Below are 57671 nucleotides of genomic sequence, written 5' to 3' on the forward strand. Positions count from 1 at the left end.
CACCGGCACCAGGCCGCGCGCCGGCTTTGTGTGGTCGACCTTGAACCGAGGCACGCACGGACCGGGCGATCCGGCCTACGTGGGCTACACCGGCACCTCGATGGCCGCCCCGCACACCGCCGGTGTCGCGGCCCTGGTCATCAGTGCCGCCTATTCGGCCGGCAAACCGATCCCCACTCCCCAGCAGATCCGTGAAATCCTGACGCAGACCTCCAACGTGTTCCCGATCAAGCCGACCCTGCGCATCGGCGCGGGCATCCTGGACGCCAGCAAGGCCGTGGCACGCGCCGCAGGCCTGGCCGGCGGTGGCGACGAGGTCAATGCGGTGATGCTGAGCAAGGGCCAGGTGCTGAGCCGCCAAAGCGCGGCGCAAGGCGGCGCCCAGCTGTTCCGGATCGACGTGCCCGCCAATGCGCGCAACCTGCAGATCCGCACCCTGGGCGGCAGCGGCCAGGTGAAGATGTACGTGCGCGCCACGCGCGCGCCCAGTATCGATGGCCGTGATGCCGACGTCAGCTCGGTGCGTGCGGGCACCACTCAGAACGTGCAGACCGCCTTGCCGATGTCCGACAGCTACTTCATACGCCTGGTCGGCGGCACCGGGGGCTACAAGAACATCAGCCTGACTGCGACCTATTCGGCCTACTGAAGCACCTGCGCGCGTCGGACCGGGCGGCCCCTGCAACGGGATGCCGTCCGGACCGGCCGGTCCGGACAGCGGGCCGGCCCCTCACTCTCCCCGCGGCGGGTGCGGGGCGAAACGCCCGTACGGCCGGGAATCGTCGGCGCGGCGGCGCAGGCGTTGGGCGGCATACAGCGCCATGCCCTGCAGCGCGGCGCAGAAGGCCACCAGCGCGAACCAGCTGCCGTGCTCCCAGAACCAGCCACTGATCGAGCCGATGACGCTGGAGCCGGTGTAGTAGGCCAGCAGGTATAGCGAGGCGGCGTGGCTGCGGTGCGCACCGCCCAGCCGCCCGACCCAGGCGCTGGCGGCCGAGTGCGCGATGAAGAAGCCGATGGTCAGCACCACCACCCCGACGATGACCAGCGCCAGCGACCCGGCCAGGGTCAGCAGCAGGCCGAGCAGCGCGCATCCGGTGCCGGCCACCACCACCGGACCGCGGCCGAAGCGGTCCGAGGCCGCGCCGGCCACCGAGGAGGACACGATGCCGAAGACATAGGCCGAGAAGATCAGGCCGATCTGGCTCTGGCTCAGGCCGAACTCCGGCCCGCCCAGGCGGAAACCGGCGTAGTTGTAGACGCTGACGAAGGTGCCCATCAGCAGGAACGGGATCGAAAACAGCCATGGCAGGTTGGCATCGCGCAGGTGCCCGCCCCAGGCCCGCAGGTGGTAGGACAGGTTGATGCCGGCCTTGCGCACGAAGTGGCGCGAGCGCGGCAACAGCAGCACGAAGCCGATGGCACACAGCAGGTCGATCACGCTGATCGCCGCCAGCGCCGTGCGCCACTCGTAGCGGTCGCTCAGCAGGCTCATGCCGATGCGGCCCATCATGCCGCCGAAGGCATTGCCGGCCACGTACAGGCCAGTGGCCGCCCCCAGCTTGCTGGCCGGCAGCTCCTCGGCCAGGTAGACCATGGCCACCGCCGGCACCCCGCCCAGGGCCACGCCGGACAGCGTGCGCACGATCACCAGCGTTTCCCAGTGCGGGATGAAGGCGGCGATGAAGTTGAGCACCGCGGCGATCGCCATCGAGGCGAACATCAGCCCACGCCTGCCCAGGGTCTCCGAGACCGCCCCGGCGCAGAAGATCGCGATGGCCAGCCCGCCTGCGGCCAGCGACAGCGGCAGCGAGCTGGCCGCCGCGCTGACGTGGAAGCTGGCGGCGAAGGCCGGCAGCAGCGGCTGCACGCAATACAGCAGCGAGAAGGTGCCGAAGCCGGCAAGGAACAGCGCCAGGCGCACGCGCCACATCGACAGGTCGGCCTCTTCCCTGGCGGCGGACGCGGTCGCGGAGCTGGGCAACACAGTGGCGGGGGGCCGGGGCATGGCGCGCGGGGGCTGGCGGGGGCGGGCGCGCAGTATCCGGCCGGGCCCGACCGCCAGTCCAATATATGATGCTGGCAGGTGCCATCTGTTTGGCATATGGAATAAGCATGGAGCTGCGTCATCTGCGCTACTTCCTGGCCGTGGCCGAGGAGGGCAACTTCACCCGCGCCGCGGCCCGGGTGGGCATCGGCCAGCCGCCGCTGAGCCAGCAGATCCAGGCGCTGGAGCATGAGCTGGGCACCCGGCTGTTCGTGCGCACGCCGCAGGGCGCGCGCCTGACCGACGCTGGCCAGGCCTTCCTGGTGGAAGTGCGGCGGGTGCTGGTGGACGTGGACCGTGCCGCCGACACCGCGCGCCGGGCCGCCCGGGGCGAAAGCGGGCGCCTGCGACTGGGTTTCACCGCGTCGGCCGCCTTCAATCCGCTGGTGCCCGCCCTGATTCGCGACTACCGCCGCGCCTGGCCGGCGGTGGAGCTGGCGCTGGAGGAAACCAATACCGCCGGCCTGTTGCGCGCGCTGATGGAGGGCCGCCTGGATGCGGCCTTCATCCGTTACAGCGTCAGCACTCCAACCGAGCTGCAGCTGCTGAAGTTTCCTGACGAGCCCATGCGCATCGTCGTGCCCGCCGCGCATCGGCTGGCCGCGCATGCGCGTGCGCCGCTGTCGGCGCTGGCCGGCGAGCCCTTCATCCTGTTTCCGCGCAGCTTCGGCAACAGCCTCTACGACGAGATCCTGCAGGTGTGCCGGCAGGCCGGCTTCAGCCTGGCCATCACTCAGGAGGCGCCGCAGATGTCCTCCATCGTCAACCTGGTGGCGGCCGCGCTCGGCGTCTCGGTGGTACCGGCCTCCACCGAGCAGGTGCAACTGCCGGGCGTGCGCTACCTGGAGATCGAAGGCCTGGTGCCGGTGGCGCGACTGGCGCTGGCCGCGCTGCCCGAACGCGCGGAATCCTCGCCGGTCCTGCGCCATTTGCTGTCGCTGGCGCAGGAGCATCTGGCCATCTAGATCGCTGCGTCGCTGCATCGCTGGTCGGTGCGTCGATGCACGCATTGCTGCTCGGTGCGCGTGCCCGTTCTGCCGCGCTCGTCCTGCCGCTGACAGGGCGCAAGAGGCATCAATCGCGCAGCGCCTGGCGTGCATCGGGACGCGCGCCTCGTGATCAGCATCGCGCACCTGCGAGGTCGCCATGGACCGATGTCACCTTGGGCGCTCCGTTTGGGAAGCGACTGCCAGTACCGCATCAGGGCAGATGCCCTCAGGAAGAAACTGGGGGAGCGGCTCTCCATTGCAGCCACATCCGTTGCAGCGCGTTCTGCCGATCCAGACAGTGAGTGACAAAAGTCCGAAAGGGCCCATTTCAATCGATGCAACCGCACTGCAACACGTTGTCCCCAAACTGCAACGTGCCCTCCCCCCGATGGACACATTCGTCATGATCGCCATGCCTGCCTGGGCCGTTGCCCGCTTGCTTCACCCCGCCCGTGCGCCGCTGGCCTCCGCGCTGGCATTGGCGCTCTGCTGCCAGGCCGCCAGCGCGCAGCAAGCTCCCATCGCGCAGGACGAAACGCAGACCGATGTGGCGGGGGCCACCGCGGCCACCGACGCGCGAGCGCGCCGCGGCGAGGACGGCATCTTCTCGCTGGACCGCATGATCGTCACCGGCGCCGGCCAGGCGCAGAGCCAGTTCGAAGCCTCCTACGCGATCACCTCCATGACCGCCGAGCAGATCGACAAGCTCGCCCCGCTCAACCTGGCCAGCCTGATCGGCTCGATGCCCGGCATCTATGCCGAGTCCACCGGCGGCGAGGTGCAGAACGTCTACCGCATCCGCGGCATTCCCGACGAAGGCTCCTTCGCGGTGATCCAGGAGGACGGCATCAGCCCGTATCCAGACAACAACGGCTACTTCTACAAGACCGAAGGCCTGGTGCGCCCGGACCTGATGACCGAGTCGGTGGAAACCGTGCGCGGCGGCCCCTCGCCGATCTTCGCCTCCAATGCCGCGGCCATCGTCAACTTCGTCACCCGCCAGGGCGGGGAGACGCCGGAAGGCGCGGTGCGCACCACCGTGGGCGATACCGGCCTGTACCGGCTGGACGGCTACTGGTCGGGCAAGCTGGCCCAGGACTGGTACCTGGCCGCCGGTGGCTTCGTGCGCCGCAACGATGGCTATCGCGACGTGGATTTTCCCGCCGACGAAGGCGGGCAGTTCCGCGTCAACCTGATGCACACCCTGGACGCCGGCAAGCTGACGTTCTCGTTCAAGCACCTGGACGACAGGAACGCGTTCTACATGCCGATCCCGCTGTACGACCCGCGCGATACCTCACGCTCGCTGGATCACCTGATCGATCGCTTCACCGGCACGCTAAGCACCTCGGCACTGGAGCGGGCCGAGATCATCTCCAGCGATGCCAACGGCCGACCGCAGCGGGAGCTGCGCGACCTGTCCGATGGCCGCCACATGAAGTTCAACCACGTTGGCGCGAATCTGGACCTGGCCTTCGACAACGGCTGGAACCTCTCCAACAAGTTCGTCATCAACCGTCTGGACATGACCTTCGATGCGCTGTACTCCAGCAACGCGCCGCAGGATGCGACCGCCTACGCCAACAGCCGCCGTGCCGCGGCCGCCGCGGCGTTCCCGGGCCTGGCGTCGCTGCGCTATGTCTACACCGCCACCGGTGCGGCGTTCGACCCGGCCAGCACCGACGGGCTGGTGATCCAGGGCCAGTACCGCGCGATGAACGTGCGCGCCGATTCGGTCGCCGACGACCTGCGCATGACCCGCGGCTTCGACTGGGGCGGCGACACCCACGACATCACCCTGGGCCTGTACACGGCGTACTACGCGCGCGCCTACGACTCGCGCTACCAGAGCTACCTGTTCGAGATGCGGCAGAACCCGCGCATGATCGACCTGCTCGGCTACGACGCCGCCGGCAACGTGGTCGGTGGGGTGACGAAGGACGGCGTGGTGATCTACGGTGCCGACCGCTCGCAGGGCAAGGCCTATACCAGCATGCTGGCGCCCTACATCGCCGATACCTGGCAGGTCACCGACGCGCTGCGCCTGGAGGGCGGCGTGCGCCATGAGCGCTATCGCTATCGTGCCTGGGCGGCCAATCGCGCCACCGGCAACCTGGGCATGGCCGATACGCTGGCCGACGATGCCGCCCGGCTGCTCACCGGCGCGCGCACGCCCAGCGCGCTGGATGTCGGCGTCACCAACTGGACGGCGGGCTTCAACTACGACCTCAGCGACAAGGTGGGCGTCTACGGCCGCGTCTCGCGTGCGCACCGCGCGCCCAGCGAAGGCGCCAACGCCGGCAACGTCAACATTCCCACCGCCGAACAGTTCGAACTCGGCAGCAAGCTCAACCTGGACACGCTGGACGTGTTCGCCACCGCCTTCTACACCAAGTACGACCCCTACAACATCGGCACCAGCGCGGTGAACCCGGTGACCGGTGCGGCCGAATCCAAGGACTATCGCGGCAGCGTCACCAATCCCGGCATCGAGCTGGCCGCGGTATGGACGCCCAACGACTGGTTCCGCTTCGATGCGAACGTCACCTACAACCGCACTGAGGTCTCGGACCTGACCGAGGTGGTGGACAACGGCGCGGTCGCCATCGTCGACGTGGAAGGCAACATGCCCAATCGCCAGCCACGGCTGTACGGCAACCTCAGCCCCACGGTGTTCTTCAGCACCGGCGCGCTGGATTGGGAGACCTCGCTGCGCTACGCCTACGTGGGCAAGCGCTACGCCGACCTGGAAAACACCACCGAGCTGGCCGCCTACGACACATTGGCCGCCAACATCCTGGTGCGCAGCGGCGCATGGGACGTGCAGCTGGCGGTGGACAACCTGACCAATACCTTCGCCCTGACCGAGGGCAACCCGCGCACCGACACGATCAGCGGCCAGGGCACCCGCGAGCCGATCTATGGCCGTCCGATCTACGAGCGCAACACGCGCCTGGTGGTGACTTACCACTTCTGAGTGCCGCGCCGCTGTTGCCCGAAGTCGCAATGCGCACCTTTGAATTGCCTATGGACCTAGGTGACACCAAAAGAACGTGCATCGCCGAACTAGTGGGAGCGGGCAGCCCTTCCAGGGCGATGTACGCCATCGCGAAAAGCCGACTTCGCCACGCAGCCTGGCCCTGAGCCGGGAACGGCTCCTCGGCTCGGTCAGCCATCCCTGGCTGACTCGCCGCCGCGGGCCATCCATGGCCCGCTTTCCGCCGTCCCCGGCTCAGGGCCAGGCACGGCACCTGATGGAGTTGGACTTCGGCGAACGAAGGCTTCCAATCTGACGCGTGCAGCAGCGGTCCGGCGGGCGGTGGCCGCGGCAAGCGAGGCAGGAGCCGAGCGCGCGAGTCAGGGCAGGATGCCCTGACCGAGCGAACAGCGGCCACCGCCCGCCGGACCGCTGCCCTTCCGAAGCCAAGATGCCACGCACCTACGACTGGCGTTCGATATCGAAAGAAGAACCCCTAGATCTGCGCCATCCCACCATCCACGCACAGCTCCGCGCCCGCGACATAGCTGCCGTCCTCGCTGGCCAGGAACAGCGCCGCCGAAGCCACTTCCTGCGGACGGCCCATGCGCCCCAGGGGGATCGGTGCCACCAGCGCAGCGCGCACTTCCTCGCTGGTGGCGGCCATCATTGCCGTATCGGTCGGGCCCGGGCTGACCACGTTGACGCGGATGCCGCGCGGGGCCAGCTCCACCGTCCAGCTGCGGGCCAGGGACCGCACCGCCGCCTTGCTGGCGGCATAGATGCTGTAGGCCGGGATGCCCTTGATGTCGGCGATCGAGCCGACCAGGACGATGCTGCCGCCCTCGCGCATCAGCGGCAGCAGGGTCTGCACCGTAAACACCAGCGCGCGCACGTTGAGGCCGAAGATGCCGTCGAAATGCGCGTCGGTGATGCTGCCCAATGCGGCCGGCCCGGACATGCCGGCGTTGACCACCAGCGTGTCCAGTTGCACGCCCTGCGCGCGCAGGCGCTCGCGCAATGCATCCAGGTCCGCCTGCACCCCGGGGTCGGCGCGCTCGGCATGGCAGCTTGTCCCGATCTGCCCCGCGGCCGCTTCGGTCTGCTCCGCATTGCGCCCGGTGATCCAGGTGCGCGCGCCTTCCGCGACAAAGCGCTGCGCGATCGCCGCGCCGATGCCGCTGGCCCCACCGATCACCAGCGCGGTCTTGTCCTGCAGTCTTGCCATGTGGGTCTTTCCGTTGTGTTCGAATGGTCGCCACAAGATATATGGACTATATTTACGATCAAGAACGCACCTGATGGTGATCAGATATCGTGGACCCTATCGACCCCTGCAACGCTGACGAGCTGGACCTGAGCGACGTACAGCTGGCACGCGCCACGCTGGAGCACATCACCAACAAGTGGTCGGTGCTGATCCTGACGGTGCTGTGCCCCCAGCCGGCGCGGTTCAACGAGCTCATGCGCCGCTTGGACGGCATCACCCACAAGGCCCTGGCCGATGCCCTCAAGCGGCTCGAACGCAACGGCCTGGTCACGCGCCGGGTCATCCCCACCACGCCGATCGGCGTGGAGTACACCATCACCCCGTTGGGCCATTCCCTACGCGAGCCGTTCCAGACGCTCTATGCCTGGGCGGTGACCCACGGCCCGACGCTGCAACAGGCGCAGCACGATTTCGATGCGCGCCGCGAACTGCAGCCTGTGGCATAGCGCAGGGGACGATCACGCGCTGTGGGCACGCCATGCGTGCCCTTTGCCGGAGGGGCGACGGAGCCGAAGCAGCGGCAGATGAGCGCCGGCTTCATCCCGACTGGGATCGGCGCTTTCCCGATGGCAAGCGCCCGGCGAGGGCAAGTGGATGGCGCTGCCGACCTGAGCATTCCGTCCCACAGCCAACGCCGGATCACCTGCTGCCCGAGCGCGCACCGCGCCGTGCGACTGCTCAACATAGCTGGTCGAAGGACTGGGCGTCCACGCCGTAGCGTGGACGTTCTGCCTCACCCCTGGCTGAAGTCCAGCGCGCCGGTCAGGTCGCCCGGCGGCGGGCCGCCGGCAGCGACCATGGCCTCCTCGCGTAGCTTCAAGCCAGGCAGCTTCTCCAGGCCCCAGCGCCGGGTGATCAGGCGCGCGATCGAACCGGTGTCGTAGATCGTGTGATCCACGTGGCCGCGCTTGGCGAAGGGCGAGATCACCAGCGCAGGAATGCGCGTGCCCGGCCCCCAACGGTCGCCCTTGGGCGGGGCCACGTGGTCCCACCAGCCGCCGTTCTCGTCGAAGGTGATGACGATGACCATGTGCTTCCACTGCGGGCTGGCCTGCAGCGCGTGCACGATCGCAGCCAGGTGGCGGTCGCCGGCCTCCACGTCGGAGTAGCCGGCATGCATGTTGAGGTTGCCCTGCGGCTTGTAGAAGGCCACCGGCGGCAGCGTGCCGGCGGCGGCATCGGCCATGAACCGGTTGGTCTTGGCGGTCTCGCCGACGCCGCCATCGCGCAGGTGGCGCGCGCGCGCCGGCGTGCCCGGGGCCAAGCTGGCGAAGTAGTTCAGCGGCTGGTGATGGGCCTGGAAGTTGGGCCGGCTGGGGAACTGGCCGTTGTCGCCGGCCCCATCCAGCGCGGCCTGGAAGCCGCCGCCGTACCAGGCCCAGTCCAGGCCCTTGGCGCTGAGCATGTCGCCGATGTGTTTGTGCCGCTGCGGCGGACAGGTGTTGGGGCTGCTGGCATCGGCCAGCGCCGGATTGGCCTTGTCCACGTTGAAGCCCGGCGCATATGGCGGGCCGATGGTGTTGACGGTGAAGAAGTCCGGGGTCAGCGTGGAGTGCGAGGTGAACTTGGCCACGCCGTCCATCGCGCTGGCCGGGCTGGACTCGGTGGGAATCAGCGTGGTGCCATCAGGCTTGCCGTTGGCGGTGATGGCGATGTTCAGCCGCGCCGGGCTCTTGTCCGCGTCGGGGTAGAACGGCGGCTGCGCGGCGACCAGGTACTGGTGGTTGAGGAACGAGCCGCCGAAGGCGCCCATGAAGAAGTTGTCGCACAGCGTGTACTGCTCGGCCAGGCGCCACAGCCGCAGGTTCACCGCCGACTGACCGTAGTGACCCATCACCAGCGCGCCGCTGTCGCCCCAGGCGACGAAGCCATCGTTGCGGCCGCCGTTGATCTGCATCTGGTTGCGGTAGAACTCATGGGTCAGGTCGCGCGTGACCACCCCGTGCGGCAGCGGCTCGCCCTCGGCGGTCTTCAGCGCGAACGGTGCGTTCGGCAAGCCGGTGATCGCATCTTCCTTGATCAGGTATTCGTTGTGGTCCACGACCTGCTTGTCAGGCACCATCCCGCCCCAGATCGGCGGCAGGGTCTTCAGCAGCGTGCCGTCGCGGTCGCGCTGCTGCAGGCGGGCCGGCTCCAGCGCTTCCAGCGGCTGCTGCAGCCCGGGAAAGCCGGCGAACAGATTGTTGAAGCTGCGGTTCTCCGCGTACAGCACCACCACGTTGTGCACGTGCTCGCGCAGCTGTGCATCGGTGACGGGGGTGCGGGTCGCGGTGTGCTTGCCGGCCGGCGCACGCGCCGTGGCCTCGCCTGCCAGCCCCAGCGCGGCGCTGCCGGCGGCCAGGCCACCGAGCAGGCGGCGGCGTTGCGGATCGGAAGGGCTGGAACCGTTGTCGTGCGAATTCATCGTGGCATCTGCTGTGGAGAACAAGCGCGCATCGCGAAGTCATCGCGGTACGCGCCCCACAGTGTGCCCAACAAACATGTCAGCTGTCAGGCACGAAGGTCATGGATGCGCCGGTGCCAGAACCTTGCGGAGCGTCAGTTCCTTCGCACGCCTCGACAGGCATCGGGTGGGCGCTAGAACAAAAAAAGGCGCCGAATCCACGGCGCCCTTCCAAAACAGCGACCTGCCAGCTCAACCGTCGCGCGAGGACCGCATCGCATTGGGGACAGGCGCTCCTCGATCGCTTCGCGGGGGCGCGCTCTCGCGGACGCGAGGCGTCACCGGCTCCTGCTGCTTGCCGTTGACCAGAACAACGCCGGAACGACGTTGGCCGGGGCGCGTGGCGATGTCATTGGTAGGCGCGTCGTCGACCAGCGCATAGCGCGTACCGGCACGCCGCCACGCCCAGGCACCTGGCGGAACTGGTGTCGCGTCCAAGTACACGAAACGACCGTCGTAATCTCCGTCGACCCGTTGCGTAGCCTGGAACGTCATCCGCACCATCAGCTGCGAGGCCTTGCGGTCCTGCGTGGTGGCAACCGCTTCCATCGACTCTCGTAGATTCCGCTCGAGTTGGTCCTGTACCGCTGGCGTCAGCCGCTCGGAGGGGACGACCGAGGCGACCTCGCCTTGGCGGTCGAAAGAGACGAGCACAGGCAGCACGTTCGGCTGCGCATAGCCCATTGTAATTTCTGCACCTTGCGCGTGACCTGCGGTACCCAGCAGCAGGGCGGACACTGCAAACACCGGAATGACTCTTTTCATTGGCGACTCCTTGGCATCCATGGAGGAGGTGGCGCTCCGAACGGGGCGCGCACAACGAATGTCCGCTCATGTCAAGGCGCTGTCAAGCGAAAGACTGAGTCAGCGGCCAGCAGGTGCGTGGCCATCGGCTATGCTCAGTCAAGGAATCCAGGAGTTGAGATGGATATCACACGTGTTCTTCGTGGCTTGGCATGGTTCGTCCTAGGCGCAGCGTCGCTGGCCGTCCTGTTGTATCTGGCCCTGCTGGCGATCAACTGGTCCGACGAGCCGCCGTCCGGCGATGTCGCCACACTGCGGACACTGCTGGAGTCGCCGCCCGTGGTCGATGCGGACAACGGCTACGTCTATGCGCTTGGCCTGGTGGTGGCGGCTGACCAGGACCCGCTGGCGCAGGGTGCCAAGCGTCGTGCTTATCTGGAGAGTTTGACGGCAACTGACCGAGATCATGATGGTCTGTCGATTCCAGGAGAACGAAACCACTACGTTGCCGAACGACCCGCAGTGGTGTCCCTGTTAGAGAGCGCCTGCAAGCGCGGTGGCGCCGATTGCGCCGTGCTTCTTGAACGCTCAACCGACACGCTCGACGTCTGGATGCGCTCAGAAGGCTGGCTGCTCGAACGGTATCGACAGCTGATTCAACGCGCCCGATGGCGCGAAGTCGTCCCGTCCAACATCTCGGGACCGCTGCCTGCCTACCAGCATCTGATGCACGGGCAGGAGCTTTATCTGCTGGAAGCCTGGCGCGCAGGCAGAGCAGGCGATGCTCGCGTCGTACGCGATCACCTGCAGCGGGACCTGCGGTTCTGGCGCGAAGTCCTACGTTCGTCGAGTCTGCTGATCACCAAGGTGATTGCCGCCGCGGCGGTGGACCGGAATTTCGCGTACGGAAGCCTGGCCCTGCGTGCGTTGCCGGCGGAACTGCAGCATGAAGCGATCCCCGCGTCGTGGCGGGAGCCGATTGCCCGCGAGGAGCGTGCGATGTTCCGTGCACTGGCGGGCGAGCATCGCTGGAGCGATGCAGCAATTCTTCGTGGAGAAGGTCTTGTCGTGACCGAGTCGCTGACGGATGGGGCGCTGGCCGACCATTTGATGCGGCCACTTTTCCAACCCCAGGCCACCAGTAATCTCTACGCGGCATCGTTATTGGAGATGGCACGCGCTTTCGACGTCGCCGAGCTGACCCAGATGCCGGATGTACTGGAGCGACGGCGCGACACCGGTGGCTCCGGACTTCGGGTCCTGCTGCACCCGTACAACCCGGTTGGCCATGTTTCCATCGAGATCGCCAAGCCGAGCTACATCGACTATCTACCGCGGGCCGCCGACCTGGAGGGCGCACGCCGTGCCGCGTTGCTTGCCGCGACACTGCGCACGCAGGGCGTTACACCGGCCGATGCCGCCGCCGCGATCCGCGCCTCGCCGCTGACCGATCCATACACCGGAGCGCCGCTGCGATGGGATGCCGAACATACCAGCGTGGTGTTCACGGGCCTGGCCAGGGGCGAACGCCAGCGCAGATCCGTGCCGCTTTAACCGGCGGCTGCCGGCGCCTGTGCGGCGTGCGGGGCGTCGGCGCGGCCAGTGGACCCCGCTCGGCAAGAAGCCCGGCATCGACGCGCGTCCCTCAACGTCGCTCCCCGGGCGTGGGAGCGGTGGTGGCATGCGCGTCCAGATCGGCCAGCACCGTGGCGACCGCCTGTGCGATCGCCGCATAGCCGGCATCGCCCGGGTGCAGGTGATCGCCGGAGTCGTAAGTCGGCAGCAGGCGCGCGGGCCGTGCCGGATCGCGCAGCAGCAGGTCGAGATCGACGACTGCATCGAATGCCCCCTCCTGGCGGACCCAGCGGTTCACCGCCTGTCGCGCGCGCTCCTTGTCGGCGCTGTAGTAGCCGGCGATCGCGCTGTCGACCAGCGCGCCCTCGAACGGTGGCAGCGTGGCGCCGACGATGCGCACTCCGCGCGCATGGGTGCGTGCGATCAACTGTCGGTAGCCGCCGATGAGCGCGGTAGTCTCGACCGGGGGCGCCTCCGGCGCCAGCGCGCTGCCCGGCCAGCCGATATCGTTGATGCCCATCAGCAGCACCACGGTCTCGATGCCGGGCTGGGCCAGCACGTCGCGGTCCAGTCGCGCCAGTGCGCTCTCGCCCATCAGCGTGGACAGCACCCGTGCGCCGGAGATGCCGGCATTGGCCACGGCGATGCCGCGCCTGGCCAGCGCCTGGGCCAGATAGTCCGGCCAGCGATGGTCCGCGCCCGCGGTGGAGCCGGCGCCATCGGTGATCGAATCGCCCAGCGTGGCCACCAGCCTCGGCGTCTCCGTCTGGACCTGCACAGAGGTGGCGAACAGCCTCACCTCGGCCGCGCCAGTCGTCGTCAGGCGTGCGGCGGCGGTGACATCGCCCTCGGCGAACCAGGCCTGCTCCAGCCCCTCCCAATGGAAGGTCGCCGGCGGCGTGGGTTGGGGCAGGTACAGGCTGAGCGCCAGCCGTCCGCCGTCGGCTACGTCCAGCGCGACCGGGTCGCTGACCCAGCTCGCACCGGCGGGGATGGTGATCGACGGCTGGCCATCGAAGTGCAGCACGCGGTCGCTGCCGGCCACGATCGAGGCGCCTGCGGCCGCCTCGGCCAGATGCGCCGCCCCGATCACCAGCGGCGCGTCGCCGTAGGCGTTGGACAGCACCACGCGCAGGCGCTTGCCGCCGACGCTGACGCGCACCACCTGGCGAACGGTCTGGTTCCACAGGTGATAAGGCAGCTTGGTGGGCAGCGCGAACGCTCCATCCCAACGTGGCTGCGGGCTGGCCGACCACGTAGTGACCCATCGGTCCGCAGGCGCCGCCTGCAATGTGGCGGGCGCGCACAGGCACAGGGCCAGCAGCCCATTGCGAAGGTGGGAGGACATCAGCGCAGCTCCCCGGCGCAGTGCCCGGTGTCGACGGCGTGCTCCATTCGCACGCTGAACCAGGCGATGGCCAGGCCCGTCAGGGTGACCAGCGCAGCGACCCACGGCGTGGCCGGCAGGCCGAGCGCGCTAGCCACCACCACCCCACCCAGCCAGGCGCCCAGGGCGTTACCCAGGTTGAAGGCGGCGATGTTCAGGCTGGAGGCCAGGTTCTGGCCCGCGCCCTGCGCCTGTTCCAGCACGCGCAGCTGCAGCGGCGCCACGGTGGAGAAGGCAGCAACGCCGAGCAGGCCGACGAAAGCGATCATCGCCACCTGCGAGTGCAGGGCGAAGGCCATCAGCCCCAGCACCAGGGCCAGCGCCAGCAGCGAACCCAGCAGCGCCGGGGTGGGGCGCCGGTCGGCCAGACGTCCGCCCAGCAGGTTGCCGATGATCATGCCCACGCCGAACACCAGCAGCACCGGCGAGACCGCCGACTGGCTGAAGCCGGTGACCTGCACCAGCAGCGGCTGGATGTAGGTGAAGACCGCGAACACGCCGGCATAGCCGAGCACGGTCATCGCCAGGGCCAGCAGCACCTGGCCGCGGCCGAGCACGGCCACCTCCTGGCGCCAGTGCACCGCCTGGCCGGCGCCGGCCGAGGCCGGCACCCACAGCGCGACCACGGCCAGGGCGACCACGCCGATGGCCGCCACCGCCCAGAAGGTCGCGCGCCAGCCCAGCTGCAGGCCCAGCCAGGCGCCGGCCGGCACGCCGAGCAGGGTGGCCACGGTCAGGCCGGCGAACATGATCGAGATCGCCGAGGCCTTGCGCTCGGCCGGCACCAGCGAGGTGGCCACCACCGCGCCAACGCCGAAGAAGGTGCCGTGGGCCAGCGAGGTCAGCACGCGGGCGGCCATCAGCGTGGTGTAGTCCGGCGCCAGCGCGCAGGCCAGGTTGCCCAGGGTGAAGATGCCCATCAGCGCGACCAGCACCGCCTTGCGCGGCAGCCTGGCGGTGGCCAGGGTCAGCACCGGCGCGCCGACGAACACGCCCAGCGCATAGCCGCTGATCAGCATGCCGGCGGCGGGGATGGACACCCCCAGGTCGGTGGCGACCTGCTGCAGCAGGCCCATCAGCACGAACTCGGTGGTGCCGATGCCGAAGGCGCCGATGGTCAGCGCGTACAGCGCCGCCGGCATGCGGTGGCTGCGAGGAGAGGACAGGGAGGACATGGCAGGATCCTGGACGGGGCCGAAGCGCCACGGGCCGGTGCACGCCTCGCTCCGTCGTCCCACCGAGCCCAGCCGGGTGGCAAGGGTGGGGGGATGGGTTCGGGTGGAAGCACGCGGACAGCCCGGGGCGATCGGACGTGGGAGAGGCCACACAGCCTGCCCGGCTGAGATCCTTAGAAAAACCGCTAATATCCTGAATGACTTTCAATGATCCGTTGAGAATTTCATGGACCGCGTCGGCGACATCGCCCTGTTCCTGAAGGTGCTGGATCTGGGGTCGATCAGCGCCGCGGCGCGCAGCCTGGACCTGTCCGTGGCTGTGGCCAGCCAGCGCCTCAAGCGGCTGGAACGCGGGCTGGGCGTGCGCCTGCTGCACCGGACCACGCGCCGCCTGCACCCCACGCCGGAGGGCCAGGCCCTGGCCGAACGTGGCCGCGCGCTGGTGCAGGACCTGGAAGTGCTGGGCGAGGAGCTGCGCGAAAGCGCCCAGCAGGTCTCCGGCACCCTGCGGGTCACGCTATCGGCCTCCTTCGGCCATGTGTACGTGGCCCCGCTGCTGCCCGAGTTCCAGCGCCTGCACTCCAAGGTGCGCATCAGCGCGCATCTGAGCGATGACCTGGTGGACCTGGTCCAGGAAGGCTTCGACCTGGCCATCCGCATCGGCGCGCTGCCCGACTCGGGGCTGGTGGCACGGCGGCTGACCTCCAACGAACGCGTGCTGTGCGCCTCGCCCGAGTACCTGCGCCAGCGCGGGACGCCGCGGTCCCCGGACGAGCTGGCCGGGCACGACGGCGTGCTGCTGATGGGGCGCGACGGGCGCCAGGACACCTGGACCCTGGTCGGGCCGCAGCAGCAGACGGTGCGGGTGCGCATGGCCAGCCGCTTCGAAAGCAACTTCGGCGAAGTGCTGCGCGAGGCGGTGCTGGCCGGGCAGGGCATCTGCGTGCATTCGATCTGGCACGTGGCCCAGGACCTGCACGAAGGCCGCATGGTGGTGGTACTGCCGGACTGGCGGCCGCCCACCACCCAGATCAGCGCGGTCACCCCGACGCGGCTGCCGCCACCGCGGGTGCGGCGCTTCGTGGAATTCCTGGCCGACAAGCTGGGCGACCCACCGCCCTGGGAGCGTATCGCTTTCGCGTCCGGCCGAGGCAATCAGTGACCGCCTCCACGTTCGGTTTCTGATCGCCAGCGACAACCGCGACATTGCAGCGCAAGATCGGGCCGAAGCGGTCGTTACCGACGGCAGTACCGCTTCTGCATGTCGTCGCTCAATGTCCTCGCTCTTCGCTTTCGCCGCGTCCTTCGCCCGTGTTCCGGCACGCCTGCTGGTCTTGCTGATGGCGCTGGCGCTGTCCGCGTCCGGCTGCAGCAGCAGCGGCAGCACGCCCGCCTCGGGCGTGGCCGCCACCGACGCCTCGGCCGCTGCCGGCGCAGGCAGCGCCATGGTGTCGGTCCGCCTGACCCAGGCCGGCGATCAGGTGGCGCTGTCCAACCCCGAGCGCGGCTTCTACCGCTGGAGCTGGAGCGACCTGCCGCAGCTGCAGCAGATGGATGCGGCCAATGCCTATGCCAATGGCTACCGCATGCTCTACACGCCGGTGCGCCTGGATGCCTGGCGCGACACCGCCCTGCCGGAAAGCCTGCTGACGCAGCTGGACCAGGCCTTTGCCATCGCCCGTGCCAACGGCATCAAGGTGATTCCACGCTTCGTCTACAACTACCCGGCCGGGGAGACCGACTACCACCAGGCGCAGGACGCGCCGCTGGAACGCGTCCTGGCCCACATCGCCCAACTCAAGCCGGTCCTGCGCCGCAATGCCGATGTCATTGCCCTGCTGCAGGCCGGCTTCATCGGCGCCTGGGGCGAGTGGCATACCTCGGCCTATCAGCTGACCGAGGTCGGCCCACGCACGCAGATCCGCGATGCGTTGCTGGATGCGCTGCCGGCCGATCACTTCATCGCCTTTCGCTACACCGGGCACCTGATGGACTGGTACCCGGGCACGCCGACCGAAGCGATTGCCTTCAACGGCTCGGCCAATGCCCGCAGCGCCTTCCACAACGACTGCTTCCTGGCCAGCGACACCGACGTGGGCACCTACAGCGAGGACCCGGCCACGGCCCAACGCGAGCGCGAGGCGATGGCCGCCCGCGCCAGGATCACGCCCTTCGGCGGCGAGACCTGCAACCCCGCCGACGACCCGCAGGCGCATCCACGCACGCGCTGCGAGGACGTGCTGGGCGAGGGCGCGCGCTACGCGCTGAGCTATCTCAACGACGAGTACTACCGCGCGCTGTTCCACGACGCCTGGATCGAGGGCGGCTGCTACGAGCAGGTGCAGCGCCAGATGGGCTATCGCCTGACGCTGACGGCCGCCTCGCACAGCGCCGAGCTCGCGCGCGGCGGCGAGCTGCGCTTGGACTTCACCGTGCGCAACAGCGGCTGGTCGCGCCCGTTCGGCAAGCGCGGGGTGCGCGTGCTGCTGCGTCATCGCGGGAGCGGCCAGGTGTTGGCGCTGGAGGCCAGTGCCGTCGACCCGCGCCGGTGGACGGCGGGCGGCAGCTTCAGCCATGAGCTGCGCTTGCCGGTGCCTTCGCAGGCGGGCATCGGCGCTTACGATCTGTATCTGGCGCTACCCGATGGCGCGGCCAGTCTGGCGCAGGATCCGCGCTATGCGATCCAGTTCGCCAATGCCGATGACGCCAGTGCGGGGCAGGAATGGGATGAGGGCTTGGGCGCGTTCAAGCTGGGGAGCACGGTGACGTTGCGCTGAGCGAAGGATCGCGGCGCGATCGTCGCTGCCGCTGCCGCTGCCGCTGCTCTTGCTCTCGCTGTTGTTGTTGATCTTGCCGTTGCCGTTGCCGTTGCGTTTGATCTTGCTTTTTGCCTTTGACCTTTGGAGCCGTAAAGCTCGCCGAGCACCGGAGGAAAAAACGGGCGAAGAGGCGCGCCTGTTTGAGCGAAGCGAGTTGAGCGCCGTCCCGTTTTTTCCGAGGAGCGCAGGGGACCGCCGCGCAGCGGCGGCGAGTGTCCGGCGGAAGCGGTTTTGGTGACTTTTGCCGCGACAAAAGTCACTCGCGCTGCAAGCGCGAAAGCTTTTGCTCCTGACTTTGCCGTTGCTTCGCTTTCGCCTTTCAAAGCGTTTGGAGCAAGAGCCGAAAGCCAGAGCAAGATCAAGGGCTTTCGCGCCTGATGGCGCGACTTACTTTTGTCTTGGCAAAAGTAAGCAAAACCGTCTTCGCCGGACACACGCCGGGCCTGCGGCCCGGTCCCCTGCGCTCCTCGCAGAATTGGGGACGGCGCTCAACTCGCTTCGCTCAAACAGGCGCGCCTCTTCGCCCCAATTCTGCTCCGGTGCTCGGCGTGCTTTACGGCTCGAAGATCAAGGGCGAAAAGCAAAATCACGAGCAACGGCAACGGCAACGGCAACGGCAACGGCAACGGCAACAGCAACGGCAACAGCAACAGCAACAGCAACAGCAACCGATGTGGCCTGTCTATCTCACGAGCGGGAATGGGAACGCTGGCGCGTCTGCGACGCGCTTTGCGTAATGCCGGGGCAGAGCGCGTCAACCCGCGGCACCGGCCTTGGCCCGTGGTCGTGGCCCGGCACTGGCAGCGTCAACTGCCAGCGCAACAGCGCAACAGCGCAAACGGGCTCAGCCGGCGTGGAGCGACTCCAGCGATTCGGCTTCCAGCTGCGCGTAAAGCGCGAACTCGTCCAGGACCGGCGCGCCCAGTGCGGCTTCGAATGCCTCGCGGCTGGCGTTGGCGGCGTAGGCGTGCTGTTCGGTGCCGCCCAGGTTGGACTGGAAGATGCCCGCGGCGCTGACCGGCAGGAAGTCCTCGTAGACGATGGGGTCGGCCGAGGCCAGGCCGGCTTCGATCAAGGCCTCGGGTGAGAGCTCTTGGCGGTCGGACTTCGGCATTGCGAGGCCGCGTTCGGTCAATGCATAGCGGAAGTAACCCAGTCCCTCGCGGCGCAGGGTATCCAGGTCGTCGGGGAAGTCGGCGAAGGCCTGGGCCAGGCGCATGGGGTAATCGCTGCCGGTGCTGCCCTTGCCGTCATCGCGCGCCGCGTCCAGCAGCTGGTCGTACAGCGCGCGGCCCTTTGGCGTCAGGGCCAGGCCGCGCTGCTCGATCTCACCGAAACGCGCGGTGTGGGTACCGGCCTGGCGGTGGTCGCCGTCCGGAAAGGCCACGGCTTCCTCCAGCGCCTTGAAGCTGGTCTGGCGCAGCAGGATCGGCACCGCGCGACGCGGCGGGCCTTCGATCACGGCCTTGGCATCGATGCCCAGGCGCAGCATTTCCTCCTGCGCCGCATCGATATCCAGCGTACGCGGGGTGAGATGGTTGATGTGCGGGCCGCGGAAGGACACGACATCGGCGATCAGGCGATGCGCCTGGCTCAATGCCTGGTAGGTGGCATGGGAGACCGTGGCCTGGCTGTGCCAGCGGAAGGTTTCCAGCACCTCGGCGACGAAGCGATGCGCATGGGCCTCGGACAGGCCGCCGTCGCGCTCGGCCTGTTCCACCAGCGCACGGGCGCCGGCGGTGAAGATGTCGCGCCTGGCCAGGATGGCCTGCGCCTGTGCGCGCAGGTCGGCATCGTCGATCAGCTCCATGCGCAGCAGCGAGGTGAACACCCGGAACGGATTGGCGGCCAGCGCGGCGGCGCTGGTGGCGCGGAAGGCGGTGGAATGCACCGGCACGCCGGCCACCGACAGGTCGTAGTAGCCCACCGGGGACATGCCCATCACCGCGAAGGCGCGGCGCAGCATCGACAACTCCTCGGCAGTGCCGACACGGATGGCGCCATGGCGCTCGGCATCCAGGCGTGCGCGTTCGTCGTTGCGCAGCAGCTGCGCCTCCAGCGCCGGCTGTGCGGCCAGGGTGTCGGCGTTGACCTTGGCCACCAGGGCCATCAGCGTGCCGTACAGCGGAACCTCGGTGCGGTACATCTCGGACATGGCCTGCGCGAACAGGCTGCGGATGTGATCGGGTGAAACGAGATCGTGGTGCATGGCAGCGAGATCGGCGTCATGGGCGTGATGAACGTCCATTTTCCACCGGTCCGCGGGCCTGCGCCACCGCGACCAACGATGGCTTGTCATCCGCGCGCGGGTATAACCGGCGGGCAGTGGACAGGGGGCGCTGCAGCGGCCGGCGCGCAGAAGACCCGGGGCTCGGCCGCAAGACCATCATCGAAGGAAAGGAGTCTTGCCATGTTGCATCGCCATATCCGCGCCTCCCATCGCTGCTGCGTGCTGCTTGCCTGTGCGGCCCTGCCGCTGCTGTCGCACGCCCAGGTGGCGCGCGTGCCGCTGGGGGACATGCCGGTCCCGAAACAGCTGGCCGGCCCGCCCGAAGAGATGCCGGCCATGCGCGCCAAGGAGCCGGCCGCGTCGGCCGTGATCTCGCGCCATGCCCTGCTGCCGGTGCGCTTTGCCCCGGGCCAGTCCGAGGCGCAGCTGCAGATCAGCGCCGAGACCGCCGATGCGCGCGTGCTGCTGCTGCCCGGCCCGGCGCAGTGGCGTGCCCAGCTGGCCGGTACCACGGCCAAGGCCGCCGCTTCCACCGCTTCGCGCGCGACCGCCCTGGCCGCGGGCGCGGAAGGCTACCGCGCCATCGAATACCGCTTCGCCCAGCTGCAGGCCGGGCCGCAGACCCTGCGCCTGCACAGCGACACGCCTGGCGCACGCGGCTATGTGCTGGTGCAGGGCGACCAGGCGCTGGAACTGGCCTCCTATCCGCTGCATCGCCGCCAACGGCTGGGCGAACGCATGAGCTTCAATGCCATGCTCGGTGCGCGCGCCGGCGATGACGTCCGCATCGCCAACGCCGCAGGCAGCGTGCAGCAGGCCACGCTGCGCGTGGTGCGGCCCGATGGCAGCGTGCAGGAAGCGCCCATGTTCGATGACGGCCAGCACGAGGATGCGGCCGCGGGCGATGGCCGCTTTGGCGCCAGCTTCGTGCCGGACGCGCCGGGGACGTGGATCGCGCAGGCGGTGGTCCGTGGCACCGACGCGCGGGGACGTGCGTTCGTGCGCACCACCGAGCACGTGCTGCCGGTGCTGGACAGCGATTTGGCCTTGCGCGCCAGCACGCTCGCCGCACGCCAGGTCGATGGCCGCTGGCAGCTGCAGGTGCCGGTGCAGGTGTCCACCGGCGATGGGCATTACCGCGCCTTTGCCGAGGTCTGGGGCGTGGACGCCAGCGGCAAGGACGTCGCCGTGGCCTGGATCGGAGGCATCAGTCAGGTGCAGGACGGCCAGCTCGCGCTGGGCCTGGATCCGCGCTGGGTACAGCGCGCGGGCGCACGTGCGCCGTTCACCTTGCGCAAGCTGCGCATCGAGGATCCGGATCACTTCATTGCGCTGGTCACCGCCGAGCGCATGCCGCTCACGCTACCGGCGCTGCCTCCCTCGCAACGGCTGGGCACCCTGGCCATCGACGAGACCATGCGCATGGGGCCACGCCCGCAGACCGCGCAGCGCGCCATGCCGGCGGCCACCGGCGCGCGCCTGATCCTGGTGCATGGCTACTGCTCGTCGGGGGTCTGGCCGCAACAGCAGTTCAGTAACGCCTCCAGCTTCATCGACGCCAACCAGAACCGCAGTCACGATGCGTTCGCGCGGCTGCTGGCCAGTTACGGCAGCCAGTGGAACTCCTTCGGCACCGTGGCCCACAGCCAGGGCGGTGCGGCGGCGCTGCACCTTTACACCTACTACTGGAGCGGCCTGGACAAGGCCAGCGGCGCGCGCCTGATGCAGTCTGTCGGCACGCCCTACCAGGGCACCAACCTGGCCGGCATCCTGGCCACCCTGGGCAACTGGTTCGGCGTGGGCTGCGGCACCAACAGCGACATGACCTACGACGGGGCGGCGGCATGGCTGGCGGGCGTCCCTGCCTCGGCCCGGGCGAAGGTGAACTACTACACGACCTCCTTCGCCTCGACCAACTGGTACACCAACGACTACTGCAACATCGCCACCGACGTGGTGCTCAACGACCCGGAAGACGGCACGGTGGAACAGGTCTATGCGCAGCTGCCGGGTGGGGTGAATCGTGGACATACCGTGGGCCAGTGCCACACCACCGGCATGCGCGACCCGGCGCAGTATCTGGATGCGGCCCGCAACGCCACGATGAGCGCCAACGCGGCACGCTGACACGGCGGGTGCGGCGGGCCTGTCGCGGCGCCACAGCACTTTCCCACGGGCGCATCACGCCGTCGCGCGATGCGCCTGACTATGCTCTGGCGCCACACACCACCGGTGACCTGTCATGGCCGCACTGCCGCAACTTCCCGAGATCCGCCTGGGCCGCTACCGCCACTTCAAGGGCGGCGAGTACGAGGTCCTGGGCATCGCCCGCAGCAGCGAGACCCTGGAGCCCTTGGTGCTTTACAAGCCGCTGTCCGAGGACAGCGGCGTCTGGGCGCGGCCGTATGCGATGTTCATCGAGGACGTCGAGGTGGACGGCAGTCGCGTGCCGCGCTTTGCTTGGCAGAACGACGGGCTGGTGGTGGAGGACTGAGCCCGAGGCCGCCAGCTCCATGCACGGCCCGCCGTCGTGGCGTCGCAGCGCTCGGTGGCCCAAGGGCAGTTCAAAACAGGCGCCATCGCCATCTCCAGCGGTCGGATGCGCCCCTTTGTGAGCGGCTCCAGGTGGCCTTGGGCCATCAGCCGCGAAGCGGCGTTTCCCGTCCAGGCATCCTCGCGCCTGAAAGCCCAAGGTCCAACGCGCCGCCCCGCGGCGTGCGCCCTGGGGTCATTGGCGGCGCGCTAGGGCGGCACCACCGCCGGCGGCGCGGCGGCCGATCCGTTCCAGCCCAGGTGCTTGTAGAGGTGATAGCGGGCGATGCCCAACCACTCCACCAGGGCCAGGTCGCAGACCAGCAGGTTGTAGCTGCTCGGGAGCCAGGACGGAAACGGCGCCGCGTAGTCGCTGCGCGCGGGCAGAGGTTGCAGGCCAAAGTGGCGGAAATACAGCACCGCCCGGCGCATGTGCAGCCCGGAGGTCACCAGCACCACCGGGCCATGCCGACGCAGCGCGAGCAGGTCGGTGGTATCGCGCGCGTTCTCCCAGGTGGTGCGAGAGCGCTCCTCCTCGATGATGGCCGCGCGCGGCACGCCCACTTCCACCAGCAGGGCCGAGTACAGCTCTGCCTCGGTGCGACCCAGGCCCGCCGGGTCGCCGCCGGAGACCACCACTGTGCATCCGCGTGTGGCGGCCACGCAGGCATCGTAGAGCTGCGCGGTGCGCAGGATGCGGCTGTAGGCCAGCGACTGCGGCTCCACGCCCCCCTCCTGCGGCAGGCGCTGCATGCCCATGCCCAGCAGCACGATCACCGCATCGGGTTGCCAGGCGATGCGGGTGGGCGCGGCGTAGCCTGCCTGCAGGCTGTTGGTGATCCAGCGGGTGGCGATGCCGTTGCCCAGCAGCCAGAAGACCGCCACCCAGGCCAGACCCAGCGCGCGCGCCGTCCGCCGCCAGCGCAGGCGCCAGAGCAGCAGCAGGAAGGACACACCCAGGGCGAACAGGACGAGGGACATGGACAGCCAGGAGGCGGTGACGGTCCAAGGCTAGCAGCCGCGCCTGACTCGCTGCTGGCGGGGGGATGGCCGGCGACAGGGTTCTTTATCAATGTACGGGCGCGCTGGCTTCCTGGTGAAGCACGCTGGGTTGAGACTTCTCCAACCTCTGGCCCCATCCATGAGCTGTCTTGGCCTCACCTGCGCCAAATGCCCACTGCCTTGTGGGAGCGGCTTCAGCCGCGAATGGGCTTGACCGGTAACGCCTCTTCGCGGCTGAAACCGCTCCCACAAGAAAAACTGTTCCCTCAGGGCCACCGCCCGCCGGACCACGGCCTGTTGAAGCGGTGAAGCGAGAACGCCGCCACTCTCCTGACCGACGGCCAAAAAAAACGCCGACGGACAAGCCGTCGGCGTTCGTGCTTTCAGGCACGGGGGAAGATCAGAACTTGTAATTCACACCCAGGAAGGCGATGCGACCGGCGTAGCTGTTGCTGTTGAAGCGCGCCTGGGTGTCGTTGCCCAGGTAGGAGCGCGTCTCTTCTTCCGTCAGGTTGAGGACCGACGCGGTCACGCTGAGCGCCGGGGTGAAGTTGTAGGCGGCGTTGAGGTCGATCTGGGTGTACGGCTCCTGATACACGTTCAGGCGACTGACGAGGCCCTCGACCACTTCGCCACGACGGTTGTAGGAAGCTCGCAGCAGCAGTGGGCCCTTTTCGTAGAACACGGTGAGATTGGTCTGGTTGGCGGCGCTGCCGACCAGGGGTGACTTGCCCACGTCCGTACCATCGGCCAGGGTGACAGCGGCTTCATTGGTGCGGTTGTAGGTGTAGTTGGCTTGCAGGCCCAGGCCGAAGTCGAAGGTGTGCTGCGCATAGACTTCCACGCCCTCGGACACCGCGTCGCGACCGCTGGCCGTGGTGGAGAAGTTCTGCACCGTGACCGTCTGCCCACCGATGTCCTGGGTAATGTCCTGCTGGACCGGCAGCGTGAAGTTGCTGACGTTCTTGCGGAACAGGCCGATACCGGCGACGGAACCAGGCTGGAAGTACCACTCCAGCCCCAGGTCGTACTGGGTCGCCAGGTACGGCATCAGCGCCTTGTTGCTGCCCGAGCCGAACCAGCCCTGCTGGTCGCCGCCACCGATCAGACGGCGGTCGTTGACGTACTCCTCGCTATAGAAGTTCAAGCTACCGGGTGCCGCCAGTGCGTTGTAGCCCGGACGTGACATGACCCGGGAAGCCGCGCCGCGCAGCAGCAGCGTGTCGGTCAGGTCGTAGGACACGTTGAGGCTGGGCAGGCGGTTGACGTAGCTGCGGTCCAGCGAGGTGACCACGAAGGTGGAGATGTGGCCACTGGCGGGATTGGTCTGGCTGTCCGGCAGCGTGGTGAAGCCGCTGATGCAGCCCGAACCGGCCGGGGCGCCGGCGGCGGGCAGGTTGCCGGGCAGGCAGGGGATCGGGTTACCGGCGGCGTCGTCGAAGAAGTAGTCGTTGAAGTAGTCGACGCGATCGGTCGAATCAGCGTACTGCTCGGTCTTGACGATGCGCAGTCCCAGGTTACCGCGCAGGCGCTCGGTGCGGAAGTTGGCCTGCAGGTAGGCCGAATAGATCTTCTCCTCGACGTTGTAGACGAAGTTGTCTTCCTGGCGGGTCTGCATCGGCCCGTAGGTGTTGTTGAGGTAGTCGATGTAGCCCGGGTAGTTGATCGCAGGGAAGACGTTGGTGTTGAAGCCGCCGGCAATGTTGCCCAGCGAACCCGGCTGCAGGAACTCGCCGCGGAACACCGAGGCCGCCGGGTCGCAACCGGCCTGGTAGCGGCTGTCGTAGTCGGCCGGGTCGGCGCCCTGGCAGACCCAGTAATTGTTGCCGGTGCTGCGGCGGGTGCCGCCGTCGCGATACTTCACGCCGAACTGCACCGAATCCAGGAACGTGCTCTCCGCGTCGGTGCGCCAGGTGAAGTCGGTCTGGGCGAACTTCTGCCAGGTGCTGTTGCGCGTCCAGGTCGAGCCGGTGGAGCCCAGGTCGATTTCGCCGATGCCGTTGCGCAGGTTCTCCAGCACTTCCGGGGAGACGGTCAGAGACGGTGTGCCGCTGAGGTCCCAACGGGTGTAGTAGTTGCCCAGCGTGTAGCTGCCATCGCCGTTGAGCGTGGTGCCGTTGCCGCCCGCGTTGGGCCGGCGCGGCTTGACCGGCATGGACAACACCATCTCCGGGCCGCCCGTGGCCCAGGTGCGGCCGCCCTTGAAGATCACGTCCAGATCCTCGGTGCGCCAGGCCAGCTCGAAGTCGGCCGTCTGCGAACGCGCTTTCTGGCGGTTGTAGCCACCGGCGATCCACGGCGTGGGGATAGTGCAGTCGTCAGGGCCGAAACCGTTGGCACCTTCAACGGGATCACCGATGCCTGCAGCGGTCGCCGCTTCGTTGGAGCAGTAGTAGGTCTTTCCAGGATGGACGCGATACTCCGCGCCAGTGACAATCGTGCCGCTCGGATCAAAGCTCAACCCGTCGAGAAGGCGTCCGCCTTCCCAGTTGTCATCGGGCCGGTAGCGGGCCAGGTTCCACTCCGGGATCGACAGCGTGTTGGTGACCTGCTCCTGCTCCAGATCGAAGCGGAAGTAGTTGGCCGTCATGGTCAGGTTGTCGTGGGGCTTGAACTGCAGCGTCAGCTGCCCGCCCTTGCGCTCGCGGTCCTCTTCCCGGCTCTGGAAGTTGACCACGTTGGGCATCATGAAGTCGACGTAGCTGTTGCCGTTCTGGTCGTTGAAGCCCGACTCGCCATACCAATAGCTGCCGAAGCCGTTTGGATTGCCATACACATCCGTCGCCGGCCGGGTGTCCCTGTCGTCCGTGTACCAATTCCACGCGCTGGTGTTGGCGCCCAGCGTGCGCACGGTGCGCTTCTGCTGGGTGTAGCCGACGAACACGCCGAAGCGCTCTTCCTTGTCGTGCCAGGAGTAGGACCCGGCGAACTGGCCGTCGGTCTTCTCGGTGGTGTCGGCATAGGTGCCTTCGGCCGAGACGAAGCCGCTGTTGGCCTCCTGCTCCAGTGGGCGACGGGTGTGCAGGATCACCGTGCCGCCGATGCCGCCCTCGTCGATGCGCGCCTCGGGCGTCTTGAACAGCTCGGAGCTGGACAGCAGGTTGGACGGCAGCAGGGTGTAGTTGAACGAGCGCGTCGGGTCGCCGTTGGTCTCGGCGGTGGCCACGTAGTTGCCGTTGAGCTCGGTCAGGGTCAGCTCCGAGGACAGGCCGCGCACGCTGACGTTCTTACCTTCGCCGCCATCGCGGGTGATGATCACGCCCGGCACGCGCTGCAGCGCGTCGGCCACGTTCTTGTCCGGGAACTTGCCCACGTCCTCGGCGGTGATCACCTCCACGATTGCGTTGGCGTTGCGCTTCTGGTCCAGGCTCTTCTCGATCGCATAGCGGTAGCCGGTGACGGCCACCGTATCGAGGTTGGTCGCTTCGGTGGACTGGTCCGAGGGCGCCGAGGCCTGGGTCTGGACCTGCTCTGCGGGCACCGCCGCCTGTTGGGCGAGGGCATGGAATGGCACAACGGCGCAGGAGGCCAGCGTGAAGGCGATGGCCGCCGACAGCGGATTCCTGGAACGTGTACGGGACGACAGACTCATTGCAACCCTCTCCTGTTGAATGACGGCACGGCGCCAATATGAAACGATCCAGTTCACGCCGCCTTCACTGGATCTGCTGGCCTGCACAATGAAAAGCGACGCTTTTGGCGTCGGCCGCACCGTGCAAGCCTGGCTGGATTTAAATCGTTCTAAATTCGCGACGACGATGTACCACGGGCATTCTCCAAGCGCATGTTGCGTCGCAGCGCACGGCATACATGACAGCGCTGCCACGTCCCCGGAATAAACCGGTTACAACCGGGGAAGGAATGCGACATCACACGCATTTTCGGAACGCTTAACAATTGGAGTAATCAGGATTTCGTTCGCGCGTGAGCCGCGCCAGGGACCGGTCGGAAAACGGCCAGCTGCGCGCCGCCTGCGCGGCCGTGCGCTTGACCCATCCGGTGCAGCGGCGTACCGTCGCCTCTGTCAAGGTTTCATCGCTTTATCTCAATGAAGCGATGGATTAAACGGGAATCCGGTGACGCCGCGTTTCGACACGGCCACTCCGGAGCTGCCCCGCAGCGGTAACTGGAAACGACCCCCGCCACCAGCACTGGCCGACGCCTACCAGCGTCACCGGGAAGCGGCGGGCAGTAGGTGGCCTGGAAGTTCGCTCCCGCGCCGTGTCCACAAGCCCGAAGACCGGCCCTGGCCGGAAGACCATTCCCGGTCTTCCGCTTCGACCTGGAACCGCTCGCGGGAGCGGCACGGGCGCGTGGTGCGGTGGGCCTTCAGGCCCGGCCGCGGGCGTGCGCGTGCGGTGGCCGCGCACGGAACCGGTTCGCCCGCGGGGGCGAAGGTCGCTGGCGTGGCAGAGAGCGCTCCGATCGGGGCGCCGCCCTGGCGCGCGGTTCCTTCGTTCCTCATGCCCACACGCACTGAGGATCCATCCACATGACCATCGTCACCAACCTCGGCTTCCCCCGTATCGGGCCACGCCGGGAGCTCAAGCACGCCCTGGAACGCTTCTGGCGCGGGGAAGACACCGGCGAATCCCTGCAGGCCACCGCACGCGGCCTGCGACTGAAGCATTGGAAGCTGCAGCGCCAGGCCGGCGCCGAGCTGCTGCCCAGCAACGACTTCTCGCTCTACGACCAGGTGCTGGACACGGCCTTCCTGTTCGACGCGATCCCGCAGCGCTACCGCGCCTTGGCCGATGCCGACCCGCTGGCCGGCTACTTCGCCATGGCCCGCGGCCACCAGGCTGGCGGGATCGACCTGCGCGCGCTGGAAATGACCAAGTGGTTCGACACCAACTACCACTACCTGGTGCCGGAGCTGCAGGCCGGGCAGGGCTTCGCCCTGCGCGGGGACAAGCCGGTGGCCGAGTTCCTGGAAGCCAGGGCGGCCGGCTTCAGTACCCGGCCGGTGCTGCTGGGGCCGGTGAGCTTCCTGCTGCTGTCCAAGACCACCGACGGCAGCGATCGGCTGGCGCTGCTGGATCGTCTGCTGCCGGTCTACGCGCAGCTGCTGGAGCGACTGGCCGCAGCCGGCGCCGAGTGGGTGCAGATCGATGAGCCGACGCTGGTGCTGGACCTGGACGAAGCAGCGCAGGCCGCCTTCGCCCACGCCTACGCCTTCCTGGCCACGGCCGAGCGCCCCAGGCTGCTGCTGACCACCTACTTCGGCGCCCTGGGCGAGAACCTCGCGCTGGCCGCGCAGCTGTCGGTCGATGGCCTGCACGTGGACCTGGTGCGGGCGCCCGAGCAACTGGACGCCGTGTTGCAGCACCTGCCCAAGGGGCGTGTGCTCTCGGCGGGCCTCATCAACGGGCGCAACGTCTGGCGCGGCAACCTGGACAACGCGCTGACCCTGGCCCGCTACGCGCAGGGACATGTGGGTGCGGACCAGCTGTGGCTGGCGCCCTCGTGCTCGCTGCTGCACGTGCCGGTGGATCTGGAGCAGGAAAAAACGCTGGACGCCGAGTTGGCCTCCTGGCTGGCCTTCGCCCGCCAGAAGCTGGGCGAACTGCGGGTGCTGGCCGACGCGCTGGAGGGCAAGGACGGCGCGGAGGCCGCGCTGGACGCGCAACGTGCCTGCCTGGCGTCGCGGCGCGCCTCGCCCCGCGTGCATCGCACCGAGGTCGCCCAACGCCTGGCGGCCCTGGGCGCGCGGGACAGCAGACGCGCCACTGCCCACGCCCAGCGTCGCATCGTGCAGCAGGCCGCCTTCGACCTGCCGGTGTATCCGACCACCACCATCGGCTCCTTCCCGCAGACCCAGCAGGTGCGCCAGGCGCGTGCCCAGTACAAGTCCGGCAAGCTCACAGAGGCCGACTACGATGCCTTCATTGCCGTCGAGACCGAGCGCTGCGTGCGCTTCCAGGAGCAGATCGGCCTGGACGTGCTGGTGCACGGCGAGTACGAGCGCAACGACATGGTCGAATACTTCGGCGAGCAGCTCGAGGGCTTTGCCTTCACCAAGCTGGGCTGGGTGCAGAGCTACGGCAGCCGCTGCGTCAAGCCGCCGATCATCTACGGCGACGTGGTGCGCCCCGCGCCGATGACCGTGCGCTGGTCGCAGTACGCGCAGTCGCTGACCAGGCGACCGATGAAGGGCATGCTGACCGGGCCGGTGACGATGCTGCAGTGGTCCTTCGTGCGCGACGACCAGGCGCGCAGCGAGACCTGCCGGCAGATCGCGCTGGCCCTGCGCGATGAGGTCCTGGACCTGGAGGAGGCCGGCATCGGCATCCTCCAGATCGACGAGCCGGCCATCCGCGAGGGCCTGCCGCTGCGGCGCGGCGACTGGAAGGCCTATCTGGACTGGGCGGTGGAGGCCTTCGGCATTTGTTCCTCCGGCGTGCGCGATGCCACCCAGATCCACACCCACATGTGCTATTCCGAGTTCAACGACATCATCGACGCGGTGGCGGCGATGGACGCGGACGTCATCTCCATCGAGACCTCGCGCTCGCGCATGGAGCTGCTGGATGCCTTCGTGCAGTTCCGCTATCCCAACCAGATCGGGCCGGGCGTGTACGACATCCACTCGCCCCGCGTGCCCTCCACCGGAGAGATGGTGGAGCTGCTGCGCAAGGCGCGCGCGGTGCTGGCGGCCGAGCAGCTGTGGGTCAACCCGGACTGCGGCCTGAAAACCCGCGGCTGGGAGGAAACCGGCCACGCCCTGGCGCAGATGGTGGACGCCGCGCGCATCCTGCGTGCGGATCTGGCCCAGGCCGCCTGAAAGCGCACCGCCATGCCCGCGCGAAAGCGGGCGTGGCGGTGCATGTGGCCTGCCGATCCCACGCCGTGGAACCGGCGCGTGCCTTGCGCGCCGACCGGCTCGTTCTGGTAACGGTTCCACCACGGCAGCGGGCTTGGGGGTTGCGTACACTCGACGGCCCCCACCCATCACAGGAGTTGCCGACCGTGTCAATCAACCAGGCGCAGCGGGACAAGATCGCATCCGGCCAGGGCTTCATCGCCGCACTCGACCAGAGTGGCGGCAGCACGCCCAAGGCGCTCAAGCTTTATGGCGTGGACGAGTCCGCGTACTCGGGCGAGGCGGAGATGTTCGCCCAGGTGCACAAGATGCGCGAGCGCATCGTCTCCAGCCCGGCCTTCAACGGCGAGCGCGTGGTCGGTGCCATCCTGTTCGAACGCACCCTGGATGACAGCTTCGGCGGCCAGGACGCGGCGCAGTACCTGTGGGAGACCAAGCAGGTCGTGCCGTTCCTGAAGATCGACAAGGGCCTTGAGGACGAGGCCAATGGCGTGCAGCTGCTCAAGCCCATCCCGGGCCTGGCCGAGCTGCTGTCCAAGGCCAAGGCCAAGGGCGTGTTCGGCACCAAGGAGCGCTCGGTCATCAAGGCCAACAACGCCCAGGGCATCGCCGCGGTGCTGGACCAGCAGTTCGAACTGGGACAGCAGGTGCTGGACGCGGGCCTGGTGCCGATCATCGAGCCGGAGGTGGACATCAAGGCCGCCGACAAGGCCGAAATCGAAGCGACGATGAAGCAGGGATTGATCGAGCGCCTGGACAAGGTCGATGCGGCCACCCCGGTGATCCTCAAGCTCACCCTGCCCAGCGTGGACGGCTCCTTCCAGGAGTTGGTCGACCACCCCAGCGTGCTCAAGGTGGTGGCCCTGTCCGGCGGCTACAGCCGCGACGAAGCCAACGCCAAGCTGGCCCGCAACCCCGGCATCATCGCCAGCTTCAGCCGCGCCCTGACTGAGGGCCTGAGCGCGCAGCAGAGCGATGACGAATTCAACGCCACGCTGGACGCGACCATCGAGTCGATCTATCGCGCCTCGATCGCCTGACCGGCCAAGGCCAGGCTGGCCGGCTGCGAGGCCCCGCTTCGGCGCGAGGCTGTTGACCTGAGCGAGGCGGGGCTTGCGATCGATGGATCACGGGTCCTGGAAATCCCAACCGCCACCGGCGCCATTGGCCGGGGCGGTACTCCAGGCGCGGACGGGCCATCCCGAGCCAAGTTGAAATAGGCGCCCGGCGGACAAGCCCCGCCACATCCACCCCACGTAGGGTGGATGGCGCTCTTCCATCCACCATCACCGCCAGACGCAACGCAAAGAGGCCGCTCGTCAGCGGCCTCTCCGTGATCCATGCGCATCGATCACGTTGGTGGACAAGCTTCGCGTTGTCCGTCCCACGTAGGGTGGATGACGCTGTTTCATCCACCATTCGCAAACGAACGACGTGTGCACGGCGGCATCCCAGCTCCAGCCGCCGCGTGCGCCTCGGTGGACAAGCTTCGCCTTGTCCACCCTACGTGGGTGAATGGCGCGCTTGAATGCGCCATCGCCGCGTAAGGGGCTAGGCAAGTGGCCTTCAGAGGGTCTCGCTGCGGTCCGCCCAGGCCAACAGATGCGCATGCAGTGCCGCGGCCGCCGGCGACAGCGCGCGCGTGCGCTCCCAGCCCAGGCACAAGCGGCGACGGGCCCAGGGCTCGCGCAGCGGCGCGCCATGCACCGCCGTGGTGAGCTGCGGCAGGACCGCGGCGGGCACCACCGCCACGCCGACGCCGGCGGCGACCATGTGCGCGATGGCCTCGAAAGTAGGCAGACGCACGCGATAACGCAGCGTCAGGCCCAGGCGCGCGGCCTGGGCTTCCAGGTGCTGTTGCAGGGCGCTGCCTGGCGCCAGCCCGATGAAGGGCTGGCCTGCCAGTTCGACGAAGGCCGGCGCTTGCGCATGAGCAGCGCCATCGGCAGCGGGCAGCAGGGCCACCAAGGCATCGTGCGCGAACGGGTGCAGCTGCAGGGCCGGCGTGGCCGCTGCATCTGACAGGATGCCCAGCTCGGCCACGCCTGCCTCCACCGCCTTGGCGATGTCCTCGCTGCCGCGTTCCAACAGCGCCACCTCGATGCGCGGATGCAGGGCCAGCCACGGTGCGAGCGCACGCGGCAGGCAGTGACCGACCGCTGCGGTATTGGCCATCACCCGCACGGTTCCGCCGCTGCCGCGGGCATGCTCGGCCAGCGCCCCTTGCAGCAGACGCGATTGCCGCAGCATCAGTCGTGCGTGATGGGCCAAGGCCTCACCTGCCGCGGTCGGCCGCACGCCTCTCGGCAGGCGCTGCAGCAGCGCCACGGCAGCATGGTCCTCCATCGCGCGCAGTCGTTCGCTGGCCGCGGCCAGGGACAGGTGCGCGCGCTCGGCACCGGCGGTGATGCTGCCGGCTTCCAGCACGGCCAGGAACAGACGCAGATCGGGCAGGTCGAAGCGCAATGCGGGTCCTCCTTCGGCTGCCCCGAAGGCGGGCATCGGCGATCCCGCATTGTGCCCCTGCCAGCGAACGCGTCCCATGCACCCATGGAAACTTCGAGCGCGTTGTGGTGGCTGTTGGTGCTGGGCACCTTCCTCATGGCCGGTGGCGTGAAAGGCGTCACCGGCATGGGTCTGCCGACGGTGGCCATGGGCGTGCTGGGGGCCTTGATGCCGCCAGCGCTGGCGGCGTCCCTGCTGTTGCTGTCATCACTGGTGACCAACGTGCTGCAGCTGGCCGGCGGCGGCCAGCTGCGACCTCTGTGGCGGCGCCTGTGGCCGATGCAGCTGGTGGCCGCGCTCGGCACGCTGCTGGCCTCGGCCTGGCTGGCCGGCGGCTCGGCCCAAGGCACGGTGCGACTGCTGGGTCTGGCACTGGCGCTGTATGCGCTGGTGGCGTTGCTGGTGCGCCCGGTACGCGTGCCGCCATCGCTGGAACGCGTCCTGTCGCCCCTGATCGGTGGCATCACCGGTGTGGTGACGGGGGTGACCGGCGTGTTCGTGATCCCCGCAGTGCCATATCTGCAGTCGCTGGCACTGCCGCGCGAGTCGCTGGTGCAGGCACTCGGCCTGTCCTTCACGGTCTCCACGCTGGCGCTTGCCGCCGGGCTGGCATGGCACGGCGCGCTGTCGCTCGATCATCTGCTGCCCTCGCTGCTCGCGGTGCTGCCCGCGCTAGTCGGCATGTGGCTGGGTCAGCGCCTGCGTCGGCGCATCAGTCCCACGGCCTTTCGTATCGGCTTTCTGGTCTGCCTGCTGTTGCTGGGCGTGGAGCTGGCCTGGCGCGGCTGACGCGAAGCTTGAGCACGACCGCCGCCGTCGATAGGCTCGGGCTTCCCTCTCACGTCGTCGCCTGTCCATGGATGTGGTGTTTCCCGCCGATACGGCGTTGATCGTGGTCGATCTGCAGCCGGACTTCATGCCCGGCGGTGCGCTGGCCTGCTTCGAGGGCGATGCCATCGTGCCGGGCATCGCCCGACTGCTGGCTGCGCGTCGCTACCAGACCGTGGTGGCCACCCAGGACTGGCATCCGCCCGCGCATGCCTCCTTCGCCGCCCAGCACGCCGGGCAGGTCCCATTCCAGGTCATCGCCTTGCATGGGCAGCCGCAGACGCTGTGGCCGGACCACTGCGTGCAGGGCACGCCTGGTGCCGAGCTCGACCCGCGCGTGGACTGGTCCTGCGCCGATCTGATCCTGCGCAAGGGCACGCGGGCGCAGGTCGATTCCTACAGCGCCTTCCGCGAAAACCACGGCCCGGACGGCACGCGTCCTTCCACCGGGCTTGCCGGCTGGCTGCGCGAGCGCGGGATCGCCCAGGTGCACGTGTGCGGCCTGGCGCGCGATGTCTGCGTGCTGTGGACCGCCCAGGACGCGCAGGCCGAAGGCTTCGGTGTGCGCTTCCTGTGGGAGCTGACGCGGCCGGTGTCGCCGGCCGGCGATGCGCCCACGCGGGAGGCGCTGCAGCAGGCGGGGATCGCCATCGGGTAAGCTCGGCGGTGTCCACCAGCCGGTGGACACCTTGGGGAAAGGGGAGTGGCGATGTGGGGATGGATCGTGCTGCTGGTGGTGATCGCACTGCCGGTCTTGTGGGGGATCGGCATCTACAACGGCCTGGTGACCGCGCGCAATGCGTATCGCAACGCGTTTTCGCAGATCGACGTGCAACTGCAGCGCCGTTTCGACCTGATCCCCAACCTGGTGGAAACGGCCAAGGCCTATCTGGCCCATGAGCGGCAGACGCTGGATGCGGTGATTGCCGCGCGCAGCGCCGCGCAGTCCGGGCTGGCCGCGGCCAAGGCGCAACCAGGCGATGCCGAGGCGATGGCGCGGCTCTCGGCGGCGCAAGGACAGCTGGAATCCGGCCTGGGCCGGCTGATGGCCGTGGCCGAGGCCTACCCGGACCTGAAGGGCAACCAGAACATGATGCAGGTCAGCGAGGAGCTGGCCAGCACCGAGAACCGCCTGTCCTTCGCGCGCCAGGCCTACAACGACAGCGTGATGGCCTACAACAACCGGCGCGAAGTGTTCCCTGCCAGCCTGATCGCCAACAACTACCGCTTCGGCCCGGCCGCACCGCTGGAACTGCCGAGCGCGCAGGCCGAGCAGATCCGCGCAGCGCCGACGGTACGTTTCTGACCGCGGCCCGGTCCTGACCGCTGCGCATCGCCTCGCGGGGGATGGCGTGAATTTCTTCGAGCACCAGGCCGCTGCCCGTCGGCGCTCACGGCAGCTGATGTGGATGCTGGCCGGGGCGGTGGCCTGCATCATCGCGCTGGTGGACATGGGCGTGCTGCTGGTGGCCGGTTTCAGCGGCGTCCTTTCCTGGCGTGTGCTGGTGCTGACCAGCCTGGCGGCGCTGGCGACGATGGCCGTCGCCGCGCTGTGGCGACTGTCCAGCCTGCGCGAGGGAGGTGCGTCGATCGCGCTGGGCATGGGCGCCGAGGAGGTGGATGCCGCCCCGGTCGACTCTGCCCGGCGTCGCCTGCGCAACGTGGTGGAGGAGATCGCCATCGCCTCGGGCGTGCCGATGCCCCGCCTGTTCGTGCTGTCCAGCGAGGACGGCATCAATGCCTTTGCCGCCGGCTACGCGCCGACCGACGCGGCCATCACCGTCACCGCCGGGGCCATGCGCCAGCTCAACCGCGACGAGCTGCAGGGCGTGATCGCCCATGAATTCAGCCACATCCTCAACGGCGACATGCGGTTGAACGTGCGCATGATCGGCCTGCTGTTCGGTATCACCGTGCTGGCCGAGTGTGGGCGCAAGGCGTTGCATGTGGTGCGCGGGCGTGGCCGCAGCGGATTGGGCCTGGCGGTGCTGGCGGCCCTGGCGCTGCTGGTGGCCGGCAGCGTCGGGCTGTTTTTCGCCAAGCTGATCAAGGCGGCCATCAGCCGCCAGCGCGAGTTCCTGGCCGACGCCTCGGCGGTGCAGTTCACCCGCCAGACCAGCGGCCTGGCCGGCGCATTGAAGAAGATCGCCGGCCTGCCAACGGGCTCGCGCCTGTCGCATGCGCAAGGGGCCGAGGAAGTCAGCCACATGCTGTTCGGCGAGGGCCTGGACGGACTGGACTGGTTCGCCACCCATCCGCCGCTCCTGGCGCGCATCCGCATGCTGGAGCCGGGCTTCCGGGAAGGTGGCCTGCGCGCGCTGCGCGAGCGTTGGGGGCAGGTCTCACCGGACGGCCTGGCCGAGGACCTGGCCCTTGGTCTGGCGCCAGACACGGTGGGGCTGCCCGCCGCCTCAAGCCAGGTGCTGCTGCAGCCTTCCCAGGTCGTGACGCAAGTGGCCCGGCCGGCCTTGCACGAACTGGCCCAAGCCGCCGGCCTGCGCCAGGCGATCGATCCGCAGCTGCATGCGCTGGTGGTGCAGCCGCAGGCCGTGCAGGCCGTGATCCTGGCGCTGCTGCTGGACGGCGCGCCCGAACGCAGGGCTGCGCAGCAGGCGCTGATCGCCCAGCGCCTGGGCGCGCCGGTGGCCGGCCAGGCCGTGCGCGTGCACCGGGTGTGGGGGCAGGCCCTGCACCCGGTGCTGCGCCTGCCGCTGGTGTCGCTGGGCTTCCCGGCGCTGCGTCAGCACACGCCAGAAGACCTGCAGGTGTTTTCGGCGACCGTTGATGCCCTGATCCACGACCAGGGTGGGATGACCACGTTCACCTACTGCCTGGGCTGGTTGGTACGGGTGCAACTGCGTGAGGCCAGGCGGCCGCGCATGGTCCGCCAGCACGGTGCGCTGGCCTTGTCGGCGGTGCGCGCCGAGTGCGTGCTGCTGCTGGCCACGCTGGCCCATGCCGGGCACGAGGATCCGATCCAGGCCCAGCGTGCCTTCCGCGCCGGGGCGCAGGCGCTGTTCACCGGTGCGGCGCCGCCCTACCGGCCCCCGTCCGCCGGTCTGCACGCGCTGGATGGGGCCTGGCCGCGCCTGGATGAACTGGCGCCGGCGGGCAAGCAACAGCTGGTCGCCGCACTGGTGCGGGCGATCGGACAGGACGGTCGCATGGCGGTGGAGGAAGCCGAGCTGTTGCGCGTGGTCTGCGCCATCCTGCACTGCCCCCTGCCGCCCCAGCTGCCATCCCCGATCGCCTGATCCTGCATGCGCCGCTCAAGCCTGCGGCGCGGCCTGCGGCAGGGGTGGGGCGGCGGTGGGCCGTCCCAGCGGATCCAGCGCGATCATGGTGAAGCGGCCCTTGGTGCAGAGCTTGCGCTCGCCGCTGAGCAGGTCCTCGGTGATCACGTCCACTTCCACGTTCATCGAGCTGCGGCCCACCCGCACGATGCGCGCCACCACTTCCACCAGGTCGCCCTTGTGGATCGGCTGGTTGAAATCGACCTGTTCCGAGCGCGCGGTGACCACGGTGGTGCGGGCATAGCGCGAGGCGACGATGAAGGCGGCCATGTCCATCCACGCCAGGGCCTGGCCGCCGAACAGCGTGCCCAGGTGGTTGGTGTGGTCGGGGAACACCATGTGCAGCAGCCGCGCCTCGGTGGGGCGCACGTCGTGGGTGGGCAGTTCGGACATGGGCAGTGCTCGGCGGCGAGGGAAGCCACAGCCTACGCGCGCGGCGGTGTCGGCGACGAGACCGCGGTGGCCGCGCCGCTCAGGCCTCGAGCAGGTCCAGGTCGCTGACCACGCGGTCGCGGCCCCCGCGCTTGGCCTGGTACAAGGCCTCGTCGGCCCGGCGCAGCAGTTCGGTGGGCGACTCGCCCGCGCGCAGCCAGGCCACGCCGATGGAACTGGTGACCGGCAGGCGCAGGCCATCGACATCCACCGGCTGGCCGCTGATGGAAGAGTGCAGCGCCTCCAGTCGCGCGATGGCCGGTTGCTTCAGCCCCGGCAGCACCGCCAGCAGTTCCTCACCGCCATAGCGACCCACCGCATCGGACCCGCGCATGCTGCGCGAAAGCCGGTTGGCCACGGTCACCAGCACGGTGTCCCCGGCCAGGTGTCCGTGGGTGTCGTTGATCTGCTTGAAGTGGTCCAGGTCGATCAGCGCCACCGCCAGCGGATGCCCGCCCTGGCGCGCGTGCACGCATTGCTCGGACAGCAGCTCGATGATGCTGGCGCGGTTGCGCAGGCCGGTCAGGCCGTCGTGCGTGGCCTGCACCTGCAGCGCCGCGCGCACCTGTTCCAGCGCGAACTTGTCCGCCTCCAGCTCGCGCGTGCGCACGGCTACCAGGCTTTCCAGCTCGCGCTCGCGCGCCCGCACGCTGCGCAGGCGGACGTGCCACACCAGGACGATCAGCCCCGAGGCCAGCGCGAACCAGGCCCCCAGGGCCGGCACGCTGCGCCACCACGGCGGCTGGAGCTGGAAGCCGAAGCTGACGATGGGCGATTGCGCGCGTCGGGCCAGGTCCAGGGCCTGCACTTCGATGGTCTGCTCGCCCGAGGCCATCGACGGGAAGTCCAGGGTGCGGCTGCTGGTCTCGATCCAGTCGTCCTGGCGCCCGCGCAGGCGGTAGCGGAAGCGCAGCATGTCCTGGCTGGCGGTGCTGCCCGGGGTGGACAGGGTCACGCGCACCGGCTGCTGCTGCCAGGCCAGCACCGCGCCACGCGCGATGCGCTTGCCGCCGCGCTCGACGCGGGTGATGCGCAGGTCTACCGGGGCGCGCTCCAGCAGCTGGTCCGGGCGCAGCAGGTGGCTCACGCCGCGCGAGCTGCCGACCCAGATCGAGCCGTCGGTGTCCTCGAAGAAGGCACCCTCGGAGATGTCCTCGCTGATCAATCCGTCGTTTTCCAGCAAACGCGTCCAGTGGCCTTCGTGCAGCACGTCCAGTCCCATGCTGCCGCCGACCCACAACCGGCCCCGGCTGTCGTGGCGGATGAAGTAGGGCAGCGAATCGGCCAGCAGTGCGTCCTCGACCGCTTCCAACCGGACCGTGTCCTGGTCGACCGTGCCGTGGAACAGGCCGGCATCGTCCACCGCCACCCACAGCGTGCCGTCCTTGGCCAGGGAGAGCTTGTCGAACAGCGCGTTGGGCAGCTGGCCTTGCACCCGCAGCGGCGTGGCCGCCCCGGTGTCGCCATCCACGCGGATCAGCCCGGCCTTGCCGGCGAACCACAGCCGTCCCTGCCGGTCCTCGGCCACGTCGCCGAAGCTGACATCGGGCAGCGCCTCGAAGCGGCGCGGCTGCGGGTGGGCCAGGTCGTCGATCACGTACACACCCTGGGTGGTGCACAGCCACAGGCGACCGCGCCGGTCGAACAGGAAGCGCCGCAGCTTGTACGGCAGCGTGGCGATCTGGTCCAGCAGCAGCCCGTCCGAGCGCAGGACCTGGCCGCTGTAGAGCGCCACCCAGGTCGCCCCGTCCGGACCGACGGTCAGCCCGAAGACGTTGCGCAGCGGCGCGCCCGAGCGCAGGCGCAGCGGCTGGATCGCACCACTGCCCGGTGCCTGGCGGTAGATGCCCCGCTCGTTGCCGAACAGCATCGCGCCCTGGCGGTCGCGCACCAACGCCCAGTTGGGAAGGCCCTTCAAACCGTTGGCCGCGGTCCAGTTCTGCACGCCTTCATAGCCACGCCAGCGCAACACGCCCAGGCCGGCGTAGCCCAGCCACAGTTCGCCGTCGCCGGTGGCCAGCACCGCATTGGGGGGGATGTCGGGCAGGCCCTGGTCGGTGTCGAAGTCCTGCCATTGCCCGCCTTGCCAGCGCAGCAGCCCGGTGTCGCTGCGGGTCAGCACGCGGCCGCGCGCGTCCTCGGTCAGATCCAGGTGGCGGGTGAAGGAGGACAGGCTGGCCGGCGCCGGCGGCGTGCGGTCCTCGAAGCGCCCGGCGTGTCGCGGCAGCGCGATCACGTGGCCGGGTGCGCGCGCCCACAAGGTGCCGGCGCGATCGCGCAGGAAGCTGGTCCAGGTGTCGGCTGGCACGCCGTCCTCGACACCCAGGCTGCGGAAGGCGCCATCGCTGCCTCGCACGCACAGGGTCTGTCCGCAGCCGAACCACAGCGTGCTGCCGTCGCGGTAGACCGCGCCCAGGTCCTTGGCCAGCGGCTGGGCCATTTCCACGGCGCCGTCGAACAGCGGCGCCACCGACCAATGCCGACCCTTGCGCAGGACCTGTAGGGCGCGCCCGTGGCTGAGCACCACCGCCCCGTCGGCGGTGGCCACCACGGTGTGGCCCACGCTGAAGGGGATGGCCGCGCCATCGGAATTGCGGACCCGTTCGGCGCGGTCCCCGTCCCAGTAGTACAGGTCGGCAGCGGTGGCCACCCAGATGCCATTGCCATCCAGGGTCGGCGCGGCCTGCATCACGTACGCATCGTCCAGGCCCGCTTCCTTGCCCACGCGCTCGAAGCGTTCGCCTTCGTAGTGGTACAGGCCGGCGTAGGTGCAGGCCCACACACCGCCACGGACGTCTTCCACCAGGCAGTCCGCCGCCAGGCTGCGCAAGCCGTCGGCGGTGCCGTAGGTCCGCAGCGAGGCGACCTGGGCCTGCGCCGTCAGCCCGGCCAGCGGCAACAGCAGCCCCAGCACCGCGCGCAGGACGCGGTGACGACGGGCACCGACACGGGCCGGCTGGCGGGAGTGGCTGGCGTTCAAGGCGGGAGGTTCTGCTCTATTACCGCCAAGATCGGCCCGCCACCTGATGACTTGAGCGCCGCCGCGCGGCGAGGGCGAAGGCGGGATGGCGCGCACGCTCGGCGGGCCTTCCCGCGCGCGCCTTGCGCTCCATCCGACGATCGCCTGGCATGGCCCGGGCATCTTGGGCGTGCGCCGGCCAACGGCGGGGTCTGGCCCATGCAGTATGGTGGGCAATCCAGCAGGTCCTGCACGCCCTCCATGCCCGACAAACCCTCCCGGTCCAGCGACGCGCCCCGTTCCAAGGTGCAGATGGCCGACATCGCCCGCATGGCGGGCGTGTCCGAATCCACCGTTTCGCGCGCGCTGGCCGACAATCCGCTGGTGGCCGAGCGCACCCGCGCCTACGTCAAGCAGCTGGCCGCCAGCGCCGGCTACCAGGTCGACCCGGCCGCGCGCAGCCTGCGTTCGCGCCGCTCCTACACCGTCTGCGTGGCCGTGCCCTTGATGCACGCCTTCGAACAGCCGCTGTCGGACCCGTTCATGATGACGATGCTGGCGCTGCTGGCCGAGGAACTGACCGGCAACGGCTACAGCATGCTGCTGTCCAAGGTGGACCGGCACCAGGACGGCTGGGTCGAGCGGCTGGCGCGCAGCAGTCGCGCCGACGGCCTGGTGATGCTGGGGCAGAGCTCCGAGCACGAGGCGATGAACGCCGCCGCGCGCGAGGGTTGGCCGATGGTGGTCTGGGGCAGTCGCATGCCCGGCCAGGCCTACGTCAGCGTCGGCAGCGACAACCGCCGCGGCGGCGAGCTGGCCACCGCGCACCTGATCGAGGCCGGGCGTCGGCGCATCGCCTTCCTGGGCGACGAACAGCTACCCGAGGTGGCGCCGCGCTTTGCCGGCTACCGGGCGATGCTGGAGCAGCACGGACTGGCGTTCGATCCGCGCCTGCACGCGCGCAGCCACTTCGTCAGCGAGGACGCCTACCGCCTGACCCGGGCCATGCTGAAGAAGGCCGAGCCGCCCGATGGCGTGTTCGCCGCCTCGGACCTGATCGCGCTCGGGGCGATCCGCGCCCTGGTCGAGGCGGGCCTGCGGGTGCCGCAGGACGTGTCCCTGGTCGGCTTCGACGACCTGCCGCTGGCCAGCTACAGCCAGCCGCCACTGACCACCGTGCGCCAGGACCTGACCCTGGCGGCGCGGCTGATGGTGGACCGCCTGCTGGCGCTGATCGATGGCGGCACCGCCGATTCGCAGGAGATGCCGGTGCAGCTGGTGGTGCGCGAGTCGGCCTGAGCACGGCCAGCCCCGTGCGGGGTGGCGCGCCTAGCGCAGGCCGTTGGCCAGCGGCGCGCGCACGCCGCGCACGCCGACGAACAGCATCGACACCGCCGCGGCCAGCAGCAGCGCGCCGGCCAGCCGGATCACGTTGCGCGCATCGCCGCCCAGCAGCCAGTCGAAGTACAGCGGCAGCGTCAGGATCTGGATCAGCATCGGCAACACGATGAACAGGTTGAACAGCCCCATGTACACGCCGGTGCGCTCGGGCGGGATGCGCTCGGCCAGCATCAGGTAGGGGTTGCCCATCATGCTGGCCCAGGCCAGGCCGATGCCGATCATCGGCAGCAACAGCAGCCAGCGGTCCTGGATCTGCGGCAGCAACAGCATGCCGATGCCGGCGGCGGTCAGGCAGGCCGCATGGGTGGGCTTGGGCCCGAAGCGCCGGGTGAACGGGACCATCGCAAAGGCGGCCACGAACGCGATGAAGTTGTAGAAGCTGCCGATCTGCCCATTGATCAGCCCGGCCTGGCGGAAGGCATGCGAGGTCGGATCGGTCGTCCCGAACAGCGTGGTCGACAGCGACAACACGATGTACTGCCAGTAGCAGAACATCGCGTACCACTGGAACAGCATGACCGGCGCCAGCTGGCGCATGGTCGGCGGCATGTCGCGCAGCGCGCTGACGATCTCGCGCACGGCCGTGCCCAGGCCACGCCCACCCTGGCGCAGCCGCGCCAGCTCGACAGCAGTGGGCTGCGGTTCGCGCACGCTGCGCGCGGTGAGCAGGATCGAGCCGGCCGAGAACGCCGCGCCGATCACGAAGGCGGCGATGGTGACGTAAGGGATGTGGTGGCTGTTGGCCGCGTCCTGGTCCATGCCCAGCCACACCAGCAGCGAGGGCGTCAGGTAGGCCAGCGTCTGGCCCAGGCCGGTGAACGCGCTCTGGGTCAGGAACCCGAGCGGTCGTTGCTCGGGCCTGAGCACGTCGCTGACCAGCGCGCGATACGGCTCCATGGCCACGTTGTTGGCCGCATCCAGCACCCACAGCAGACACACCGCCATCCACAGCGCGGTGCTGAAGGGCATGGTCAGCAGGCACAGGCTGCACACCAGCGCGCCCAGCACGATGAACGGCAGGCGCCGGCCCCAGCGCGTGGTGGTGCGGTCGCTGATCGCGCCCACCAGCGGCTGCAGCACCAGTCCGGTGACCGGCCCGGCCAGCCACAGGTAGGGCAGGCTGGCGTGGTCGGCGCCCAGGTAGTTGTAGATCGGGCTCATGTTGCTCTGCTGCAACCCGAAGCTGTACTGCACGCCGAAGAAGCCGGCGTTGAGCATCAGCACGCGCGAGAGCGGGAAGCGTGGCGGAAGCGGGGACGGGCGCGAGGTCATGCCGTTGCCTTCAGAAGGGAAGCCGGTGTCGAGAGCCTGCCGGCGCGGCACAGACTGGTCGCTCTGCAATCGTTTGTAACGACGCGCTGCAACACGCAAATCCTTTGATACGAAGGTATTAGGGTCGGTCTAGCGAAATGCTGCAGTGCAAGTTGCAATCGATTGCAAAAGATCAATACTCCGCCGCCACACCGCCGGCCCCTGGGTCGGCCCGGCCCGGGGAGGGACGGTCAGGTGCGCACCGCACGCCAACACCACGAACCGTGAGAGGGGTATTCCAGATGTCCATCAAGACCGCATGTCGCATCCACGTCCTGGCCTGCGCGGTCGGCGCAGCCCTGGCCGCACCGGCCGCCCTGGCCCAGCAGGCCGCGCCGGCGAGCGTCTCTCCCGCCGACGGCGCCACCAACCTGGACATGATCTTCGTCACCGGTACCACCAGCGCCAAGAGCAAGCTGCGCACCGCCGTGGCCGCCAGCACGGTCGGCGCCGAGGCCATCGAGCAGTCCGCCCCGCGCTCCAGCGCCGAGATCCTGCGCAACATCCCCGGCATCCGCTCCGAGTCCAGCGGCGGCGAGGGCAATGCCAACATCGCCGTGCGCGGCCTGCCGGTGGCCTCCGGCGGTGCCAAGTTCCTGCAGTTGCAGGAGGACGGCCTGCCGGTGATGGAGTTCGGCGATATCGCCTTCGGCAACGCCGACATCTTCCTGCGCGCGGACAACACGGTGGAGCGCATCGAGGCCATCCGTGGCGGCTCGGCCTCGACCATGGCTTCCAACTCCCCCGGCGGCATCGTCAACTTCATCAGCAAGACCGGCGATACCCAGGGCGGCAGCGTCGGCATCACCCGCGGCCTGGGCCGCTGGGACAACACGCGCGTGGACTTCAACTATGGCCAACCCTTCGCCGAGGTCTGGCAGTTCAACGTCGGCGGCTTCTACCGCCGCGGCGATGGCGTGCGCGACGCCGGCTACGCCACGGACAAGGGCGGCCAGATCAAGGCCAACCTGACCCGCCTGTTCGACAACGGCTACGTGCGCCTGTACGGCAAGTACCTCAACGATCGCGCCGCCGGTTACCTGCCCGCGCCGGTCGGTGTGCGCGGCAGCGACGGCTCGCCCAGCTTCTACGACCTGTCCGGCTTCGACGCCGGCCGCGACACGCTCTACAGCCCCTACATCCGCAGCACGCTGGCCCTGGACGGGTCCAACCAGCCCGAGCGCGTGCAGCTGGGCGATGGCATGCATCCGCGCTCGCAGGCGATCGGGGCCGAGGCGCAGTTCGACCTGGGCGGCTGGACGCTGACCGACCGCTTCCGCCACGCCGACAACACCGGCCGTTTCGTCGCCCCGTTCCCGGCGCAGATCGCCGACGCGGCCGCCCTGGCTTCGGAAATCGGCGGCGCCGGCGCGCGGCTGCAGGTCGCCAGCGGTCCGGACGCCGGCCAGGCCTACACCGGCATGGCGGTGCGCACCATGTTGTTCAACGTCAAGCTCAACGACCTGAGCAACACCACCAACGACCTCAACCTGGCGCGCGAGTTCGCCACCGGCGCCGACGGCGGCGCGCTCAACCTGAAGTTCGGCCTGTACACCGCGCGCCAGACCATCGACATGGACTGGCTGTGGACCTCGTATGTGCAGTCGCTGGAGCACCGCTCGCAGCTGCTGGATGTCTACACCGCCGGTGGCGCGCCGCTGTCCCAGGACGGTGTTTACGCCTACGGCCAGCCCTACTGGGGCAACTGCTGCACCCGTAACTACGACACCCGCTACACGGTCAATGCGCCGTATGTCGCGCTGACCTGGGACCAGGGTCCGCTTTCGCTGGACGGCAGCCTGCGCTACGACATGGGCACCGCGCGCGGTTCCTACGCGGCGGCCACCACCGCCGCGGTGGACGTCAACGGCGACGGGACGATCCAGGCGCCCGAGCAGCAGGTGGCGGTGATCGACTACCCCAACCGCAAGCCGGTGCACTACGACTGGGACTACCTGTCCTACTCCTTCGGCGGCAACTACCTGCTCAACGACGACCTGGCCGCCTTCGCCCGCTACAGCCGCGGCGCGCGCGCCAATGCCGACCGCCTGCTGTTCGGCATCGTGCGCGACGATGGCTCGGTGTCCTCCAGCGAAGCGGTGAACTTCGTCAAGCAGCTCGAGGGTGGACTGAAGTGGCGCAGTGGCGGCCTGAGCCTGTTCGCCACCGCCTTCGCCGCCCGGACCGAGGAGCAGAACTACGAAGCCACCACCCAGCGCTTCCTCAATCGCAGCTACAAGGCCCATGGCCTGGAGCTGGAGGCGGCCTATCGCGCCGGCGGCTTCGGCCTCAACGGCGGCCTGACCTGGACCGACGCGGAAATCGACAAGGACCAGATCACCCCCAGCAACGTCGGCAATACCCCGCGGCGCCAGGCCAGGTTCGTCTGGCAGCTCACCCCGAGCTATCGCGGCGAGCGCTACGAGGCCGGCGTCAACCTGATCGGCACCACCTCGGCCTATACCCAGGACTCCAACCAGCTGAAGATGCCCGGCTACACCCAGGTCAACCTGTTCGCCAACTACCGCATCACCGAGGGACTGACGCTCTCGGCCAGCGTCAACAACCTGTTTGACACCTTCGGCCTGACCGAGGCCGAAGAAGCCAGCATCCCGGGCGACGGCATCGTGCGCGCCCGTTCGATCGCCGGTCGTACCGCCAGCCTCGGCCTGCGCTACGACTTCTGATCCGCCACCAAGGAGCCCGCCGCGCCCGCCAGGGCGCGGCAACATCATGACCCCCACGTCCTTCCCCCGATCCGCCTTGGTCACCGACACGCCCGACACGAAAGGCCTGGCGCCCGGCACGCGCTGGGAGCGGCACGGGCCGCGCCTGTTCGAGGCCTTGCGCGCGCTGTACGGCGACCATCACGACTACCCCGGCTGGTTGTCCTCCTGGCTGCGCGCCGTGCAGGCGAAGATGGACGAGCGCCCTCGGGAGCTGGCGGAGCTGGATGACACCCGCTCCGGCGACTGGTTCGGGCAGGCGGACATGGCTGGCTACAGCACCTACGTCGATCGCTTCGCCGGCGACCTGCGCGGTGTGGCCACGCGCGTGCCCTACCTGCGCGAGCTGGGCGTGCGCTACCTGCATCTGCTGCCGTTCCTGCGCATGCGTCCGGGCGACAGCGACGGCGGCTTTGCGGTCAGCGATTACGGGCAGGTCGATCCCAGTCTGGGCAGCAACCAGGACCTGCGCGCGTTGACCGCGCAGCTACGCGCGGCCGGCATCAGCCTGTGCGCCGACTTCGTGCTCAACCACACCGCCGACGACCATGCCTGGGCGCAGGCCGCGCGGGCCGGCGATGCGCATTACCGCGGCTATTACCACCTGTATCCCGATCGCCAGATTCCCGACGCCTACGAGCGCACGCTGGGCCAGGTGTTCCCGCGCACCGCGCCGGGCAACTTCAGCTGGTTCGAAGACGCCCAGGCCTGGGCCTGGACCACCTTCTATCCGTTTCAGTGGGACCTGGACTGGCGCAATCCCCACGTCTTCGGCGAGATGGCCCTGGCGCTGCTGGAGCTGGCCAACCTGGGCGTGGAGGTGTTCCGCCTGGACTCCACTGCTTACCTGTGGAAACGGCCGGGCACCGACTGCATGAACCAGCCCGAGACGCACGTGATCCTGCGGGCGCTGCGTGCGCTGGTGGACATCGCCGCGCCCTGCGTGGCGCTCAAGGCCGAGGCCATCGTGCCCATGGACCAGCTGCCGCCGTACTTTGGTCAGGGCGCGTACGCCGGCCAGGAATGCCACCTGGCCTATCACAGCTCGCTGATGGCCGCGGGCTGGTCGGCGTTGGCGTTGCAGCGTGCCGACATCATGGCCAACGTCATCGCGCGCACGCCGCCGCTGCCGCCAGCCGCGGGCTGGCTGGCCTACGTGCGCTGCCACGATGACATCGGCTGGAACGTGCTGCGCGCCGAAGCCGCCGGCGCCACCGGCCTGGCGCCGTTCTCGCTGGCGCAGGTCGAGGCGTTCTACGCTGGGCGCACGCCCGGCTCCTTCGCGCGCGGGGAATCCTTCCAGACCGACGGGCAGGGCGTGCATGGCAGCAACGGCATGACCTCGGCCCTGTGCGGGCTACAGGCGGGCGAGGAAGCCGACGATGAGGCGCTGGCGCAGCAGGCCATCGACCGCATGCTGCTGCTGTACGCGATGGCCATGGCCATGCCGGGCATCCCGATGCTGTACATGGGCGATGAGCTGGCGCTGGGCAACGATGCCCACTGGCGCGCCGATCCGCTGCGTCAGGGCGAGGGCCGCTGGCTGCACCGCCCATCGATGGACTGGGCGTTGCTGGAACGCGCGCAGGCCGACGCCAGCACGCCGCAGGGGCGCGCACTGGAAGGCCTGCGTACGCTGATCGCGACCCGCAAGCGCTTGCCGGCGCTGGCAAGCACCCAGCCCCTGGACACGATCGAGACCGGCGATACGCACGTCTTGGCGGTGCGCCGCGGAACGGACTTCCTGGCGCTCGGCAATTTCTCCGGCAGCACCCGCCAGCTGCCGGTGGAAGCCTTGACCGATGTCGCCTGGACGCTGGTGGCCGGCGGCCAGATCGGCCACATCGGCGCGTCGGTGGAACTAGGGCCTTGGGGATTTGCCTGGCTGTCCCGGCGCGGCTGATCTCGCGCGCACGACAATCCCAGAGCGTGCTTGGTGGTCCGCGTCCAGGCGCACCAGGAAATCGCGCAGCCGCAGCGTGCTGATCGTTGCGGTCTCCACGCCCATGCCGGCCTTGTTGTAGGCACTGTGGCCGACCGCGAAGCTCCGCCCGTACGGCCTGCGGAAGACACGCCGGCGCCTTTGTCCTTGGTCATGGGGTCCTCGGCCTCAGGTCTGTGGCCGGCGCCAGCGCGTGCTGGGCATCGTCAGCGGCCGATGACTGCGCAGGCGCACAACACGGTGAACGCCAGCGTGATTTCTGAGCGACGCGGCACCATTGCCGCGAATTCAATCCGGTCGCACCGCACAGGAGAACGATGACCGGTTATCGGCATTGACTTTGGTCTAGTTTCACCCGCCGAATCATGCGGAACATGCTTTTCCGTCTCTCCTTCGGAGCGCCGCATTGAACATCTCCGCGTTGTCGCAGTGCGCCGCGTTGCTGATGTTGCTCACCCTGGCGCCGGCTGCGCCGGGCGCAGAAACGCCCGACCCGCGCGTGCCGCTCAACGGCGTGCAGGTGCCGCTGTCGGCCTACGCCTCGCCTGAAGCGCGCGCGCGCCTGCAGGCCATGCTCGATGCGAACGCCCGTGGCGAGGTCCCCGGCAAGGACATCGCCGCAGCGCGCGCGTTCTACGATGCGCAGAACAGCGATCGCGTGGCGCGCATGCGCAAGCTCTGGCCGGTGCGCACCAGCGAGCAGCGCTTCGACGGCGTGCTGACCGACGTGGCCGAGCCGGCCGATGGCATCGCGCCGGCCAACAAGGGCCGCGTGCTGATCAATCTTCACGGCGGCGCATTCCTGTGGGGCGCGCGCAGCGGTGCGCTGGCCGAGGCCATTCCCATCGCCGGCGTGGGCAGGATCAAGGTGATCTCGGTGGATTACCGGCAAGGGCCCGAGTACGCCTTCCCCGCCGCCAGCGAGGACGTGGAAATCGTCTACCGCGCGCTGCTGCGCGACCATCGCCCGCAGGACATCGGGATCTACGGTTGCTCGGCCGGCGGTTTCCTGACCGGACAGGTGGTGGCGCGCCTGGTCTCCAGGCAACTGCCGCTGCCCGGCGCGGTCGGCACGTTCTGCGGATCGGTGGCCGCGCCCGACGGCGACTCCATCTACACCGCGGCCGCGCTGGAAGGACAGAAGGTGCCGGCCGGCCCGCCCAAGCTCTCGGAATACCCCTACTTCCGCGGCGCCAACCTGTCCGATGCGCTGGTGTTCCCGGCCAATTCGCAGGCGATCCTCGCCCGCTTCCCGCCGACGCTGCTGATCAGCGGCAGCCGCGACTTCGCGCTCAGCTCGGTGCTGCGCAGCCATACGCTGCTCGACGCGGCCGGCGTGGACGCCGAGCTGCACGTCTGGGACGGCATGTGGCATGCGTTCTTCGTCGACCCCGAACTGCCCGAATCGCGCCAGGTCTAATGCGGTGGTCTGGCGCTTCTTCGACCGCCACCTTGGCCAGGTCCCGGCCGCCGCCCGCAAGGAACGTTAGGACCATGGCCTTGCGCTATGCCACCCTGCGCGCATCTGCAGCAGCACGTGGACAGCGGCGCGATCAGCCGCTACGCCCGGCCCGATGAACTGATCGTGGTCGGGGCGCTGCCGCGCGCCAGCGTCGGCAAGATCGACAAGAACGTTCCGCGCGCGCGCCTGGCGCAGCGCGACGCCTTCCAGCGCGACTGATCCGACGACGGCGCGTGCGCCGTCGTCGCCTGCTCGCCCTGGTGTCGTGTTGACGGCATCCCGACGCCAGCTGACGCCACGGATCGACATCGCCCCCGGCCGCGTGGGTCTCCAGCGGCTGTTGGCGTTCACAGGCGATGCTCGCCAAGGCGACCTGCGCGACCGCCGGCCCGACCAGGGAGAGCATCGCCAGCGTTGCGCCGATGGCGTGACCAAACCGGACCGTGGCGATGCCGCGCGGTCTGCGGGGGCGAATGTCCCCCGGACTGAAGGCAGTCCGATAGCGACTTGGTCCAGCGGCTGCGCAACCTCCCCAATCACACCCATCTGGCCCCGAATCGCTTCCAGTCCGGACCTGGGTGCGAGGCGTTGCCTTTCAGAACGCGTGGTCGAACCCGACCTCACCCTGCACGCCGACCTGGTAGGACGAGACGCGGCGCTCGAAGAAGTTGGTCAGCTCCTGCACGTCCTGCAGCTCCATGAACGGCAGCGGGTTACGCACGTTGTAGCGGCGCTCCATGCCCAGCTTGGCGAAGTGATTGTCCGCGCAGTGCTGCAGGTACTGGCGCATGTCGCGGATGGAGATGCCGGCCACGCCTCCGGAAAGCACGTCCTCGGCGAACTGCAGCTCGCACTCGATGGCCTCTTCCAGCATGTCGTAGACCTGCTGCTGCATCTGCGCATCGAACAGGTCCGGCTCTTCCTCGCGCACCACGCGCACGCCCTCGAAGGCGAAGGCCATGTGGCAGCTCTCGTCGCGGAACACCCAGTTGGTGCCCGAGGCCAGGCCCGGCAACAGGCCGCGCGAGCGGAAGTAGTACACGTAGGCAAACGCCGCGAAGAAGAACAGACCCTCGATGCACGCGGCGAAGCAGATCTGGTTGAGCAGGAACTGCCGACGGTGCGCGCGCGTCTCCAGGCGCGTCAGGTCCTGGATGGTGTCCATCCACTTGAAGCAGAAGTCGGCCTTCTTCTTGATCGAGGGGATGTTCTCCACCGCGGCGAAGGCCTTGATGCGCTCGCCCGGATCCGGCAGGTAGTTGTCCAGCAGGGTCAGGTAGAACTGAACGTGCAGCGCTTCCTCGTACAGCTGCCTGGACAGGTACATGCGCGCTTCGGGCGCATTGAGGTGCTGGTACAGGTTGAGCACCAGGTTGTTGGACACGATCGAATCGCCGGTGGCGAAGAAGGCCACCAGGCGATGGATCAGGTGCCGATCGGCCGGCGTCATCTTGTCGTGCAGATCGGTGATGTCGATCTGGAAGTTGATCTCGTCCACCGTCCAGCTGTTCTTGATTGCATCCCGATACATGTCATAGAACTGCGGATAGCGCATGGGGCGCAGGGTCAGTTCGAAACCGGGATCGAGGAGCATCTGGCGAGGAGTGAGCGGAGAGGAGTGAGGAGTGAGCGGGGCGGTCGCTGACATGGGAATTAGGGATTTCCTGATGGAAGGGCGAGGTGGCGCGGCGCACGATACGAAACGGAGGTCGGAATGCACTACAGCACCACAACGCTATGGAACAAGGCGATGCGGCTTGCGGAACTGGTCTGTCGTAGCGTGGCCGGGCTTCCGGCGGAAGAACGCTACGGCATGCGGCTCCAGCTCACCCGCGCATCGGTGTCCGTGGCCAGCAACATCGCAGAAGGCTGGACACGGGAGTCAAAACGCGAGCGACGCCAGTTCCTGTCCATGGCACATGGCTCGCTCTCTGAATTACACACACAACTGATCCTCTGTGAGCGTGTGCACTGGCTTCCTGCAGCTGCACTACTCGAACCACTGCGGCTGATCGATGAAATCAGCCGCATGCTCACCGTGCTGCGCCGGAAGGCAAGGGAGAGATGAGAAGCGAGCACGATGGCTTTCGCTCACTCCTCACTCCTCTCCACTCACTCCTACATCACTGGCAGGCCTCGCAGGCTTCAGGATTCTCCAACGAGCAACTCACCGCCTCGACCGGGGTATAGGCCGGCTTGGGGGCCTCGGACGCGCCATGACTGATCGTCGCCTTGGCGATGCGGGTGGCCGGGCGCGAGCGCAGGTAGTAGGTGGTCTTGATACCCTGCTTCCAGGCGTACATGTACATGGAGGACAGCGCGCCGATGTTCGGGCTTTCCATGAACAGGTTCAGCGAGGCGGACTGGTCGATGAAGGCGCCGCGGTCGGCGGCCATGTCGATCAGCGAGCGCATCGGCAGTTCCCAGGCGGTGCGGTACACCAGGCGCAGGGCCTCCGGGATCGGCGCCAGGCCCTGGATCGAGCCTTCGGCCAGCTTGATGGCATCGCGCATTTCCGGCGTCCACAGGCCCAGCTTCTTAAGCTCGTCCACCAGGTAGCGGTTGACCTGCAGGAAGTCGCCGGACAGGGTCTCGCGCTTGAACAGGTTGGACACCTGCGGCTCCACGCACTCGTAGCAGCCGGCGATGGAGGCGATGGTGGCAGTCGGGGCGATGGCGATCAGTAGCGAGTTGCGCAGGCCATGGGCCTTGATGCGCTCACGCAGCGCATCCCAGCGCGCGGTGTCCTCGGGCACCACGCCCCAGGCGTCGAACTGCAGTTCGCCCTGGGCGGCGCGGGTGTCGGCGAAGGACGGGTGCTTGCCGCGCTCCTGGGCCAGCTCGCACGAGGTCTCCAGTGCATGGAAGTAGATGGTCTCGGCGATCTTCTTGCTGATCGCGCGCGCCTCGGGGCTGTCGAAGGCCAGGCGCTTGCGGAAGAACACGTCCTGCAGGCCCATGCAGCCCAGCCCGACCGGGCGCCAGCGCAGGTTGCCGCGGCGGGCGGTCTCGATCGGGTAGAAGTTCAGGTCGATCACGCGGTCCAGCTGGCGCACGGCCAGGCGCACGGTTTCGGCCAGCTTGTCGAAATCGAAATCGCCGTACTCGTCGAAATGGCGGCCCAGGTTGATCGAGCCCAGGTTGCACACCGCGGTCTCATCGTTGGAGGTGACCTCCAGGATCTCGGTGCACAGGTTGGACAGGTGGATCACGTTGCCTGCGCGCAGGGTCTGGTTGGAGGCCTTGTTGCACTTGTCCTTGAAGGTCATCCAGCCGTTGCCGGTCTCGGCCAGGGTGCGCATCATCCGCGCGTACAGCTTGCGCGCCGACACGGTCTTGCTGGCCTTGCCCTGGGTCTCGGCCTGCACATAGGCGCGCTCGAAGGCATCGCCGTACAGGTCGGTCAGCTCGGGCACCGCCTTGGGGTCGAACAGCGACCACTGCGCGTCGGCTTCCACCCGCGCCATGAACAGGTCCGGCACCCAGTTGGCCAGGTTGAGGTTATGGGTGCGGCGGGCGTCGTCGCCGGCGTTGTCGCGCAGCTCCAGGAAATCGTCGATGTCGGCGTGCCAGGTTTCCAGGTATACGCAGGCCGCGCCCTTGCGCTTGCCGCCCTGGTTTACCGCCGCCACCGAGGAATCCAGCGTCTTCAGCCACGGCACGATGCCGTTGGAATGGCCGTTGGTGGACTTGATCAGCGAGCCGCGCGCACGCACCCGGCTGTAGCTCACGCCGATGCCGCCGGAGAACTTGGACAGCTGGGCGATGTCGCCGTACTTGGCGTAGATCGACTCCAGCGAATCCTGCGGCGAATCCAGCAGGAAGCAGCTGGAGAGCTGCTCGTGGGTGGTGCCGGAGTTGAACAGCGTCGGGCTGGACGGCAGGTAGTCCAGGTGCGCCATGCGCTGGTACAGGGCCAGGGCCTCGGGCACGTCCTCGCTCAGCGCGCTGGCGATGCGCAGGAAGAACTGCTGCGGGGTCTCGATGACCTTGCGGGTATGCGGATGGCGCAGCAGGTAGCGGTCGTACAGGGTGCGCAGGCCGAAGTACTCGAACTCGCGGTCCAGGCTGCTATCGATCGCGTCGTTGAGCTTGCGCGCGTTGACCTGCACGAAGTTGAGCAAGCGGTCGTTGATCAGGCCGACCTCGTGGCCGCGGGCCACCGACTGCGAGAAGGCGTGGATCTCCTGGCCGGAGACTTCCTTGGCGATGAAGTTGGCCAGCAGGCGCGCGGCCAGACGGCCGTACTCGGGTTCCTCGCCGATCAGCAGGGCGGCGGTGCGGATGGACAGCTCGTCCAGCTCCTGCGTCGTGGCGCCGTCGTACAGACCGGAAATGGTGCGGGTGGCCACGCGCATCGGGTCGATGGCGTGCAGGCCCTCGGCGCAGCGCTGGATCGCGCGCACGATCTTGTTCAGGTCCACGGCCTCATCGCCGCCGTTGCGCTTCTTCACGCGCATGGCGGTGGCAGTCGGCGGCGGGGTCAGCAGGAACTCTGCGTCGGCCGGACGCTGCGCCACGGAAGTTTCGGTCTGGGTCACGGGCTTGGAATCTCCATGTGGGTGCACATCCCGAACCTTCCCCTCGAAGGCGTGGGCATTGGCGCGAGTCCCGAAGCATGGAAAGGCGGCGTCGCAGCAGCCGCGACACGGATCGGGTCCGTGGTCGGGCCTTGCGTCACCAGCCATCTCCCCTTCGGAGACCTCGCGGCCGGCACCGCGCGTCGTGCATCGCGCGGCTGTCGGCAGGTCTTCGGACTGATGGGCTTGAAGCCAGGAACGAGTGGGGAGGAACGAGGAACGAGAGAAAGCGTTGCAGTTCCACTCGTTTCTCGTTCCTCTCCGCTCGTTCCCGCCTCTCCTAGCCGCCGCTTCCCAGGACCCAACGGTCCCAGTGCACATGGCGGGGTCGTTCCCAATCACCGCTGCGGGGCAGTGCCGGACTGGGCCGCGATGGCCGCACCGGCTTCCCTTTTGATCCAAGGGATTGCGTCCCCCGGAACCGACGACCACAAGATAGTGGGGTCGTTTTGGTCCGTCAACGGCAAATCTTGTGCATAAGTTGTGCGCACATCCCAATCGCCAAGGCTGGTGGGCGTTTGCGGCGGATGCACAAGATGCGCAGGACCTGCCCAGCCGTTGACGCGGCCTTGCCCATGGGTGTCCGATGGTCGCCAGGCACCTAGGCCCCTGGAGGGCGATGGCACCCACGCGTGTCCAGCGCGCCCTGCCACCTTGCCCCGCCGGAACCCTCTGCATGCACGACAACACCGTGTTTCACGACCCCTCACCGCTGCGCCGCGCCGTGTGGTGGGGCCTGGGGCTGGCCGCGGTGGTGCTGACGCTGTGGGCCGCGCAGGCCGTGGCCGTGCGCTGGGAGGACCAGCCGAACCTGCGCCAGGCCATGCGCGATGGCCTGGTCTGCGCCGCCGCGACCGCGCTCGGGGCGCTGCCGGTGCTGGCCATCCGCGCCGTGCCGCAGCGCGTGGCGGACTGCCTGCTCGGGTTCGGCGCCGGGGTCATGCTGGCGGCCACGGCGTTCTCGCTGATCGTGCCGGGGCTGGACGCGGCCGGGCAGCAGGGGCTGGACGGCATCCGCTCCGGCCTGCTGGTCAGCGTGGGCATCTGCCTGGGCGTGGGCATGATGCTGCTGATGGACCGCCTGGTGCCGCACGCGCACCTGGATGCCGATGGCAAGACCACGCGCCGGGTGATGGGGCGACTGTCGGACTGGCTGCCGCCGCAGGTGATGCTGTTCGTGCTGGCCATCACCCTGCACAACATCCCCGAGGGCATGGCCGTGGGCGTGGCCTCCGGCTCGGGCATGGAGCACGCCAGCACCTTCAGCATGGCCATCGCCCTGCAGGACATCCCCGAGGGCCTGGTGATCGCGCTGTCGCTGCGCACGGCCGGCGTGGCGCGCGGGCGCGCGGTGCTGATCGGCGTGCTGTCCGGCCTGGTCGAACCGGCCGGAGCGATCGTCGCGGCGCTGGCGGTGGGGGCCTTCTCCACGCTGCTGCCCTGGGGCCTGGCCTTCGCCGCCGGCGCCATGCTCTTCGCCGTCAGTCACGAGGTCATCCCCGAGTCGCACCGCCACGGCCATGAGACCTGGGCGACCTTCGGCCTGACCCTGGGCTTCTGCCTGATGATGGTGATGGATACGGGGTTGGGGTGAGGGCTGGAGGCTAGGAACGAGTGGGGCGAGCATTCCCGTCGTTGCCATGCGTTCGCGAGCGAGGAACGAGGGGAGAGGAACGAGGAACGAGTCAGAGCAGGCGCTTTCTCTCTTTCCTCGTTCCTCATCACTCGTTTCTCTGCTTCAGCTTCTGCCCGGCAGCTCGCAGTTCCTCCGGCGAGATCAGTCCATCCCCGTCCGCGTCGATCCGGTCGAAGGCCTTGGACAGGCGCGGCATGTCCTTGACCTCCTCGCGGCTGAGCATGCCATCGCCATTGGCGTCGGCGGCCTTGAGCTTCTGCAGCGCCTCTGCGGCCCTGGGGTTGACGCTCTGGGCGTTGGCCAGGCAGGTCAGGGCGACCAGGGCGGCCGCTACGCAGCAGCGCAGCAGCGGAGAGATCGGGCGGGGCATGGCGGTTCCTTGCATTGGGAAGCGGCGGGCCAAACAAGCGGAAAGAAAGGGCGGTGGACGCAACAGATCACTGGTTGCGTCCACCGCGACACGCCACCGACCGGGGATGTGCCTCATGCACATCGGTGGGGTGCCAGGACGTGGCGGCGCGGCCGCCGGGGCTCAGGGACGGCAGGCGATGGTCTGGCCGCTGGCGTCGGTGCACGTGCCGGTATGCACGATGGTGCCGTCATTGACCGTGGTGGAGCCGTTGTAGCTGTTGCCGTGCTGGCCGGTGGCGCTGGTGCTGCGCTCGGCGCTGAGGGTGCCGTCGGCATTGCGGGTGGCATCGCCCTGGCGACTGACGGTGCCGCCGTTGGCGGTGGTGGCTGTGGCGCTGTAGCGACGGCCGGCGCTGCCGTCGGCATTGCGGTAGGCCTGGCCATCACGCGAGGCACTGCCGCCGTTGACGCCGCTGACGCTGCGCGAACGGCTGGCCGAGGCGTTGCCGGCGCCATCGGCCTGCCAGTCGCGCTGGCGCTGCCCGCTGCTGAGCGGCCCGGCGTGGCTGGCGCCGACGCTGCCGGCATGGGCCGTGCGGCTGACCGCGCGGCTGCGCTCGCGGGCGCAGGCATCGGCGGCCAGTCCGGCGCCGGCGGTGGCGACCAGCAGGCCAAGCAGGACGGGGGTCTTGAACATGGAAGGTCTCCTGGAAGTGGATTCGGGGCCGCCCGCAGGCTGCGCTGGCGACAGGGGCATCCTGCCTACCCGGCCGGGCCCAGGTGTGTCGGGGATGCGAGCGAATGTTGCCGCCGGCGGGCCTTGAAACATTCGCTTACCGATTTCCCGCAAAGCCGGGTGCCATGCCGGTTTCGTTCAGGCGATAGTGCCGGCCATGAACGAGGCCGCCCTTCCCAAGCTGCTGCTGGTCGATGACGACCTGCGCCTGCGCGAGCTGCTGCAGCGCTACCTGGAAGGACAGGGCTTCGAGGTCAAGGGGGCGGGCGATGGCGCGCAGATGCGGCAGGCGCTGGACCGCGGCCATTACGACCTGATCGTGCTGGACCTGATGCTGCCGGGCGAGGACGGCCTGGAGCTGTGCCGGCGCCTGCGCGGGCAGGGCGATGAGACGCCGGTGGTGATGCTGACCGCCAAGGGCGATGAGATCGACCGCATCGTCGGCCTGGAGCTCGGCGCCGACGACTACCTGCCCAAGCCGGTGAACCCGCGCGAGCTGCTGGCGCGGATCCGCACGGTGCTGCGGCGCACGCGCCTGGCCCCGGGCGCGCCGCAGCCGGAGGGCGGGGAGGTGGTGTTCGGCGCCTTCCGCCTGGACCTGGGGGCCCGCGAGCTGAGCCGCGGCGGCGAGCGGCTGCGGCTGACCTCCGGGGAGTTCGCCGTGCTGTCGGTGCTGCTGCGGCACCCGCGTCAGCCGCTCTCGCGCGACCGCCTGATGAGCCTGGCGCGCGGGCGCGAGCACGAGGCCTTCGAGCGCAGCATGGATGTCACCATCGCCCGCCTGCGCAAGCTGCTGGAGGACGATCCGCGGCACCCGCGCCTGATCCAGACCGTGTGGGGCGTGGGCTATGTCTACGTGCCGCCGGAGGGCGCGCGCTGATGGCCCGCGCACCGGCTGTGGCGGGCCAGGGGCGCTGGGGCCTGCGGCTGTTGCCGGCCAGCGTGTTTGGCCAGCTGGTGTTGGTGATCGCGCTGGTGCTGGTGGGGGCGGGCCTGCTGACGCTGCTGCTGGGGCGCGAGCTGGCCGCGCGCCCGGCTGCGGAACAGCTGCTGCGCGCGATCGATGGATTTGCCCACCTGGTCGAACAGGCCGATGCCGAACGCCCGCATGCGCAGGTCCTGCGGCGGCTGCATGAGGCCGGCCTGCAGACCGCCAGCGCGCCGCCGGCCGACGCCAGCCCGCGGATCGCGCCGTTCCTGCGCCGGCTGCTGGAGCAGGACGCGCGGCTGGGCACCGGCCGCGAGCTGCGCCTGCAACGCAGCGACGACAGCAGCGTGCTGTGGTTGAAGCTCAACACCGAGCCGACCACCTGGGTGGCCTTCCACGGCCGCCGCGATGGCGGCCTGCGGCATTTCACCCTGGGCCTGCTGATCGGCTCGGTGGTGCTGGTGTGGGCCGCGGCCGCCTATTTCGCCCGGCGCCTGGTGGTGCCCCTGCGCGGGCTTGCGCGCGCGGCGCCGGGCATCGTACGGGGCGAGGGCGCACCGCCGGCCAC

The 57671-nt window shown here is 68.8% G+C and carries 41 protein-coding genes and 2 riboswitches (2 of these 43 cut by a window edge); of the genes, 24 read left to right on the top strand and 17 right to left on the bottom strand.

Features of this window, described 5'->3' with window-relative positions; genetic code table 11:
• Window positions 1-649 carry the 3' portion of a S8 family peptidase gene (locus EPA99_RS09920; RefSeq protein ID WP_129471052.1) on the top strand. It extends 1319 nt beyond the left edge of the window, so the window shows 649 of its 1968 coding nt (coding positions 1320-1968); its start codon lies beyond the left edge, outside the window; the stop codon is at window positions 647-649.
• An 81-nt stretch (window positions 650-730) separates the two neighbouring features.
• Here EPA99_RS09920 and EPA99_RS09925 read toward each other — a convergent pair whose 3' ends face one another.
• Window positions 731-1933 (bottom strand): MFS transporter, encoded by a 1203-nt coding sequence (locus EPA99_RS09925; RefSeq protein WP_129471128.1) that lies wholly within the window; start codon window positions 1931-1933, stop codon window positions 731-733.
• Window positions 1934-2115: 182 nt separating this feature from the next.
• On the opposite strand from EPA99_RS09925, the gene EPA99_RS09930 reads away from it, so the two are divergent.
• Both EPA99_RS09930 and EPA99_RS09935 read left to right on the top strand, forming a co-directional pair.
• Window positions 2116-3012: a LysR family transcriptional regulator gene (locus EPA99_RS09930; protein ID WP_129471053.1), complete on the top strand. Its 897-nt coding sequence runs from the start codon at window positions 2116-2118 to the stop codon at window positions 3010-3012.
• A 427-nt stretch (window positions 3013-3439) separates the two neighbouring features.
• A complete protein-coding gene (locus tag EPA99_RS09935) occupies window positions 3440-6013 on the top strand; it encodes a TonB-dependent receptor (protein WP_241688349.1) in 2574 nt (857 codons plus the stop codon).
• Window positions 6014-6509: 496 nt separating this feature from the next.
• Here the strand turns inward: EPA99_RS09935 and EPA99_RS09940 are convergent, their stop codons facing one another.
• Window positions 6510-7241 (bottom strand): SDR family oxidoreductase, encoded by a 732-nt coding sequence (locus tag EPA99_RS09940; protein WP_129471054.1) that lies wholly within the window; start codon window positions 7239-7241, stop codon window positions 6510-6512.
• An 89-nt stretch (window positions 7242-7330) separates the two neighbouring features.
• On the opposite strand from EPA99_RS09940, the gene EPA99_RS09945 reads away from it, so the two are divergent.
• On the top strand, window positions 7331-7729 hold the full coding sequence (locus tag EPA99_RS09945) for a winged helix-turn-helix transcriptional regulator (RefSeq protein ID WP_241688350.1): 399 nt from the start codon (window positions 7331-7333) through the stop codon (window positions 7727-7729).
• Window positions 7730-8016: 287 nt separating this feature from the next.
• On the opposite strand, the gene acpA is transcribed toward EPA99_RS09945, so the two are convergent.
• Both acpA and EPA99_RS09955 read right to left on the bottom strand, forming a co-directional pair.
• The gene (acpA, locus tag EPA99_RS09950) at window positions 8017-9687 is read right to left on the bottom strand and encodes an acid phosphatase (RefSeq protein ID WP_129471056.1); all 1671 of its coding nucleotides are present in this window, start codon (window positions 9685-9687) and stop codon (window positions 8017-8019) included.
• A gap of 231 nt (window positions 9688-9918) precedes the next feature.
• Window positions 9919-10491, bottom strand: coding sequence for a hypothetical protein (locus EPA99_RS09955; protein ID WP_129471057.1), 573 nt, complete (start codon window positions 10489-10491; stop codon window positions 9919-9921).
• Window positions 10492-10650: 159 nt separating this feature from the next.
• Here EPA99_RS09955 and EPA99_RS09960 point away from each other — a divergent pair, with 159 nt between their 5' ends.
• Window positions 10651-12024, top strand: coding sequence for a hypothetical protein (locus EPA99_RS09960; RefSeq protein WP_129471058.1), 1374 nt, complete (start codon window positions 10651-10653; stop codon window positions 12022-12024).
• Window positions 12025-12115: 91 nt separating this feature from the next.
• Here the strand turns inward: EPA99_RS09960 and EPA99_RS09965 are convergent, their stop codons facing one another.
• On the bottom strand, window positions 12116-13393 hold the full coding sequence (locus EPA99_RS09965) for an SGNH/GDSL hydrolase family protein (RefSeq protein ID WP_129471059.1): 1278 nt from the start codon (window positions 13391-13393) through the stop codon (window positions 12116-12118).
• Entirely contained in the window at window positions 13393-14607 is a 1215-nt protein-coding gene (locus EPA99_RS09970) for an MFS transporter (protein ID WP_164978623.1), read from the bottom strand. The genes EPA99_RS09965 and EPA99_RS09970 overlap by 1 nt, the downstream gene beginning before the upstream one ends.
• 226 nt (window positions 14608-14833) lie before the next feature.
• Here EPA99_RS09970 and EPA99_RS09975 point away from each other — a divergent pair, with 226 nt between their 5' ends.
• Complete coding sequence (locus tag EPA99_RS09975) at window positions 14834-15769, top strand: LysR family transcriptional regulator (protein ID WP_129471060.1); 936 nt, start codon at window positions 14834-14836, stop codon at window positions 15767-15769.
• A gap of 112 nt (window positions 15770-15881) precedes the next feature.
• Window positions 15882-17384 carry a DUF4832 domain-containing protein gene (locus tag EPA99_RS09980; protein WP_129471061.1) on the top strand — a complete coding sequence of 501 codons (1503 nt, stop codon included), beginning with the start codon at window positions 15882-15884 and terminating at the stop codon, window positions 17382-17384.
• Between the two features lie 886 nt (window positions 17385-18270).
• On the opposite strand, the gene hglS is transcribed toward EPA99_RS09980, so the two are convergent.
• Window positions 18271-19635, bottom strand: a complete 1365-nt coding sequence (hglS, locus tag EPA99_RS09990) for a 2-oxoadipate dioxygenase/decarboxylase HglS (RefSeq protein WP_129471062.1) — start codon at window positions 19633-19635, stop codon at window positions 18271-18273.
• A 201-nt stretch (window positions 19636-19836) separates the two neighbouring features.
• On the opposite strand from hglS, the gene EPA99_RS09995 reads away from it, so the two are divergent.
• Together EPA99_RS09995 and EPA99_RS10000 are read left to right on the top strand one after the other, a co-directional pair.
• Window positions 19837-21783, top strand: a complete 1947-nt coding sequence (locus tag EPA99_RS09995; RefSeq protein WP_425479192.1) for a choice-of-anchor X domain-containing protein — start codon at window positions 19837-19839, stop codon at window positions 21781-21783.
• A gap of 115 nt (window positions 21784-21898) precedes the next feature.
• The gene (locus EPA99_RS10000) at window positions 21899-22150 is read left to right on the top strand and encodes a DUF1653 domain-containing protein (RefSeq protein WP_129471063.1); all 252 of its coding nucleotides are present in this window, start codon (window positions 21899-21901) and stop codon (window positions 22148-22150) included.
• A gap of 248 nt (window positions 22151-22398) precedes the next feature.
• Here the strand turns inward: EPA99_RS10000 and EPA99_RS10005 are convergent, their stop codons facing one another.
• Together EPA99_RS10005 and EPA99_RS10010 are read right to left on the bottom strand one after the other, a co-directional pair.
• The gene (locus tag EPA99_RS10005; RefSeq protein WP_129471064.1) at window positions 22399-23169 is read right to left on the bottom strand and encodes a YdcF family protein; all 771 of its coding nucleotides are present in this window, start codon (window positions 23167-23169) and stop codon (window positions 22399-22401) included.
• A gap of 421 nt (window positions 23170-23590) precedes the next feature.
• Entirely contained in the window at window positions 23591-26782 is a 3192-nt protein-coding gene (locus EPA99_RS10010) for a TonB-dependent receptor (protein ID WP_129471065.1), read from the bottom strand.
• 418 nt (window positions 26783-27200) lie between these two features.
• Window positions 27201-27453, top strand: a riboswitch (cobalamin riboswitch).
• Between the two features lie 229 nt (window positions 27454-27682).
• Between EPA99_RS10010 and metE the strand changes: the two genes are divergently transcribed.
• On the top strand, window positions 27683-29974 hold the full coding sequence (gene metE / locus EPA99_RS10015) for a 5-methyltetrahydropteroyltriglutamate--homocysteine S-methyltransferase (protein WP_129471066.1): 2292 nt from the start codon (window positions 27683-27685) through the stop codon (window positions 29972-29974).
• Between the two features lie 185 nt (window positions 29975-30159).
• On the top strand, window positions 30160-31053 hold the full coding sequence (locus tag EPA99_RS10020) for a fructose bisphosphate aldolase (RefSeq protein WP_129471067.1): 894 nt from the start codon (window positions 30160-30162) through the stop codon (window positions 31051-31053).
• Window positions 31054-31579: 526 nt separating this feature from the next.
• On the opposite strand, the gene EPA99_RS10025 is transcribed toward EPA99_RS10020, so the two are convergent.
• Window positions 31580-32479, bottom strand: coding sequence for a LysR family transcriptional regulator (locus tag EPA99_RS10025; RefSeq protein WP_206733740.1), 900 nt, complete (start codon window positions 32477-32479; stop codon window positions 31580-31582).
• 84 nt (window positions 32480-32563) lie between these two features.
• Between EPA99_RS10025 and EPA99_RS10030 the strand changes: the two genes are divergently transcribed.
• The 4 genes from EPA99_RS10030 (at window position 32564) to EPA99_RS10045 (ending at window position 36600) form a co-directional block, all read left to right on the top strand.
• Window positions 32564-33307 carry a sulfite exporter TauE/SafE family protein gene (locus EPA99_RS10030; RefSeq protein ID WP_129471069.1) on the top strand — a complete coding sequence of 248 codons (744 nt, stop codon included), beginning with the start codon at window positions 32564-32566 and terminating at the stop codon, window positions 33305-33307.
• Between the two features lie 67 nt (window positions 33308-33374).
• Entirely contained in the window at window positions 33375-34004 is a 630-nt protein-coding gene (locus tag EPA99_RS10035) for a nicotinamidase (protein WP_129471070.1), read from the top strand.
• 51 nt (window positions 34005-34055) lie between these two features.
• Window positions 34056-34652 (top strand): LemA family protein, encoded by a 597-nt coding sequence (locus EPA99_RS10040; protein WP_129471071.1) that lies wholly within the window; start codon window positions 34056-34058, stop codon window positions 34650-34652.
• 46 nt (window positions 34653-34698) lie between these two features.
• On the top strand, window positions 34699-36600 hold the full coding sequence (locus EPA99_RS10045) for a M48 family metallopeptidase (protein WP_129471072.1): 1902 nt from the start codon (window positions 34699-34701) through the stop codon (window positions 36598-36600).
• Between the two features lie 15 nt (window positions 36601-36615).
• Here the strand turns inward: EPA99_RS10045 and EPA99_RS10050 are convergent, their stop codons facing one another.
• Both EPA99_RS10050 and EPA99_RS10055 read right to left on the bottom strand, forming a co-directional pair.
• Window positions 36616-37032 carry an acyl-CoA thioesterase gene (locus EPA99_RS10050; protein ID WP_129471073.1) on the bottom strand — a complete coding sequence of 139 codons (417 nt, stop codon included), beginning with the start codon at window positions 37030-37032 and terminating at the stop codon, window positions 36616-36618.
• Window positions 37033-37111: 79 nt separating this feature from the next.
• Window positions 37112-40051, bottom strand: coding sequence for a ligand-binding sensor domain-containing diguanylate cyclase (locus EPA99_RS10055; RefSeq protein ID WP_129471074.1), 2940 nt, complete (start codon window positions 40049-40051; stop codon window positions 37112-37114).
• A gap of 240 nt (window positions 40052-40291) precedes the next feature.
• Between EPA99_RS10055 and EPA99_RS10060 the strand changes: the two genes are divergently transcribed.
• Window positions 40292-41329, top strand: coding sequence for a LacI family DNA-binding transcriptional regulator (locus EPA99_RS10060; RefSeq protein WP_129471075.1), 1038 nt, complete (start codon window positions 40292-40294; stop codon window positions 41327-41329).
• A 30-nt stretch (window positions 41330-41359) separates the two neighbouring features.
• Here the strand turns inward: EPA99_RS10060 and EPA99_RS10065 are convergent, their stop codons facing one another.
• Window positions 41360-42703 carry an MFS transporter gene (locus EPA99_RS10065; protein ID WP_129471076.1) on the bottom strand — a complete coding sequence of 448 codons (1344 nt, stop codon included), beginning with the start codon at window positions 42701-42703 and terminating at the stop codon, window positions 41360-41362.
• Window positions 42704-42984: 281 nt separating this feature from the next.
• On the opposite strand from EPA99_RS10065, the gene EPA99_RS10070 reads away from it, so the two are divergent.
• The 4 genes from EPA99_RS10070 (at window position 42985) to EPA99_RS18705 (ending at window position 49091) form a co-directional block, all read left to right on the top strand.
• Entirely contained in the window at window positions 42985-45429 is a 2445-nt protein-coding gene (locus EPA99_RS10070; RefSeq protein ID WP_129471077.1) for a TonB-dependent receptor domain-containing protein, read from the top strand.
• Window positions 45430-45475: 46 nt separating this feature from the next.
• Window positions 45476-47371 carry an alpha-amylase family protein gene (locus EPA99_RS10075; protein ID WP_129471078.1) on the top strand — a complete coding sequence of 632 codons (1896 nt, stop codon included), beginning with the start codon at window positions 45476-45478 and terminating at the stop codon, window positions 47369-47371.
• 445 nt (window positions 47372-47816) lie between these two features.
• Window positions 47817-48830 carry an alpha/beta hydrolase gene (locus tag EPA99_RS10080; protein WP_241688351.1) on the top strand — a complete coding sequence of 338 codons (1014 nt, stop codon included), beginning with the start codon at window positions 47817-47819 and terminating at the stop codon, window positions 48828-48830.
• Between the two features lie 87 nt (window positions 48831-48917).
• Complete coding sequence (locus EPA99_RS18705; RefSeq protein ID WP_164978624.1) at window positions 48918-49091, top strand: hypothetical protein; 174 nt, start codon at window positions 48918-48920, stop codon at window positions 49089-49091.
• Between the two features lie 376 nt (window positions 49092-49467).
• Here the strand turns inward: EPA99_RS18705 and EPA99_RS10085 are convergent, their stop codons facing one another.
• Window positions 49468-50466, bottom strand: a complete 999-nt coding sequence (locus EPA99_RS10085; protein ID WP_164978625.1) for a ribonucleotide-diphosphate reductase subunit beta — start codon at window positions 50464-50466, stop codon at window positions 49468-49470.
• Between the two features lie 120 nt (window positions 50467-50586).
• Here EPA99_RS10085 and EPA99_RS10090 point away from each other — a divergent pair, with 120 nt between their 5' ends.
• Entirely contained in the window at window positions 50587-50940 is a 354-nt protein-coding gene (locus tag EPA99_RS10090) for a four helix bundle protein (RefSeq protein WP_129471080.1), read from the top strand.
• Window positions 50941-50995: 55 nt separating this feature from the next.
• Here EPA99_RS10090 and EPA99_RS10095 read toward each other — a convergent pair whose 3' ends face one another.
• On the bottom strand, window positions 50996-53332 hold the full coding sequence (locus EPA99_RS10095) for a ribonucleoside-diphosphate reductase subunit alpha (protein WP_241688356.1): 2337 nt from the start codon (window positions 53330-53332) through the stop codon (window positions 50996-50998).
• A gap of 266 nt (window positions 53333-53598) precedes the next feature.
• A riboswitch (cobalamin riboswitch) is annotated at window positions 53599-53893 on the bottom strand.
• A gap of 235 nt (window positions 53894-54128) precedes the next feature.
• Here EPA99_RS10095 and EPA99_RS10100 point away from each other — a divergent pair.
• Window positions 54129-55046 carry a ZIP family metal transporter gene (locus EPA99_RS10100; protein ID WP_129471082.1) on the top strand — a complete coding sequence of 306 codons (918 nt, stop codon included), beginning with the start codon at window positions 54129-54131 and terminating at the stop codon, window positions 55044-55046.
• A gap of 127 nt (window positions 55047-55173) precedes the next feature.
• On the opposite strand, the gene EPA99_RS10105 is transcribed toward EPA99_RS10100, so the two are convergent.
• Together EPA99_RS10105 and EPA99_RS10110 are read right to left on the bottom strand one after the other, a co-directional pair.
• Window positions 55174-55458 carry an EF-hand domain-containing protein gene (locus EPA99_RS10105; protein WP_164978626.1) on the bottom strand — a complete coding sequence of 95 codons (285 nt, stop codon included), beginning with the start codon at window positions 55456-55458 and terminating at the stop codon, window positions 55174-55176.
• A 162-nt stretch (window positions 55459-55620) separates the two neighbouring features.
• Window positions 55621-56136: a hypothetical protein gene (locus EPA99_RS10110; RefSeq protein WP_129471083.1), complete on the bottom strand. Its 516-nt coding sequence runs from the start codon at window positions 56134-56136 to the stop codon at window positions 55621-55623.
• 196 nt (window positions 56137-56332) lie between these two features.
• Between EPA99_RS10110 and ompR the strand changes: the two genes are divergently transcribed.
• A complete protein-coding gene (gene ompR / locus EPA99_RS10115) occupies window positions 56333-57055 on the top strand; it encodes an osmolarity response regulator transcription factor OmpR (protein WP_129471084.1) in 723 nt (240 codons plus the stop codon).
• A protein-coding gene (locus EPA99_RS10120; protein ID WP_129471085.1) for an ATP-binding protein crosses the window boundary here: on the top strand, window positions 57055-57671 show its 5' end (the start). It continues 682 nt past the right edge of the window; only the first 617 of its 1299 coding nucleotides appear in the window; it begins with the start codon at window positions 57055-57057; the stop codon falls past the right edge of the window. Before ompR ends, EPA99_RS10120 begins: the two co-directional genes overlap by 1 nt.

Origin of the sequence: Pseudoxanthomonas composti, from assembly GCF_004122095.1 — a bacterium.
Lineage (GTDB): Bacteria > Pseudomonadota > Gammaproteobacteria > Xanthomonadales > Xanthomonadaceae > Pseudoxanthomonas_A > Pseudoxanthomonas_A composti.

What these genes read in the sequence shown, in the direction of transcription:
- EPA99_RS09925 (WP_129471128.1), bottom strand. Translation starts at nt 1,933, where the DNA reads ATGTGGCGCGTGCGCCTGGCGCTGTTCCTTGCCGGCTTCGGCACCTTC.
- EPA99_RS09930 (WP_129471053.1), top strand. Translation starts at nt 2,116, where the DNA reads ATGGAGCTGCGTCATCTGCGCTACTTCCTGGCCGTGGCCGAGGAGGGC.
- EPA99_RS09935 (WP_241688349.1), top strand. Translation starts at nt 3,440, where the DNA reads ATGATCGCCATGCCTGCCTGGGCCGTTGCCCGCTTGCTTCACCCCGCC.
- EPA99_RS09940 (WP_129471054.1), bottom strand. Translation starts at nt 7,241, where the DNA reads ATGGCAAGACTGCAGGACAAGACCGCGCTGGTGATCGGTGGGGCCAGC.
- acpA (WP_129471056.1), bottom strand. Translation starts at nt 9,687, where the DNA reads ATGAATTCGCACGACAACGGTTCCAGCCCTTCCGATCCGCAACGCCGC.
- EPA99_RS09955 (WP_129471057.1), bottom strand. Translation starts at nt 10,491, where the DNA reads ATGAAAAGAGTCATTCCGGTGTTTGCAGTGTCCGCCCTGCTGCTGGGT.
- EPA99_RS09960 (WP_129471058.1), top strand. Translation starts at nt 10,651, where the DNA reads ATGGATATCACACGTGTTCTTCGTGGCTTGGCATGGTTCGTCCTAGGC.
- EPA99_RS09965 (WP_129471059.1), bottom strand. Translation starts at nt 13,393, where the DNA reads ATGTCCTCCCACCTTCGCAATGGGCTGCTGGCCCTGTGCCTGTGCGCG.
- EPA99_RS09970 (WP_164978623.1), bottom strand. Translation starts at nt 14,607, where the DNA reads ATGTCCTCCCTGTCCTCTCCTCGCAGCCACCGCATGCCGGCGGCGCTG.
- EPA99_RS09975 (WP_129471060.1), top strand. Translation starts at nt 14,834, where the DNA reads ATGGACCGCGTCGGCGACATCGCCCTGTTCCTGAAGGTGCTGGATCTG.
- EPA99_RS09980 (WP_129471061.1), top strand. Translation starts at nt 15,882, where the DNA reads ATGTCCTCGCTCTTCGCTTTCGCCGCGTCCTTCGCCCGTGTTCCGGCA.
- hglS (WP_129471062.1), bottom strand. Translation starts at nt 19,635, where the DNA reads ATGCACCACGATCTCGTTTCACCCGATCACATCCGCAGCCTGTTCGCG.
- EPA99_RS09995 (WP_425479192.1), top strand. Translation starts at nt 19,837, where the DNA reads ATGTTGCATCGCCATATCCGCGCCTCCCATCGCTGCTGCGTGCTGCTT.
- EPA99_RS10000 (WP_129471063.1), top strand. Translation starts at nt 21,899, where the DNA reads ATGGCCGCACTGCCGCAACTTCCCGAGATCCGCCTGGGCCGCTACCGC.
- EPA99_RS10005 (WP_129471064.1), bottom strand. Translation starts at nt 23,169, where the DNA reads ATGTCCCTCGTCCTGTTCGCCCTGGGTGTGTCCTTCCTGCTGCTGCTC.
- EPA99_RS10010 (WP_129471065.1), bottom strand. Translation starts at nt 26,782, where the DNA reads ATGAGTCTGTCGTCCCGTACACGTTCCAGGAATCCGCTGTCGGCGGCC.
- metE (WP_129471066.1), top strand. Translation starts at nt 27,683, where the DNA reads ATGACCATCGTCACCAACCTCGGCTTCCCCCGTATCGGGCCACGCCGG.
- EPA99_RS10030 (WP_129471069.1), top strand. Translation starts at nt 32,564, where the DNA reads ATGGAAACTTCGAGCGCGTTGTGGTGGCTGTTGGTGCTGGGCACCTTC.
- EPA99_RS10035 (WP_129471070.1), top strand. Translation starts at nt 33,375, where the DNA reads ATGGATGTGGTGTTTCCCGCCGATACGGCGTTGATCGTGGTCGATCTG.
- EPA99_RS10040 (WP_129471071.1), top strand. Translation starts at nt 34,056, where the DNA reads ATGTGGGGATGGATCGTGCTGCTGGTGGTGATCGCACTGCCGGTCTTG.
- EPA99_RS10050 (WP_129471073.1), bottom strand. Translation starts at nt 37,032, where the DNA reads ATGTCCGAACTGCCCACCCACGACGTGCGCCCCACCGAGGCGCGGCTG.
- EPA99_RS10060 (WP_129471075.1), top strand. Translation starts at nt 40,292, where the DNA reads ATGCCCGACAAACCCTCCCGGTCCAGCGACGCGCCCCGTTCCAAGGTG.
- EPA99_RS10065 (WP_129471076.1), bottom strand. Translation starts at nt 42,703, where the DNA reads ATGACCTCGCGCCCGTCCCCGCTTCCGCCACGCTTCCCGCTCTCGCGC.
- EPA99_RS10070 (WP_129471077.1), top strand. Translation starts at nt 42,985, where the DNA reads ATGTCCATCAAGACCGCATGTCGCATCCACGTCCTGGCCTGCGCGGTC.
- EPA99_RS10075 (WP_129471078.1), top strand. Translation starts at nt 45,476, where the DNA reads ATGACCCCCACGTCCTTCCCCCGATCCGCCTTGGTCACCGACACGCCC.
- EPA99_RS18705 (WP_164978624.1), top strand. Translation starts at nt 48,918, where the DNA reads ATGCCACCCTGCGCGCATCTGCAGCAGCACGTGGACAGCGGCGCGATC.
- EPA99_RS10085 (WP_164978625.1), bottom strand. Translation starts at nt 50,466, where the DNA reads ATGCTCCTCGATCCCGGTTTCGAACTGACCCTGCGCCCCATGCGCTAT.
- EPA99_RS10090 (WP_129471080.1), top strand. Translation starts at nt 50,587, where the DNA reads ATGCACTACAGCACCACAACGCTATGGAACAAGGCGATGCGGCTTGCG.
- EPA99_RS10095 (WP_241688356.1), bottom strand. Translation starts at nt 53,332, where the DNA reads ATGCGCGTGAAGAAGCGCAACGGCGGCGATGAGGCCGTGGACCTGAAC.
- EPA99_RS10100 (WP_129471082.1), top strand. Translation starts at nt 54,129, where the DNA reads ATGCACGACAACACCGTGTTTCACGACCCCTCACCGCTGCGCCGCGCC.
- EPA99_RS10105 (WP_164978626.1), bottom strand. Translation starts at nt 55,458, where the DNA reads ATGCCCCGCCCGATCTCTCCGCTGCTGCGCTGCTGCGTAGCGGCCGCC.
- EPA99_RS10110 (WP_129471083.1), bottom strand. Translation starts at nt 56,136, where the DNA reads ATGTTCAAGACCCCCGTCCTGCTTGGCCTGCTGGTCGCCACCGCCGGC.
- ompR (WP_129471084.1), top strand. Translation starts at nt 56,333, where the DNA reads ATGAACGAGGCCGCCCTTCCCAAGCTGCTGCTGGTCGATGACGACCTG.